Source organism: Noviherbaspirillum denitrificans (assembly GCF_002211445.1).
GTDB classification, from domain to species: domain Bacteria; phylum Pseudomonadota; class Gammaproteobacteria; order Burkholderiales; family Burkholderiaceae_D; genus Noviherbaspirillum; species Noviherbaspirillum denitrificans.
On sequence record NZ_LSTO01000001.1, the window covers coordinates 3,022,431 to 3,078,722 of the forward strand.

Genomic DNA, 56,292 nt, shown 5'->3' on the forward strand with positions numbered 1-56,292 from the left:
TCTCCACCGTCACCGCGCGGCCGTTCACCTCCACCAGGCGACCGCGGATCATCGGATAGAGCATCGCGCGTCCCTTGCTGCTTGCGGCAATGCGCTTTTCGATATCCGCCTTTTGTTCCCTCTGGATATTGATGATGAAGCGGTTCGGGGCATCGGGCGGTGTCGATTCGCGCCATGCGGTCACGAGGTCGCCGCGAATCACCGTCAGCAGCAGCAAGGCCATCAGGCCCAGCGAGAGCGACACCGCTTGCACCACCGTCGCGCCGGTGCGGCGCTGAAGGGCCGTGACCGCAAAGCGCCAGCTCGGATGGTTGATCGCAGGCCGCAGGAAACGCAGCGACTTCAGGCCGAGGAAGGCAACGAGCGCGAATGCGGCAAATCCGCCGAAGAAACCGGCTGCCGTCAGCAGCCCGAGCTTGGGATCGCCCGACTGCCACAGCAGCAAGCCGGTGAAGGCGGACAGTCCGAGCGCGTAGGTTGCCAGCGTCATGGGTTGCGGTGCATCCTGCTCGCGCCGGATGACGCGGTTGTGTGGCACGTTGCGCAATTGCAGGATGGGCGGAATCGCGAATCCGACCAGCAGCACCAGGCCAGTCGCCACGCCTTGCACCGCGGGAATGAAACTCGCGGGCGGCAGCGTGTGCGTCACCAGTCGGGCGAGCCATTCCAGCAGCACGAAATGCGCGGCAAAGCCGACCGCTGCGCCGAGCAGGCTGCCGACGAGACCGACTGCCAGGAATTCGACCAGGTACATCGCGGTAACCTGGTTCTGCGTGAGACCGAGGCAGCGCAGCATCGCGCAGGCGTCTAGATGGCGCAGCATGAAGCGCCGTGCCGCCATCGCGACCGCGACAGCCGCGAGCATGGCGGACAGCAGTCCGACCAAGGACAGGAACTGTTCCGCGCGATCCAGCGTCGCGCGCATTTCCGGCCGTCCGGATTCCAGCGATTCGACGCGCACGCCTTTCACGTAGTCGCTCTCGATCCGGTCCTGCACCCAGCGCCGGAATGCGGACACGCGCTCGGGATCGCCGGCGACCTGCAGCCGGTAACTGACGCGCGAGCCGAACTGGATCAGGTTGGTGGCGGCTAGGTCTTCGAGCGGCAGCATCACGCGCGGCGCGAAATTGATGAAGCCGGCGCCACGATCGGGTTCGATCGCAATCACCTTGGCGATGCGGAAAGTCTTGTCGCCAAGACGGATCGGATCGCCCATGCCGACATCAAGCGCCTGTAACACCCCTGCATCCACCCATACGGTATCGGGCGCGGGGATGTCGCGTGTCTCTGCATCGGGCGCCTCAGGCTCGTTCGCAATGCGGAGCGCACCGCGCAGCGGGTAGCCTGGCGAGACCGCCTTCACCGAAGCAAGCTGCGAACGCGTGCCGTCCCCCTCCCCGGCCAGCGCCATGCTTGGGAAGGTCACGGTATCGGCCAGCATCAGTCCGCGTTTCTGCGCCTCCTCGCGCCAGGCGTGATGGACCGGCTGGTCGGCATTGATGACGAGGTCGGCGCCGAGCAGGCGATGCGCGTCGCGCGTCAGTCCGGCACGCATGCGGTCGACGAAGAATCCGACCGACGACAGCGATGCCACCGCAACGATCATCGCAACCAGCAGGAAACGAAGTTCGCCCGCACGCCAGTCGCGGCGGGTCATCCGCAATGCCTGTTTCAGCATCAGGTACTCAACTTTCGGAAAATCCATCGCAGGCCGCGCCAGAGTTTCGGCATCAGCCACAGTGCGACGAGGAAAAATGCGATCAGGAAGGCAAACAGCACCAGCGGGTGGAAGAAGGCCATCCACAGTCCGCCGAGCACGCCGACGTCTTCAGTGAAAGAAGCCGCCCAGTTGCTGAACGGCTCGGGCGAGGTATTGATCAGCGCGCGGCTGCCCGCCTTGGTCACATGGGCGCCGGCGGCAACGGTGCCGCCAAGCAGCGCGGCAATGGCGGTCCACTCCGAACCCATCTCGCCCAGCGCCGCCGCACCGAGCACGGCCCCGGCAGGCACACGGATGAAGGTCTGGACCGCATCCCAGGCGGAATCGACGCCGGGCACCTTGTCGGCAAGGAATTCGACCAGCAGCAAGGCGCCGGTGACCGCCATGACCCAGGGCGACTGCAGCACTTCCAGCGCCGGAGGCAGGTCGATCCAGCCGGCGCGACCGAACCAGCCGGCGACAAACAGCGTCATGTACAGCCGTATGCCGCTGGCCCAGGACAGGCCGCCGGCCAGTGCGGCGGCGGAGAGAGTTTCAGCCATCGCCCCTCCTGAGGTCAGGATGGATTACTGCTCGAAGAACGCGTCCACTTCATCCAGGAATTTCTGCTTTGCCTGCGCATCGAGGAAAGACGCCGCGAAGCTGTTGCGCGCCAGCCGGTACGCATGGTTCTTGTCCAGCGGCAGCGCATCGAACATCTGCACAAAGTTCTCGTTCACGTAACCGCCGAAATAGGCCGGGTCATCGGAATTGACCGTCACCGTGAGGCCGGCGTCCAGCAGTTTCACCAGGTTATGGTCGCCCACCTTGTCGAACACGCGCAGCTTGATGTTGGACAGCGGGCAGACCGTCAGCGGCACCTTGTCGCGCGCCAGACGCTGCGTCAGCGCCGGGTCTTCGAGGCAGCGCACGCCGTGGTCGATGCGCTCGACCTTCAGCAGGTCGAGTGCGGTGCGGATGTATTCCGGCGGTCCCTCCTCGCCCGCATGCGCGACGAGGCGCAGGCCCAGTTCCTTGCAGCGTGCAAACACGCGTGCGAATTTTTCCGGCGGATGGCCGCGCTCGGACGAATCGAGCCCGACGCCGATGATTTTGTCCCTGTAAGGCATGGATTGTTCCAGCGTTTCCAATGCCGCCTCTTCGGACAGGTGCCGCAGGAAGCACATGATGATCGCCGAACTCATGCCCCACTCTGCCCGCGCATCCTTGAGCGCGCGATGGATGCCGTTGATCGCGGTGCCGAACGGTACACCGCGGTCGGTGTGCGTCTGCGGGTCGAAGAAGATTTCCGCATGCTTTACATTGTCTTCCCGCGCGTGCTGCAGGTAGGCCCAGGTCATGTCGTAGAAATCCTGCTCCTTGAGCAGCACGCTCGCGCCTGCATAGTAGATGTCGAGGAAGGATTGCAGGTCGGTGAATGCATAGGCGCGGCGCAGTTCTTCGACCGAGGCATAGTTCAGCTTGACCTGGTTGCGCTCCGCCAGCGCGAAAATCAGTTCCGGCTCGAGCGAGCCTTCGATGTGCATGTGCAGTTCCGCCTTGGGCATCTGCTTCAGTGTCTCACGTAGTGCCGCATCCATCCCATCCTCCTTTTACCGTGAAATATGTGGCGATTGTACGGTAACAAGGGCCGGGTGCGGCAAGTGCCAGCGACATCTCGCGATGCCGCCGGGACACTGGACTTACATGGTCGCGCCGCGTGCCCCGTCCGCGTGCGTTTTCTCCCATGCCTGCTGGCATGGAGCACAGCGCTCGGCAGTCGGCTGCACCTTGAGGCGCTCAAAGGGAATCTCGGTTTCGCAGCTGACACAGATGCCGTACGTCCCGTTTTCCATGCGGATGCGCGCCGCCTCGATGGCCCGCAGTTCGACAACGTCACGCGTGATCGCGGCATTGCCCAGGTCGACCGACAGGTTGGCGAACGAGGAATCGCCGGGGTCCGGCGCTTCGGAAGCAACATCAGAGTAGTCATCCTGGTCGCTCACTTCGCGGTCCAGCTCCGCGCTGAGATCCTTGAAGCGCGCCGCAAGCACGTGTTTAAGGTCGGCAAGTTGCCCATTACTCAGGTTTGGCATGGCGTTTCTCCCAATATGACAAATTGATCAATTCCGCTGTGCATGGCAATCAGCCCGGCGCCTGCTGCGGGCGGCCACGCCACCAGGCTGCAAGGACGAGGCCGACGCCGAACATCACCGCAGTCACAATGCGCGGGTGGATGGCGGCGCTGGTGTACAGGCTCGACTCGAATATCGGGCCGGGCAGCCCCTGCCGCTCAAGCAGATCCGGGCCTGGCTGATGCAGGCTGTTCTGGTTGCGGTCGCGCGCCGGCACGCGGGTCTTTTGCTGCCGGAAAAGGAAGCGCTTCATGTAGCTGTCCATTGTGCGCGGCACGTAATACGCGGTGGACGACGCGAGCCGCGCAGCCCCGCCGACGAAGATGTCGCGCTTGAAATTTTCCGCGGCGTACAGGATGGCATCGGCGGCGATGCCGGGCGCATAGACCGGCGGCGGCAGGCGCGGCTCGACCTCCATGTAGTTCTTCGCATGCTCGACGAACATGGTGTCCAGCGCGGCCGGCTTGATGAGCGTCACCGCAACCGGCGCCTTTTCCGCCTCCAGCTCCAGTCGCAGCGAATCCGTGAAGCCCTTCACCGCATGCTTCGAGGCGCTGTACATGCCCTGAAGCGGCAGCGCATGGTCCGACACTTCGCTGCCGATGTTGATGATCGCGCCTCCGCGCTGCTTGAGATGCCTTGCGGCCACCAGCGAGCCATGCACCACGCCCCAGAAATTGGTCTGGAACAGGCGCCGCTGATCCTCCATGGCAATATCCTCGGTCCTGCCAAAGATCGACACACCTGCATTGTTGACCCAGGTATCGAAGCCGCCGAAGCGGTCGATCGCCGCTTGCGCCACCTTGCGCACGTCTTCCTCGATGCCGACGTCGGCGACGACATGAATGGCCTCGTTGCCCCGTTTCGCGAGTTCGAACGTCAGCTGCCTCAAGGCATCCTCGTTGCGGGCGACCAGCACGAGCTTTGCGCCGCGCTGCGCCGCCTTGCGCGCCGTCGTCAATCCGATGCCGCTGGTGGCACCTGTAATGACGATGACCTGTTCGGGGATTTTCTTGAGCTGAAATTTCATGTCGACGCTCCTTTCCGCTATCGCCGCAGCGAAAAACATGCCTGCGTCCGGCACTGCGCAAGGGGACTTGATTGGCTCTCCGGCTGAAATTTTTACCGCGTGCATGCGCGAATTTTCATCGCCACCGCCTTGCGCGATTCGGTCTACAATCAGTCAGTGCCAACGGCAAGCGCAATGCAAATAAGAAGCCCGTTCCGGCCTCTCGGCCGCCCAGGGCAGGAGAATCGCAATGACCTTTCCGAGAAACCATTTTGGCGTACCGCAATATCCCGGCCACGATGCGCGCCGCCTTTTCGTCCTCTTGTCTGCCATAGACCTGCTGGAACGCCCCACTGTTTCAGCCATCGCCGACCTGACCGGCCATGACCGCGAGACCATCGATGCCGAGGTGCAACGATTGCGCGAGGAATTCGGCGTCGTCCTGCACAAGGTCGGCGAGATCTATCACATCGAATCCTGGGGCGAAGTGCTCAAGAAAAACGGCGTGAAACGCTACCTCAAGGCTTGATCGCAGTCATGTTACTTCGCACCAAAAAGGTGCGTTTCGTGTAGACTCAACTCCTTTGACCGCCTTCAAAGGCCGGTTGTTGTGTCCGGAGTTTCGATTGACCAGGTTTTTCCAGTTTTTCCGCGACTGCCTCCCCCGCCCCATGGCGGTCAGCCGCACCGAGCGCCTGCGCGCCTGCTGCGGCACGCTGATCGGCATTTTCCTGACCGCGCTGGCAAGCCGCCTCGCGCTGGGCCCAGATGCCAGCCTGCCGATGCTGATCGCGCCGCTGGGCGCATCGGCCGTCCTCCTCTTCGCCCTGCCTTCCAGCCCGCTGGCCCAGCCGTGGAGCGTCCTCGGCGGCAATGTCCTGTCGGCGCTGATTGGTGTTGTCTGCTTCCGCGTTGCCGGCGACTCGGCACTGGCCGCAGCCCTCGCCGGCTCCTGTGCGATTGCCGCGATGTTCGCGCTGCGCTGCCTGCATCCGCCTGGCGGCGCCATCGCGGTAACCGCCGTCCTCGGCGGCCCGGCAATCCACGCCGCCGGATTCGGCTTCGCGCTGGCGCCGGTTGCCGTCAACTCGGTACTGATGCTTATCGTGGCGCTCGTGTTCAACAATGCGACGCGCCACCGCTATCCGCACCGGCACCAGACAGAGGCGAGCAAGCACAACACCGGCGACGCGCCGCCCAGCAACCGCCTCGGCTTCACCCAGGGCGATCTCGATGCGGTGCTCGACAAGTACAACGAAGTGCTGGACGTGAACCGAGACGACCTCGGCACGCTGTTCATGCAGGCGGAAATGCAGGCCTACCGCCGGCGCTACGAGGAAATCACCTGTGCCGACATCATGTCGCGCGACATCGTGACGGTCGAATTCGGCACCGAGCTGGAAGAAGCCTGGATGCTGCTGCGCAAGCACAAGGTAAAAGCGCTGCCGGTGGTGGACCGCGCGCGGCGCGTGATCGGCATCGTCACCTTTGTCGATTTCATGAAAAACGCCAACCTCGACGTGTACGACGGCTTTGACACCAAGCTGCGCCATTTCATCCGGCGCACGCCGGGGCTGCACGCAGAGAAGGCAGAAGTGGTCGGCCAAATCATGACGCGTCAGGTGCGCACCGTGCGCGACGACATGCATATCGTCGAACTGGTGCCCCTACTGTCCGACATTGGTCTGCACCATGTGCCGGTCCTCGACAGCGAGCGGCGGCTGGCCGGCATGATCACGCAATCCGACCTGATCGCCGCGCTCTACCGCGGACGCCTGGTGGATACGGCAGTGGCTGCGTAGCGCCCTGCGCTCTCGCCAATACTGTCTATACTGGTCTTACAGCAACCTGGGGAGCGGCACTGCAGCCCCGCTTTCGGTCCCTCCCCGTACAGGCAAGGAACCAGTCATGAAACACCACCTCTCCCGCAAGTCCGACGCCAGGAAGGCCGCCCGCCAGAACATCCCCGCAAGCCCGTTTGCCGGCAAGCCGATGGACGGCAGCCAGTACATCGACGTGATCGAGGAACAGGAATACGCCGACCGCCGGCCGTCCGAGGACGAAAACCGGCCGCGCTATTCGTACATGCACCAGGACAAGGACACCAAGAACTGAGCAGGCGTATCACTGAGGCCGGTGCGATGCGCCGGTCTCGCCCGCATTACGTACGCGAAACATCTCCAGCTCCGCCCCGCTCTCGGGCGGATGCGCTTCATCGTACTCGGGGCTGTGCTCCACCTGGTCCCGCGTGGCATTCACGAGCACAGTCCGGTCTTCCCAGCTCACCCTGCTGATCTCGCGCGGCGGGATCAGCACATGCTTGCCGACCAGCCATTTGCGCGTGTCCACGACCATCAGGTGGATAGACCAGTCAACCTGGTCGAACAGGAAGTCCTCGACATGACCGATCTGCCGGTCAATGGCATGGATGTGGTAGCCGACCACTTCGTGGCAGCTGCGCAGGTGCGGATCGGCGTGCGCGCGCTCCTCGGCCATCCGCTTCCGGATCGCCAGTTCGTCGGCCGTATCGAGCGGCCTTTTCTCCACCACGCCAGGATAAACCGCGGATCCCCGATGCGGCCCCGCCCAGTAGTAGGGATAGCCGTAATAGGTGTTAAATTCTTCTTCATGCTGACGCTCGACCGGCTTGGCGGTATCGATGCTGGGGCTGTTCCGGATCTGCTGCATCGTGAGCCCGACGCGCAGCGCACGATGGCCCCACTCCTCCGCCAGCACCGACATCGGCGACAGCAGGACATCGAAGCCGTTGGGCCAGCCGCCGGTGTTCACGACGAGGTAGCGGATTGTCCATGCGGCATCGTCGAAGTACACGTCCTTGACGCTGCCCAGTTCGCCGTCGGTGGCGGCGATGGCGAATCCCCGAAGCGCATTGGCACTGTGAAGCATGGCGACCTCCTGCAATGTCCACAAAATTAGGTCTTGCGGAAACTGAAAGGTTCCGGCGCGCATGCCGCAAATGGAAAGGCCCTCCGCTTGGGGAGGGCCTGGAATTGGTGCCGGTACGTTTCCATACCGCCGGCTCCGGTACTTACATCTTGTTCTTCTCAGAAAAGCATGTATGCAGTGATGTTAGCGGGATGGCACTGCCGGGCTTTGAGTTTCCTCAACTCAAATGATTGGCCGGTGGAAAGAACAGAAAAACAAAAAGGGCTTCCCCGCGAGGAAGCCCTTTTCCGCCATTGCACGGGAAGAACCGTGCGGAAAAGCGATTACAGCTGGACCGTGTCCGCCACTTCGCGGAATTCCGCGATCTGGTCGAAGTTCATGTAGCGGTAGATGTCGGACGCGTTCTTGTCGATCACGCCGATATTCGCCATGTACTCTTCCTTGGTCGGGATCTTGCCGAGCATCGCGCAGACAGCCGCGAGTTCAGCGGAGCCGAGGTAGACGCGCGTATCCAGTCCCAGACGGTTCGGGAAGTTGCGCGTCGAAGTCGACATTGCCGTGGAACCCTTGCGGACCTGTGCCTGGTTACCCATGCACAGCGAGCAGCCCGGCATTTCCATGCGGGCGCCGGTACGGCCGAGGTTGCCGTAGTGGCCTTCGGCGGTCAGCACCTGCTGGTCCATCTTGGTCGGCGGAGCAATCCACAGGCGGACCGGAATGTCGGTCTTGCCTTCCAGCAGCTTGGACGCCGCGCGGAAGTGGCCGATGTTGGTCATGCAGGAACCAACGAACACTTCGTCGATCTTGTCGCCGGCGACTTCGGCCAGGGTCTTCACATCGTCCGGATCGTTCGGGCAGGCGACGATCGGTTCCTTGATGTCGGCCAGGTCGATGTCGATGACGGCTGCGTACTCGGCATCGGCGTCGCCCTTCAGCAGTTCCGGCTTGGCCAGCCATGCTTCCATCGCCTTGATGCGGCGCTCGAGCGTGCGCTTGTCCTGGTAACCGTTGGCGATCATCCACTTCATCAGGGTGATGTTCGAGGTCATGTACTCGGCGATCGGTTCCTTGTCGAGGTGGACCGTGCAACCTGCGGCGGAACGCTCTGCGGACGCGTCGGACAGTTCGAATGCCTGTTCAACCTTCAGCTTCGGCAGGCCTTCGATTTCGAGGATGCGGCCGGAGAAGATGTTCTTCTTGCCCTTCTTCTCGACGGTCAGCAGGCCCTGGCGGATTGCGTACAGCGGGATCGCGTTGACGAGGTCACGCAGCGTGACGCCCGGCTGCAGCTCGCCCTTGAAGCGGACCAGTACCGATTCCGGCATGTCGAGCGGCATGACGCCGGTTGCGGCAGCGAATGCCACCAGGCCGGAACCTGCCGGGAAGGAGATACCGATCGGGAAGCGGGTGTGCGAGTCGCCGCCGGTGCCGACGGTGTCGGGCAGCAGGAGACGGTTCAGCCAGGAGTGAATCACGCCGTCGCCCGGACGCAGCGATACGCCGCCACGGGTCGAAATGAAGCTCGGCAGCGACTGGTGCATCTTGACGTCGACGATCTTCGGATAGGCAGCGGTGTGGCAGAAGGACTGCATCACCATGTCGGCGGAGAAGCCGAGGCAAGCCAGGTCCTTCAGCTCGTCACGGGTCATCGGGCCGGTGGTGTCCTGGGAGCCGACGGTGGTCATCTTCGGTTCGCAGTAGGTGCCCGGACGAACGCCCTGGCCTTCCGGCAGGCCGCATGCGCGGCCGACCATCTTCTGTGCGAGCGAGAAGCCCTTGCCGGAATCGGCCGGGTTCTGCGGCAGGCGGAACAGCGTGGACGGTGCCAGGCCGAGTGCCTCACGTGCCTTGGCGGTCAGGCCGCGGCCGATGATCAGGGGGATACGGCCACCTGCGCGGACTTCGTCGAAGATCACGTCGGACTTGACCTTGAATTCGGCGATGACTTCACCGTTCTTCAGGGCCTTGCCTTCGTACGGACGCAGTTCGATGACGTCGCCCATTTCCATCTTGTTGACGTCGAGTTCGATCGGCAGCGCGCCGGCATCTTCCATCGTGTTGTAGAAGATCGGAGCGATCTTGCTGCCGAGGCAGACACCGCCGAAACGCTTGTTCGGGATGAAGGGGATGTCTTCGCCGGTGAACCACAGGACCGAGTTGGTCGCGGACTTGCGGGAAGATCCGGTGCCGACCACGTCGCCGACGTAGGCGACCAGGTTGCCCTTGGCCTTCAGTGCTTCGAGTTGCTTGATCGGGCCGACCTTGCCCGGTTCGTCCGGGTTGATGCCGGGGCGTGCATTCTTCAGCATTGCCAGCGCGTGCATCGGGATGTCGGGACGGGTCGTCGCATCCGGAGCGGGCGACAGGTCGTCGGTATTGGTTTCGCCGGAGACCTTGAACACGGTCAGGGTCATGCTCTGCGGGACTTCCGGACGGGAGGTGAACCACTCGGCGTCGGCCCAGGACTGGATCACGGCCTTGGCGTTGGCATTGCCCTTGTCGGCCAGTTCCTTGACGTCGTGGAAGTAGTCGAACATCAGCAGCGTCTTCTTCAGGCCTTCAGCGGCCACGGTACCAACAGCGGCATCGCCCAGCAGGTCGATCAGCGGCTTGATGTTGAAACCGCCGAGCATCGTGCCCAGCAGCTTGGTGGCCAGCTCGCGCGAAACCAGGGGGCTCTTCTCGGTGCCCTTGGCAACGGCTTCCAGGAACGCGGCCTTGACCTTGGCGGCGTCATCCACGCCAGCGGGAACGCGGTTGGTCAACAGGTCGACCAGGACCTGCTCCTCACCTGCCGGCGGGTTCTTCAGGAGTTCAACCAGTTCCTTGGTCTGCGCCGCGGATAGCGGGAGCGGAGGAATGCCGAGGGCCGCCCGTTCGGCGACATGGTTACGGTACGCTGCTAGCATGAGTGTGCTCTTCCAGAGTTGGGGTTATAGAAAAGACAAGGAACAATCCTGACCTGCCTGTACTGGCGATATTGTACCTGAACAAGTCTTCTATAAGACATAAGACCTAACAATAAAGTCGGAAATTTTTCAAAAGCACGAAAAAGATTGCCTCCGGCGCAATCTTTTGGCAAGCGAAAAGACGCCTTCTGCCTTGCTCAGGCAATGCAAAACAGGAATATGCCCCCACACCGGGAAGCATTCAGGAGAATACGCGGAACGTCAGGTATCCGAGCCGCGCGAAATAATGCGCCGCAGGGTTTCCGCATGGCGGGCCACATTCTCGGCCGTCGCCAGATGTTCGTCGAAGACCGCCGTCTGGTTTGCGGCTTCCGCCGAGGCGGCGAGCCGGTGCAGCAGCATCTGTTTCTCGTGCAGCGCCCTGACAGCCGCCCAGATCGCCTCCTCCACCACGGCGTCCTGTGCGGTGTTCAAGCCTTGAGCCGTGTATACATGCCCGGTGTGGCAGCGAAAATTGGGCGGATTGCTGCCCTTGATTTCCCACAGCGAGCCATGGCATTCCGGACAGGTCAGCCCGGAGGCAACGGCGATTTCGCTCAACGCATTCATCTCCGTTTTCTGCCGCAGGTCGAATCGCCCCTGGACCTCGATGGGATGCATATACGCGGCAATGGGAACCTGTTCCGAAGCCGATCCGGCCAGTTGAACGAGGCAGTCGGCGAGCTCCTCGACCGGCAGGCAGGCGTCGACCTGGACATGGTTGATCGCACTGCGCGGCATGGCTGGCTCATCCGCATCGAGCGGGTCCTGCACCAGGGCTAGCCCGCCATAGGCCTTGATGGCCTGCAGGCCGATCGTTCCATCGTCGAGAAGCCCGGTCAGAATCACGCCGATCGCATTCTCCCGGTAGTACAAGGCCGCGGAGCGAAACAGGGGATCGATTGCCGGGCGGGAGAAATTCTCTTTCGGGCCCCGGGTCACGCGGACAATGCCGTCTTCCACCAGCAAATGCCGGTCGGGCGGCGCCATGAGGACCACGCCGGGCTTGATCGGTTCGGCGTCGACCGCATGCCGGACGGGAAGATTCGCATCCCTTTCAAGAATACGGGGCATGATGCTGTAGCGGCTGCCCACGTGCATGACCACCAGGACAGGCGCGGGAAAATCCGCCGGCAACCGTTTGAGCAGGCGCCGAAGCGCATCCGGACCGCCGGCCGAGGTCCCGATCACGACTATTCTGGAGTTCGCAGGCATCGAGTCTTTCCTATCGTTGAAAGGCGGACGCCGCAAGGCATCCGCCGAAGCAGGAAAAAATTCGACCCCGGAATCCTGGATTAATTGCAGTTCTGTCTCGACTGCATCAGGTGCGCCACGGTCTCGCGCAATCGTTCGATCGTCACCGGCTTGGTCAGGTGCGCCGAAAATCCTGCACTCATCGCTCGCTCGGCGTCTTGCGGGCGCCCCAGCCCGCTGAGCGCAATCGCCGCCACCGCACTGTCCGGATGCCGCTTCTTCACTTCGGTCATGAAAGAGAATCCGTCGATATGCGGCATGGCCAGGTCAGAAATGATCAGGTCCAGCTGCTTACCGGCGAGCATCTCCAGCGCCTCCTCCGCACTGTGCGCCACGCTCACTTCCGCCCCCTCTAATTCCAGCAGGTAGCGGAAGCTTTCGACCGCAGCCGCGTTGTCGTCGACGAGCAGGAGGCGCAGGTTTTCCAGCGCTTTGCGATGGTGATCAGGCCGCACTGCGCCATCGTCCTGCGGCTGCCCGCGAAGAGGCAGGCTGACACGGAAAAGACAGCCGCGATCCGGCCCCCCGGAAGAGGCTTCAATTGTCCCGTTGTGCAATTCCACGATGTGGCGTGCCAGCGCGAGCCCGATGCCAAGCCCGCCATTGCTCCGGCTCGCACCGCCTTCGCCCTGGCGGAACATGTCGAAGACATGCGGCAGAAAATCCGGTGAAATGCCTTTGCCGTCGTCGATGACCTCCAGCACGGCACTGCGCCCGGACTTGCCGAGCCGGATCGAAATGCGGCCGCCCGGACGGGTGAATTTGACTGCATTGTTCAACAGGTTGAGAACGACCTGGTCGAGCCGGACGCGATCCGCATGGACCAGCAACTGGGCATCAGCAATAGTGACGTCAATGTTCCGGTCGTGCGCTGCCGGATCGTCCTTGCATGCGCCACCCAAATCCTGCACCAGTGCGGAGAAATCGACCGTCGACAACGACAACGCGAGTTTGCCGGTCTGGATCCGCGACAGGTCGAGCACATCCTCGATCACTTTCGACTGGTTCGCTACCGCTGCGCGGATATTGTTGAGTGCCTTGATGCCCATGGGCGACTGTTGCACGTCCGCCAGGCGCGCCAGGAGCTCCACGTTCATATGGATCAGGTTGAGCGGGTTGCGCAATTCATGCGACATGATGGCGAGGAACTCGTCCTTCATCGCGCTCGCGTTTTCCGCGCTGGTGCGTCCCGAATGCTCGCTGGACAGGGCCGCCTCGCGCCGGCTTTCCATCTCGACGCGGTCGGTTTCGTCGCGCATGATCTTTGCAAACCCTTCGCGGCTGCCTTCCTTGAGCGGCACCATCACGCCACTGGCAAACAGGCGGCCGCCGTCCTTGCGTGCCACCCATCGCTGATCCTCGACGCGGCCCTCGTCCCGTGCGCGGCGCATCTCGCTTTCGAAGATGCCGCTGGCCCGGTCTTCCGGCAGCAGCATGATGTCCCCGCGCAGGCCTGTCACTTCGCTTTCGGTATAGCCGAAGATCAGCTCGGCTCCCCTGCTCCAGCTGGTGATGTGGCCGTCCGCGTCAAGCGTGACGATGCCGTAATCCTTCATGCTCTCGGCCACCAGGCGCATGCGCTCCTCGCCGGCGCGGAACTGCTCTTCCGCCTCGCGGCGGCTGGTGATATCGAAGAAGGTCATCACCGCGCCTTCGATATGGTCTTCCGTCGTACGGTAGGGCAGCAGGCGTGCGATGTAGTAACGTCCGTCGAGGCTGCGCACCTCGCGCTCGACCGGACGCAGGGTATCGAAGGTATCCGACGCATCCTGCGCCAGTTCCGGATAATTCAGGCGGTGCGTGATATCCAGCAGCGAGCGGCCGATATCCGTCGGAATGATGTTGAAAATATCGGATGCGCGCGGCGTATAACGCTTGATCCGCATCCCGCGGTCGACGAAGATCGTCGCGATGTCCGCCGAGGCGATCAGGTTGTTGAGGTCGTCGTTGACCTTGCCGGTTTCCTCGACCTTCGACTTGAGCTCGTAGTTGACGGTGCTCAGTTCCTCGTTGACCGACTGCAGCTCTTCCTTGCTGGTTTCCAGCTCCTCGGTCGCCGAACGCAATTCCTCGTTGATGGCCTGCAGTTCTTCGTTCGATGCCCGGAGTTCTTCGTTGGATACCTCGGACTGCTCGATGGTCTCCTGCAGCTGCTCCTTGGTGCGCTGCAGCTCTTCCTCGAGCTGCGTCAGCACCGCATCCTTCTTTTCCCCTTCGGACTGCGCCTCGTCGCTCATGGTCTGCTCGACCTCGTCGAACAGCACGAGCACAAGGTCAGCCCCCGCATCGTCGTCGCGGAAAGGACGCACCGTCATGTTGACGAAGTACAGGCGGCCGTCCCGGTTCAGGCGGACTCGGCGCGCCTCGACGCTCTTGCCGCTGCGCACCGCCTGGAAGAGCGCGGTGCGCAGTTCGACCCGCAGCTCGGGATGCACCAGCGACACGAGGTTGCGCGACGGTTCGCCGCCCACATGCCGCAGGAAGCGCCCTACCCGGTCCGACATGTAGACGATATCGGACTCGTGGTTGACGATGGCGCTCGGCGGAGCGTACTGCGCCAGGACGCGCTGGTGCACCTCGGCAAAGGAGAACTGGCGCTTGGCCGGGACGGGCGACACATCGAGGTGTTGGTGCCGCGTCGTCGCATAACCGGGCAGCGACGGCGCGAAGCGTCCGCGCGAAAGCGACTTTGCCTGGTAGATGCGGTTTTTCTTGTCGACCGGCGTGAAGATGTTCGACGTCAGGTCGGCAGACTCGGAACTGCCCAGGAAGAGATAGCCGCCCGGATTGAGCGAGAAATGGAACATCTCGAGGATGTGCGTCTGCATTTCCCGGTTCAGGTAGATGAGCAGATTGCGGCAGGAAATCAGGTCGAGCTTGGAGAAAGGCGGATCGCGCAGCACATTGTGCGGTGCGAACAGGACCAGGTCGCGGATCGACTTGCGGATCCGGTAACGGTCCTCTTCCTTGGAAAAATACTGCTGCAGGCGTTCCGGCGACACATCGGCGATGATCGATCCCGGATAGAGCGCGCTGCGCGCCGTACTGATCGCACGCTCGTCGATATCGGAAGCGAACACCTGGATTTTCGGCGGCTTGTTGACCAGCGCCGCCTGGTCGGCGAGTGCCATGGCGATGGAATACGCTTCCTCGCCGGTCGAGCAGGCCGGCACCCAGGCCCGGATCGGTTCGCCCGGATGCTTGGCGCGGACCAGCTCGCTCAGGACGGTGTTCTCGAGCGCCTCGAAGGATTCGCGGTCACGGAAGAAATTCGTGACGCCAATGAGCATGTCGCGCAGCAAGGCGCCGTGTTCGCTGGCATCGGATTCGAGGATCGAAAGATAGGCCGGCAGCGTCGACGCACCGCGCACCTGCAGCCGGCGCTCGATGCGGCGCAAGACCGTCGGGCGCTTGTAGTGGCGGAAATCGTGGCCGGTATGCAGGCGCAGGAGGCTGATGATCTTCTGCAATGATGCCTCGGCATCATCGCCGGATTCGGCCGGGTCCCCATGCAGGACGTCTTCCCTGTCCTCGATCGAAGGCAGCGCAATTGCCTGCGCATTGGCCCAGAGATCGGCCAGCTTCTGCGGCATCTCTTTCACGGGCAGGATGAAATCCACGGTGCCGGTCGTGATGGCGGCAAGCGGCATGCTGTCGTGCGCCGCTTCGCCCGGATATTGCACGAGCGTGACGCCGCCCTGCTCCTTGATCCGTGTAATCCCGACGGCGCCGTCCGACCCGGCGCCCGACAGCACGATGGCAAAGGCCTTGTCGCCATGGGTATCGGCCAGGGTGCGGAAGAAGATGTCGATCGCCGCACGCGCGCCCACGGGCCGGTCGAATTCCGTCAGCTTCAGGTATCCATCATTCATGGACAGCTGCCTGTTCGGCGGAATCACATAGACATGATTCATTTCGATCGGCGTGGCTTTCGTCACCATGACGACCGGCATCGACGTGGCGTGCTGGAGCAACTCGGCAGCCGAACTCCGCTGGTCTGGCGACAGGTGCAGCACGACCACGAACGCCATTCCAGGCATGGCCTGCGTTGCCTTCAGCAATCCCGTCGTCGCTTCCAGCCCGCCGGCGGAAGCGCCAATGCCGACGACAGGAAAATCCAGGGAACTGCGGACAACCGACGCGGCGTTGCCGGCGGAAGAATGCGACATCTTGCTCATTGGCTCGGTTTCATGACGAAAAGTGCATGAAGTTTAGACCATTTCGAGTCAATTCCCCTATGAACCGCACGGAATTGTTTTGCAATATGGCGATCAATTGCAGTTGAAGCGACACTACTCTTCAATTCATACGGAACAGAGACGGCAGGCCGCGGCGAGGCAAATGAAGACGGAGCAAACATTGATCGGAAACGGATTCCGCGAGGCACAGGCCACCGGGCCGCTTGAACGCCACCCCATCGTTGAAAGCCTTCGGGACGCCGTGATGGCAATCGATACGGATGGACACATCGTGTATTGGAATGCCGGCGCATGCCGCATGTTCCTCTATGACGCATCCGAAGCAATCGGCTGTGCGTTCACGCAGCTCCTCTCGGGCGAGTTCGCGGGTCAATTCCATGCGGCGTGCAAGCATGCGTCGGATTCCGGCCACTGGGAGGGCGAGCTGGTGGGATACAGGAAGGACGGCGTTCGCATCACCATGCTGAGCCGCTGGCACACTGACCGGGACGTCGATGGAAAGGCGGCCCGCTTTGTCCTGTCGAACACGGACATCCGCCTCTGGAACCGCTTCCTGGCTGATGCCGTGCGGAACTGGCAGCACAACTTCGACGTCTTGTTCGCCCATCATCCGGATGGCGTGGCCGCGTTTGACCGGCGCGGCGTCATTGCCTCCGCAAACAGCGCGCTTGCAGAGCTCACCGGACATCGTCGCGAAGACCTGGCCGGCCTTGCATTCGACGCACTGGTCGGCGATGTCGATGCGGAAATCGTCCTGGATGCCTTCCGCAAATCGCTGAACGGCGCACCGCAGACCTTCGAGTTTTGCTGCCGCCGCAAGGATGGCAGTACCTTGGACGCAAGCGTCGCCTTGGTTCCCAACATGCTTGCCCACCTCGTTGTCGGCGTCAACGGATTCATCAAGGACGTCAGCGAGCGAAAACGCAACGAAAGCCGCATCCTTTACCTGGCCAACCATGACGCGCTGACCGGCCTGCCCAACCGAAACCTCCTGCATGACCGCCTGCAACACGCGATCGAGCAGGCGCGCCGGCTCGGTAACGGGATGGCCGTGCTGTTCATGGACCTGAACCGCTTCAAGGTCATCAACGACAGCCTTGGTCATGACAAGGGCGACCTGCTGCTGTGCGCGGTGGCAAAACGCCTGCGGTCCGCCGTGCGGGACGTGGATACGGTCGCCAGGCTGGGAGGCGACGAGTTTGTGGTCGTGCTTGAGAACATCCAGGGCACCGCGCACGTGCAGCATGTCGCGACGGTATTGCTGGGCATCGTTTCCGAACCCCTCAACCTCGACGGGCACAATCTCAGCGTGACAACCAGCATCGGCGCGAGCCTGTACCCGGACGATGGCAGCGATCCTTTCGCCCTGCTCAAGCATGCCGACCTGGCGATGTACGCAGCCAAGGATGCCGGCCAGGGGATGTTCCGCTTCTACGAGCCCGGCATGAATGAACACGCACTGGCGCGACTGAACCAGGAAAACAGCCTGCGCCTCGCGATCGAGCGCGATGAACTGGTATTGCATTACCAGCCCCGGCTTGACCTGTGGCGGCAGACGATCGTCGGTGTCGAAGCGCTAGTCCGCTGGGACCATCCGCACAAGGGCATGGTCTATCCCGGCAATTTCATCGAACTGGCCGAGGAGACAGGCATGATCGAGGCGCTGGGGGAATGGGTGCTCCATGCCGCATGCAAGCAGATGCAGTCCTGGCAGGAACACGGACTGGCGCCAATCAAGGTGTCCGTCAACATTTCGCCGCTGCAGCTTCAGTCGGGCCGCATCACGCACATCGTTTCGCAGGCGCTGGAGAAAACCGGCATCGCGCCGGAATGCCTCGAACTGGAAATCACCGAAAGCAGCCTGATGCAGAACCTGGAGGCGTCAATGCGGACGCTGATGGAATTCCAGGAAATGGGCATTTCACTTTCGATCGACGATTTCGGCACCGGCTATTCCTCGCTCAGCCAGCTCAAGCGGCTGCCGATCGACACCCTCAAGATCGATAAATCGTTTGTGCGGGACCTGACGGAGGATGCGGACGACGCGACGATCGTCAGCGCCACCATTGCGATGGCGCACCAGTTGCACCTGCGCGTGGTGGCGGAAGGCGTCGTATCCTTCGAACAGATACGCTTCCTCCAGCGCTGCCAGTGCGACGAAATCCAGGGCTTCTTGCTTTGCCAGCCGTTGACCGCGCAGGAGGTCGAGTCCTTCCTCCGGACATCGCGGCTGCGCGGTATCGAATGCCGCTGGATGCAGTGAATCAGCTACCCTTGCGTGCAAGCAGGCCTTTGTCGCGGGCGGCCGCGCTGCCAAGCACGAGGCGTACGTCGTAGTCGTCCGCGCTACCGCCCGGATGCGTATTGGCGACCAGCGCGGGCGGCTGTGCGAAGACGCGGCTCAGGCGGCGCGCTTCCTCCTCGAAGCCATCACGGTAGAAGATGACGGTGCGGCGCTGCGAGCCCGCGGACAGGCTGGCCGTTTTTGCCACGGCCATGCCCGCCTGCTCCATGGCGACGGCAATATCCTTGGCGAGGCCGTCGACGCCGGTTCCGTCGGCGATCGCGATGCGCGCCGAAGAAGCGACTTGTTGTGCGGGAGCAGCAGGAACTGCGGGCGCAGGCTGCGCAACGGCTGCAACCTGCGGCACGGCCTCTGCAACTGGGGACGTTGCTGCGACCGGCGGGGTGGCGACAGCAGGCTCGGCTGCCTGTGCGGCAGCAGGAGGTTCTACCCCTTCAATCATGACGCGGGCGACAGGGGCAATACGTTGTTCCAGCGTCGACTGCGCCCCTACAACAAATACGGGCGCGTCCGGGTCGAGCGTGGTGGCCGGTGCTGCGGGCGCCTCGGCAACCGGAGCGGCCGTCGACGGTTCCGTGTGCAGGACGAGCGGCTGTGTGGCCACATACCAGACCAAGGCGCCGAGCGGCGCAAGCATGAGCAATTCGAAAGGCGTCCAGCTTTGCTTGGCCGGGGTTGACGTGATGTGCGCGGTCGTCGATGTCATGGTTCCACCTGTGCTTGAAAGCGAAAGTACGGGCGCTTTGCCCAGCATGCCCCGGACGCGCCGCCGAAGCAGGATTCGCCCCGTCGCCGGCGTATAGCCGACGCGCTGGCGTGCCGCGGTCATTTTTGCGTAGGACATGCTTTCCTGTCCGCCCTGACGGAAGGCGCCGGGCCGGAGTGTCAATATCGGGGGCCGAACGCCGCGGAAATGCCGACGGCGTGCGACACGGGATTCGCCTCCAGCCGCCCGTATGATTACATAACCGGGGAGCAAGGAAACGTCTTGCGACGGGGATTATGAATGTTGCACAGCAACACTGCCATAACCGTAGTCAAGGAATTCGCGAACTGACACATGAAGCGCCGAAAACGCCTTTGCGGTCGACTTTCCCACAATTCCTGTGGTCAATTCTGTGGACAAGTTGCAGGTGAGCAACCCATCTTATTGATTTTCAAGGAAAATTTTGCGTTGACTAAAATCAATGCAAAGCACAGCCGAAATTTTTCGTACCGCCGAAGTGACCCAATCGTTCTTATCCAACCTATGCGAGCAGCGCGGCGATCAGGTCTTTCCTTGCATCCTTGGCGCCGGTATCAAACTGCAACGCAGCTTCCACATGGTCGAGGTGGGAAAGCATGCAGCTGACCGCCTTGTCCACCTTCCCGGCCTTTGCCGCCGCCAGGAAGTCCGCATGCTCGTCGGATGAACAGACCGCATCGCGGTCAGACTGGTACAGCATCGTGATCAGCGAACTGCGCCCGACCAGTTCGGCCAGGATTTCGGCCAGCACCTGGTTTCCGGCGATTTGCGCGAGCAGGACGTGGAAATCGCCAAGCAATTGCGACCTCATCTTCGAATCCTGCACTGACAGTGCGGCGCGCTCGCTTTTCAGGTGGTTTTCCAGTGCCTTGTAATCCTTGGCCTGTGCCTTGGCGACGAATTCCTTCACCACTGCCGCTTCGATGATGCGCCGCGCGGCAAAAATCTCGCGTGCGTCCTTTTCGGTGGGCTGGCTGACGAAGGCGCCCTTGTCCGGGACGATGTCGATCAGCTTGTCCTTCGACAGCAGCAGCAGCGCCGCCCGAATCTTGGTCCGGCTGACAGAATAGACCCGCGCCAGCGCTTCTTCGCGCAGCTTGGTCCCCGGCGGCAGCTTGCGGCCAGCGATGGCGGCGGCGATGTCGTTCGCGATCTCGTTCGCGCTTTGCGCCGCACTGTCTTTTTCTTCGTTGGCTTTTGGCATCCGGGTCATCCGCAACAGTTATTTCCACACCATACCGGACGCTCGGGCGGGGACAGGCGCCCAGCCGGTATAGCTGCTATGAATTTGCAACAATAAAAGTATACATTTAATGCACGCTTATTCTTGTATCCAATGATTGGATACGAGCTTTACCGATACGGGAAGATGCCGGTGCAAAGCGCATTGCAATGACGAGCTGGGCATTGTCCATGCCGGTTGCCATTTGGATCGTGTCGAGCAGCGGACCGATCGCCGCGAGCGCCGACCGCAAGTTCATGCCCGGCAGTGCGAAGGCGACGAGCACCAGTCCGGATGTGCCTCGCCGTTCATTTGCTCCCGTTCCCGGCTGCTTCCCAGGGATGGGTCTCGATCCAGTGGTTCGCGATGTCGATGCGGCGGCAGACCCAGGCATGCTCATGCGACTGCACATGATCCAGGAAGCGCTGCAGCGCGCGAAAACGCCCCGGCCTGCCGAGCAGCCGGCAATGCATGCCGATGGACAACATCTTCGGACGGTCCTCCTGTTGCGGGTCGCCCTCGGCGTACAGCACGTCGAAACTGTCCTTCAGGTACTGGAAGAACTGTTCGCCAGTGTTGAAGCCCTGCGGTGTTGCAAAGCGCATGTCATTGGCGTCGAGCGTATAGGGAACGACAAGATGGGGCTTGCTCGTACCGTCGGAGAGTTCCACCTCCGTCCAGAAAGGCAAGTCGTCGCCGTAGTAATCAGAGTCATACGTGAATCCGCCCTGCTCCACCACCAGCCGCCGGGTCTGCGGAGAATCGCGCCCGGTGTACCAGCCGAGCGGCGCGTGCCCGGTCAGTTGGCGCTGGATGTCGATCGCGATGCGCATGTGCTCGCGCTCGGTGGCTTCATCCATGTGCTGGTAATGAATCCAGCGCCAGCCGTGGCATGCGATTTCATGGCCGAGTTCAACGAATGCTTGCGTGAGGTCGGGATGGCGCTGCAAGGCCATGCCGACACCGAATACGGTCAACGGCAGCTTGCGCCGCTCGAATTCGCGCAGGATGCGCCATACCCCGGCACGCGATCCATACTCGTAGATGGACTCCATCGACATATGCCGTGCCTCGTAAGCCGCGGCGCCGACGATCTCCGAGAGGAACTGCTCGGAGGCCTTGTCGCCGTGCAGCACGCAGTTCTCGCCGCCTTCCTCGTAGTTCAGCACGAACTGCACGGCAATGCGTGCGCCGCCGGGCCAGCGCGCGTGCGGGATGTTGCGGCCGTAGCCGATGAGGTCGCGCGGGTAGGTGTTTGAATTCTGCATGTCAGGCTTCCGCAATCTGGTGGTTGGACAAGATCTCGATCGCACGGCACAGCGCCGAATGGTCGAGACCGCTCATGCCGTTGGCGGCGCAGGCGTTCATCAATTCCTGCGCGGTGGCGGTATTGGGCAGCGACACGCCGAGCGCCTTCGCGCCCTGCAGCGCGAGGTTCAGGTCCTTCTGGTGCAGCTCGATGCGGAAGCCCGGATTGAAGGTGCGCTTGACCATGCGCTCGCCATGCACTTCGAGGATGCGCGACGAAGCAAAGCCGCCCATCAATGCCTGCCGCACGCGTGCCGGATCGGCGCCCGCCTTCGATGCGAATAGCAGTGCTTCGGCCACTGCCTGGATGTTGAGCGCGACGATGATCTGGTTCGCGACCTTGGTCGTCTGTCCGTCGCCGTTGCCGCCGACCAGCGTGATGTTCTTGCCCATCAGCTCGAACAGCGGCTTGACCGTGTTGAAAGCACTTTCCGGTCCGCCGACCATGATGGTCAGCGATGCCGCCTTGGCGCCAACTTCACCGCCGGACACCGGCGCGTCGAGGTATTCGCAGCCGAGCGCATTGATGCGCTTGGCGAAATCCTTGGTGGCAATCGGAGAAATGGAGCTCATGTCGACCACGATCTTCCCCGCCGTCAGTCCCTCTGCCACGCCATGCTCGCCGAACAGCACCGACTCCACGTGCGGCGTGTCGGGCACCATGAGGAAAACGATATCGGCGTTCTGCGCGACTTCCGCACCTGACGCGCAGAGGGTCGCTCCGCCGTCGATCAGCGCTGCCGGCGCCTTGCTCCTTACATGCACGAAAAGCGAATGTCCGCCCTTCTGCAGATGCCCCGCCATGGGCGCCCCCATGATGCCCAATCCTATGAATCCCAGTTTTGCCATTGTTTTCTCCATTCATCATTAAGAGCCTGCCGAGGAACACTGCCCTCCCCGCCATGATGATGCTATAGGCAAGCAATTTGCCTGATAAGACGAATAACCATCCGCTTATTCGATATTCCCGGTACGGAACGCGTTCATCCACCCCGCGGAAGATGTGAAATCCCTTATGCGAACTATAACAGCCACGATCGATAATATACAACATACGCACACTATTTTTGTATACAATCATTGCATTCGAAAACCAGCTTCGCACAGAATACGAAGGAGACTCAATGATTCAGGCGACAGACAAAGGGGCACGCATCATGCGCTGGGCCGACGAGCTCGCCCGGCATACGGAAGCGCCCGGAATGCTGACGCGCACCTACCTCACCCCGGCACATGGTGGCGCGGCAAACCAGCTCGCGCAGTGGATGCGGGAAGCCGGCATGACCGTGCGGCGCGACAATGCGGGCAATGTGATCGGCCGCTATGAAGGACAGTCGCCGGACGCGCCGTCGCTGCTCACGGGATCCCATTTCGACACCGTCCGCGACGCGGGCAAGTACGACGGCAACCTCGGCATCATCCTGCCGATCGCCTGTATCGCGGAATGGAACCGCCAGGAACGCCGCTTCCCGTTTGCGCTCGAAGTCATCGGTTTTGCCGAAGAGGAAGGCGTCCGTTTCAAGGCCACGCTTCTGGGCAGCCGCGCCATTGCCGGCAGCTTCGACAAGACAGTGCTCGACAAGCGCGACAATGAAGGCCGGACGATGCGCGAAGTCATGACTGCCGCCGGGCTCTCGGCAGACGCGATCGACGGCTGTGCGTTTGATCCCGCCAAGGCGCTGGCCTTCATGGAAGTGCATATCGAACAAGGACCTGTCCTGCTCGACGAAAACCTGCCCGTCGGCGTGGTGACCGCCATTTCAGGCGCCTCACGCTTCATGGTGACCGCGGTCGGCCTCGCCGGCCATGCGGGCACCGTGCCGATGACACTGCGCCGAGACGCGGCGATGACGGCGGCGGAAATCGGCCTGACCATCGAAAAGCGCTGCTCCGGCATTCCCGGCCTCGTCGGTACTGTCGGACAACTCGAAGTGCCGAACGGCGCCGCCAACGTCGTGCCGGGCAAAGCCGTGTTCACGATTGATATCCGCGCCGAAAGCGACGATGTCCGCCTTGCAGCGGTGAACGACGTCATGGCGGCGATGCGCGACATCGCCGCACGCCGCAATGTCAGCCTCGACATTCACCAGACGCATGAAGCGAAAAGCGTCCCCTGCGCCGGCTGGCTGCAGGAACAGCTCGCCAGCGCGATTGCCGGCTTCGACCTGCCGCTGCGCCGCCTCCCTTCCGGCGCGGGGCACGACGCGATGGCGCTGGCCGGGCTGACTGATGTGGCCATGCTGTTCGTCCGCTGCGGCAATGGCGGCATCAGCCATCACCCGGACGAAACGATGACCGCCGAAGACGCGGACATCGCCGCCAGCATCTTCATGCGATTCGTCGAACACTTCAAGGCGCAATCCTGACCGCCGACAGTACGAAATATCCTTTCAACAGACACACTTAACGGAACAGATATGACCACCATCCACATCGACGGCTTCACCCTCACCGCAGAACAAGTCATCGCGATCGCCCGCGACCCGCAAGTCAAGGTCGGCCTCGCCCAATCGTCGCGCGACGCGCTCAAGCAAAGCCGCGACTACATCGAATCCACCTGGATGCACGATGATGCGCCGATGATGTACAGCTTCAACACCGGTGTCGGCCTGTTGAAAGACACCCGCATCAAGGTTGAGCACATCGAACTGTTCCAGACCCAGATGATCCGCGCGCACGCCGCCGGCATGGGCGAGCCGTTCTCCGAAGAAGTCAGCCGCGCCACCATGCTGTTGCGCGCCAATGCCTTCGCCAGCAACTATTCCGCCCCGCGTGTCGAAGTGGTCGACCGCCTGCTGGCCTTCATCAATGCCGGTATCCATCCAGTGATGCCGCAAAAGGGATCGGTCGGCGCTTCCGGCGACCTCGCGCCGCTGTCCTACCTGGCAGCCGCCATCGCCGGTTTCAATGAAGCGGAAGTGATGTACCAGGGCAAGCGCATGAGTGCGCCGGAAGCGATCCTGAAATCCGGCGTCGGCCCGGTGCAATTCGACCTCAAGGCCAAGGACGCGTCAGCGCTGATCAACGGCTGCACCGTGTCGCTCGCGGCGGCGGTGCTGGCCGCGCACGATGCGCGCAACCTGCTGTCCGATGCCTGCCTGTCGCTCGGCCTGACGCTGGAAGCGATGCGTGCCGAAATGGCCGGTTTCGACGAGCGTATCCACCTCGCCCGTCCGCACGCCGGCCAGGTCAAGACCGCCGCCATCATCCGCAACCTGCTCAAGGGCTCGACCCGCACCACGCACGAGGCGCGCGCCGTGCAATTCCCCGATGAACTGCGCCGCAGCGACATCCCCTACACGCCGCGCATCCAGGATGTGTATTCGCTGCGCTGTGCGCCGCAAGTGTACGGACCGGTCTTCGATGCGCTCGATTACATCGACACCATCGTCGCCAAGGAAATCAATTCCGCCACCGACAACCCGCTGATCTTTGGCAAGGATGGCGGCGGTTTCGAGATCATTTCCGGCGGCAACTTCCACGGCCAGTACCTCGCGCAGGCGATGGACTTGCTCGCGATGGCGATCACCGACCTCGGCAGCATCTGCGAACGCCGTATCGCGCGCCTGATCGACCCCACGCTGTCGTGGGGCTTGCCGCGCAACCTGATGACCGGCATCCGCGGCGTCAATACCGGTTATCCGGTGGTGCAGTGCTCGATGAGTTCGCTGGTGATGGAAAACCGCACGCTGTGCATGCCGGGCAGCGTCGACAGCATCCCATCCAAGGGCAACAGCGAAGACCACATCTCGAATTCAACCTGGTGCGCACGCAAGGCGGCCACGGTGGTTGCCAATACGCAGTACATCATCGGCGTGGAAATGCTGCTCGCCGCGCAGGCGCTGACGATGACCGAATCGCTGCTGCCGGGCTTCGTTCTGGGACAGGGTACGCAAGCCGCGTACGAAGAAGTGCGGCGCCAGATTCCGGCGTGCCTGGAAGGCGACCGCTGGTTCCACAACGATATCCAGGTGGCGCAATCCTTCGTGACCAGCGGATCGGTACGTGCGGCGGTGGAGAAGAAGATCGGCCGCTTCGTCTGAAAAATAGTTCGTCCAGAGAAAAAAGTAGGGTGCGCCCCGTGCACCGGTGCCCTTGCTACTGCAATGGTGCGCATGGCGCGCCCTGCCAAATCATCCGGACGCTCACTCAACCTCTATGGGCAAGCATGAAGTCCTGACCTGGGCCGCACTCTGGCTGGCACTGAGTGCCGCATCCACCACATGGCTGTCGCGCAGCGAACTGGACGTGCTTCAGCACCAGTTCGAAGCCGACAGCCGGATCGCGCACCGCCTGCTTACCCAGCGCGCGGTTCAGCACGACGCCATCCTCGCCACCCTGGCCGCTGGCGCCCCGGGCTGTGCGGAGTCTGTACGGCAGCACATCATGCAGACCTTCCCGCACATCACGGCCATCGAGTGCGAAAAGCAGGAACACATACGCTCGCCGGAAACATCGATCGGCCATGGACGCTACTGGCTGACGCTGGACAACGGCGGCACTCGCTGGGCCTTGCAAGCCGATATCCAGAAAATGATCCCGCAAGGCGAATGGCCGTCGACGCCGATCCAGGCTGAACTGCACCAGGGACGCGACCGCGTGGTCCTCCAGGAAGACGCGCCGGCCGCCGGCCCCTGGACGTTCCACTTCTCCAAGCAACTCTCGTCGGACAGCCAGCCATTCACGCTGACAACCAGCCGGCATGCGGGCTGGAGCGACTTGCCGTGGACATCGATCTCTGCCTGCGTCCTCGCCATCACGGCGGCCCTCGGCGCCGGCATCGCATGGCGGCTTCAGGCGATCGGCCGACGGCGCGCGGAACACTTGCTTCGCCTGCGCAAGGTGGAACGCCTGAACACCCTGGGCGAACTCGCCGCCGGCATGGCCCATGAACTGAACCAGCCGCTGACGGCAATCCTGGCCAACGCCCAGGCAGCCAACCGCCTGCTCAAGACCGAACCACCCGATCTCGCGAGGACCCGCGACGCCATCGCGCACACCGTGGTTCAGTCCAAGCGCGCAGCCGAGGTCATCTCCCGCTTGCGCGGTGCCATCGGCCATACCCCTGGACGGATCCGGCCGGTGTCGCTTAATGAAGCGGTCGCAAATGCCCTGCACCTTCTCGCACCGGAAATCCGTTCTCGCCACGTCGCGCTGACACAGGAAGCATCAATGGCGGCCAGTGTCCATGCCGATCCGGTGGAGCTCGACCAGATCCTCCACAACCTGCTGTGGAATGCGTTGCAGGCCCTCGAACAGGTTGACGCCGACGAACGCCGCCTGCACATCCGGATCGCATTCGATGCGCGTCATGTCACTGTGCGTATCGCCGACAGCGGCCCCGGTATTGCCCCGTCAGCATTTCCGCAATTGTTCATCCCCTTCTTCACCACCCGCGAGAACGGACTCGGGCTCGGCCTGAGCCTGTGCGAAACGCTGGCCGGCGGCATGGGCGGCACCATCAGTGCCGCCAACCGCACGCCCCGTGGCGCCGAATTCCTCCTGTCCTTGCCCCATCCATAAGCAATGAACGGACACCCACTTTCGCCCGTGATCTACCTGCTCGACGATGATGCCGCCGTCAGGCAAAGCCTTTCGCTGCTGCTGTCGACGGTCGGCATGCAAGTCAAGGCCTACGCGGATCCCGAAACCTTCCTGCGTGAATTCAACCCGGATTGGCCCGGCGCGATCCTGCTCGATGTGCGCATGCCCGGCATTGGTGGCATGACGGTGCTGGACCGCCTGGCGGCGATGTACGTGACGCAGCCCATCATCATCCTCACCGGCCATGGCACGATCGACCTGTGCCGTCGCGCCTTCAAGGCGGGCGCCGCCGAATTCCTCGAAAAGCCGGTCGACGACGAACTGCTGATCGACACGCTGCAGGATTGCCTGAAAACCTACCTGCTCCACAGCGGCCGCATGCTCGCCGAACGGCAGGCGCGGGAGCGCTTTGAGCGGCTTTCCGAACGCGAGCGCGAAGTCCTTGGCATGATCGTCGCTGGCATGACCAACCGCGAAATCGCCCGCGCGCTCGGACTATCTCCGCGAACAGTGGAATTCCATCGCGCACGGGTTGCCGAGAAGCTGGAGACCACGACGCTGGCGGAAATGATCCGCCACTACGCGCTGCTGGTCGAGACCGAACCGGTATAAATACGAGGCCGCCCGCGTACCCGCCCGATTTGCCAGCGCGCTCGAAATGTCTATGCTTTCAATACGGCTCGCATGGGCCGCTTATCCAAGGAGAATGTCATGAACACCATCGAGAAGAGCGTCGCGATTGCCGTCCTGTCCGCAGCAGCCGCCCACGCCGGCGCGCAAGTCCGTACCGAGCGCAATATCAGCCTGGAGCTGGCCAACCAGATCGCCGGCGCCGCCGTCACCGCCTGCACCGAGAAAGGCTATGCAGTGGCCGCCACTGTCGTCGACCGCGCCGGCGTCGTGAAGGCCGTGCAGCGCGCCGACAACGCCGGCCCGCATACGCTTGCATCGAGCCAGCAGAAGGCCTACACCTCCGCGTCCGCGAAGAACTCGACCCTGGCCATGATGGAAGCGGCGCAAAAGAACCCGGGCGCGGCCAACCTGGTCTACCTGCCGGGATTCCTGCTGCTGGGCGGCGGCCTGCCGATCAAGGCGGGGAACGATGTGATCGGCGGTATCGGCATCGGCGGCGCGCCCGCCGGAAACCTTGACGACCAGTGCGCACAGGCGGCGCTGGAGAAGATGAAGGATCAGCTGAAGTAAACGAAAACGGACGGCGCCAACCACGAGCCGTCCGCACACACTGCTATTTTCTTACTGCGGCGTCTGGCACTTCTGCCACGCTTCATACAGGTCTTCACCCTCGGCGCGCACCGGCACGCCGGACAGCTTCATGTCACGCTGCCCGACCGGCTTGGCGAGTTCGATGTAGCCCCGCTCCGCCGACAAGTCGTACGGCGCACCATCCTCGTTCGAGTACGCGTAATACACCTCCTTGACGCCGGACAGGTACATTGCGGTCAGGCACATCGGGCAAGGATAGCCGCTGGCATACACCGTGGATCCGCGCAGGTCGGTATGACCCTGCACCTTGGCTGCCTCGCGCACTGCCTGCATCTCCGCGTGCGCGGTCGGGTCGCAGGTCGCATCGACCTGGTTCACCGACCTGGCGAGCACCTTGCCGTCCCGTACCAGAACGGCGCCGAAAGGCCAGGTCTTCCGTTCGCGAACGTTTTCCATCGCGAGCTGGATCGACTCGAGTAGGTATTTCTCTGTGTGTGACATTGCATTTCCTGTTGAAGTTGCGCTCAGCTGCCGCGGTAGGTCGAAAAACACCACGGCGAACAGAGCAAGGGGACGTGGTAGTGCTGCTTGGCGTCGAAGACGGTGAAACGGACCGGGATCTCTTCCGAGAACACGTTCTCGTTCTTGAAATGGGCGCCGACATAAAAGCGCAGTTCAAAATCGCCGACGCGGGTCTGCTCCGGTGTCAGCATCGGACCATCGGTGCGGCCGTCCGGATTGCTGCGCACGCTCTTGAGCAGCGTCGGCGGCGTGGTTTTCAGGTCATACAAATCGATCTGCATGCCGGCGATCGGGCGGCCGGTCGATATGTTCAATACGTGTGTCGTGATTCCTGCCATGTCATCTCTCCTCGAATGGGAACAAGTTGTCTCAGCTGCCGCGGTAGTAGGTGTAGTTCCACGGGCTGAACTGGATGGGCAGGTGGATGCGCTCGGCGGTATTGCGGACCTGGAAGCGGACCGGCACCTTGGACAGGAAGCCCGGCTGCGGCAGCCTGGCCTGCTTCATCGCGAAGTAGTCGTCGACATGCAGCAACACCTCGTAGTTGCCTTCACGGTAGGTATCGCCGATCAGCAGCGGCTCGTCGGAACGGCCGTTGGGATTGATCGTGACGCTGCGGATCGGCACAGGGCGGCCGTTTTCGATCGAAGAAAAATCGACGCGCAATCCGACCGCAGCCTGGCCGTGGAAGGTGTCGAGGATATGGATCGTCAGGCGCGGGCTCACCCCGTGCAGGACGATCGGGCCGGACGATTGTGCGGCGGACGGCGCCGCCGGGGTGGTCGATGCCAGCGCACTACGCGAAACCAGCGCAGCGCCTCCCAGTGCCAGGCCGGCGACGGCAAAACGCCGGCGGTCGGGGTTCTTGATGCTGTTGTCGTTCATATCACTCCTCCTTTTTTAATTTGCGTGCAATACAGCTCAACACGAGTATTGCCGCGATTGCTTCTACTACGGCTACAACATAGAGTCCCGGTGAAACCCTTCCGGTCGCGTTCTTGATCAGCCCCATCAGGTAGGGCGCGCCGAAGCCGGCCAGGTTGGATACGGAATTGATCAGGGCCACGCCGATGGCGGCGGCGCCGCCGGCAAGGTAACGGTTGGGCAGCTGCCAGAACACCGGGATCGCGCTCATCGTTCCCACCAGCGCCAGCCCCATCGCCAGCAGCGGCAGGAGTGCGCCCCTCCCCGGCGTGTCCAGCAGGACCGCAAGCGTGCCCATCGCGAGTGCCCCGACCAGTGCGGCACCGCTGAAATGCCACCGGACTTCGCCGTGCCTGTCCGAATGCGCGCCGTTCAGGATCATTCCCGCGGCGCCGCACAGATACACTGCGGCGGCGATCCAGCCGACCGCCATCGGCGAGGCATAGCCCGTTTCCTTGACGATGGTCGGGATCCAGAAAGTCAGTGTCGAATTGGCGCAGAGCAGGCAAAAGAAGATGGCGATCAGCAGCCACACGACGGGATTGCGGAACAGACTGCGCCAGTCGCTGCCGCGCTCGCCCATTTCCCGGTTGTCGCGATCCAGCGCGTCCCGGATCAACCGCTTCTCGTGCTGTGCCAGCCAGCCGGCGTGCTCGGGCTTGTCGGTCATGTAGAAGTACGCGGCGACGCCGGCGAGGACGGACGGGATCCCTTCCAGGATGAACAGCCATTGCCAGCCATGCATGCCGTGGACGCTGCCCATCGATGTCATGATCCAGCCCGCGATCGGGCCGCCCAGCACGCCGGCGAGTGCCGACGCGGACATGAAGGTGCCGAATGCTTTTGCGCGCCGCTGGCTCGGATACCAGTAAGTCAGGTACAGGATCATGCCCGGGTAGAATCCCGCTTCGAACGCGCCGAGCAGGAAGCGAAGGATGTAGAACTGCATCGGCGTGGACACGAAGGCTTGCACCATGCAGATCAGCCCCCAGCCGATGGTGATGCGCATCACCGTTTTCCTGGCGCCGATCTTTTGCAGCAAGGCATTGGAAGGCACTTCAAACAGGAAATAGCCGAGGAAGAAGATGCCCGCGCCAAGGCCGTACACCGCTTCGCTGAACTTGAGGTCGTCGAGCATCTGCAGCTTGGCGAAGCCGATATTGACGCGGTCGATCCAGGCCAGGATCCATAGCGCCCCGAGGAAGGGCAGCAAGCGCCAGGACACCTTGCGGTAGACGGCATCCTCTTCGGTCTGCTCCACGCCGGCGTAGACGGGAAGCTCCTGTTCTCTGGTCGTCATCTTGTCTCCTTTGCATGGCTGCTTCATCCATGGCAGCCTGTATTGAAGGCAAGTATAGGAAGCCGTACCCCGAAAGGAAACGCGAGGGCTGTTATAGACCGAATAGCAGAACCGATATTGGAAAACCTGTTGCCGGACGCGAAAATCAGCCCACCTTCCCTTGAGGCGAATTGCCATGATCCGGGCCGACGACCCTTTCGATACCTATCTGCTGCGCGTCCTGTGCACCGTGATCGCCGAGCAAAGCGTGTCGCGCGCCGCCATCCGGCTGAACCAGTCGCAACCGGCCATCAGCGCCGCCCTCAAGCGCCTGCGCGCCATCTTCAACGATCCGCTGCTGACGCGGGACAGGAACCTGATGGTGCCCACGGAACGGGCAATGCAGATCGCGGCGCAGGCGCGCACGGCCTTGAACCTGCTGGATGGCTTGCTGGTCTCGGACAGCAGCTTCGACCCGGCGTCGACGGAACAGACCTTCACCATCGCGATGCCGGACTACCTGGCGCCTGCCTTCTTTGCCCATGTCGCGCGGACCTTCCGCGTTAGTGCTCCAGGCGCCCGGCTGATTGCACAGCCGTTAGTAGCACAATACGACTACGAACAGGCGCTTGCGGACGGCACGGTCGATATCGTCATCGGCAACTGGCCGAATCCGCCGGAACACCTGCACCTGTCGGTCCTGCTTGAGGATGAGGTCGTCTGTGTGCTTGCGCAGGACAACCCCTTGAGCCAGCCCGGCAAGCTGACCGCAGAAAGCTATCTGCGTGCATCGCACATTGTCCCGGTGCCGTATTCGCGCGGACAGCGCGGCGTGGTCGAGAGCGGACTGGGCACGATGCGCGTCAGCCGCGACCGCCGTATTCAGTGCCCGTACCTGAGCGTGGCGCCCAGCCTGCTTCCCGGCACCGACCTCATCCTGACCACGGCCCGGCACTTCGCGCACTACCATGCGCAGCGGATTCCGCTGGCCGTCGTGGCGTCGCCGATTCCGTTTCCATTCATGCGTTTTTACCAGCTGTGGCATCCGGCGCGGCATCGTTCTCCGGCGCATGTGTGGCTGCGCGGCGTACTTACCGCGGCCGCGCGCGAGCTGAAGGTGCTTCTGGATTAAGGAAGCGGCCGGCGTTGGCGTAGCTGCCGGCCGCTAATTGCTTTAAAAGGTATGGCGAACGCCGATGTTGACGGACCGGTCGCCGCTTCCGGCATCAGTGGCGTTGCCGGCAGTGTAGAAGCCAGGGGCGTTGTTGGCGGCGGTGTTGTCGATGTGCGCGACCGAGGTGTACAGGTTGGTGCGCTTCGACAACGCATAGGTATAACCCAGCGCCACCTGGCTGGCATCGTTGCCGGCCGCGGTCCGGTCGGACTTGCGGATGTACGATGCGAGGAAGGTACCCGCGCCCACCGGCGCACTCAGGCCAATCATCAGGTCGCGCGTATCGGCCTGCGCCACGTTCGTATTTCCGGCGACGGCGTTCTTGTTGAGCGCATAGGCGCCGTGCACGGCAGCAATGCCGAAGTCATACTTGACGCCGAGCGTGGTCACTTTCGAACTCGACGTTGCGCCGGCATTGTTGACGTTGTTATGCGCCAGCCGTACCGCCAGCGGCCCGGCGGTATAGCCGACCTGCCCAGCCAGGGTGCGCAGCGACGAAGTGTCTCCCGCGGTCTCGCCAAAGCCGTAGGTCATCTCGGCCATCATTCCGGACGTCAGCGGCGCCGCGTACTTGATTGCATTGTTGGTGCGCGGACCGCCGCCGGTAGCCGCGGTTCCCCCTTGCGACATAAGGTTGCCCGCATTGCCGGCGAGGCCACATGCAAACGGGTCGATCACGCCGCACAGGGACGTAAAGATTGGCGTGTATTGCCGCCCGAGCGTGACAGTCCCGAATGCGCCCTTGAGGCCGACAAACGCCTGGCGTCCGAACAGCGCCCCGCCCTGCAATGCCGCTCCGGTATCGAGCGCAAAGCCGTTCTCCAGTGTGAACAGCGCGGACATGCCGCCGCCCAGGTCTTCCGCTCCCCTGAAACCGATGCGCGAGGCATTCTGCATGCCGCTCGTCACCTTGGTGACGGAACCGGCAGCACCTCCGCGCTGATACTCGACGCCACCGTCGATCAGGCCATATACCGTGACGTTCGATTGCGCGGCGGCCGTGGCGGACACCATACCGAGCGCGATCAGGCAGCCAGTCATTTTTCTCATTCAAGTTCTCCCTTATTGTTTATTTGAGGTTTGCTATCTGTTCCGTCAGACGAACACGGGGCTGCCTTCCTTCTTCCAGGCATGTGTATCGTCAGACGGGGAACATGGAACCGGGTGGAGCGCAGTCCACCCGGTGTAGGTCTGCTTACTGCGCAGTCTTGAGTTGCGAGCCGAGTGGCTTTTGCGGACGGATGAGAAGCAATACCAGCAGCGCGCCGAAAGCCTCGATCATGGCCACCGCCAGCAGGCCGGACGACAGCCCGCCGCCGGCATCCTTGAGCACACCCATCGCATACGGCGCGCCGAATCCGGCCAGGTTCGCGAACGAGTTGATCATCGCGACACCTGCCGCGGCGGCCGCACCGGACACGTACAAGTTCGGCAATTGCCAGAAGACCGGGATCGCGCTCATCGTGCCCATCACCGCAAGCGTCAGCGCAATGAATGCCAGCACGGGCTGATGGGCCAGCATCGCAGTGGCAGCCATGGCACTCGCACCAAGCAGTGCCGCGCCGGCCACGTGCAGCGTGTTCTTGCCGGTCTTGTCCGCGAAGTAGCCGTTGCTGACCATGCCGCAAGCGCCGAAGATGTACGCCACGCCGATGAGCAGGCCGACGTGCAGCGAATCGGACACGCCCATGTCGCGGACGATGCTCGGTGCCCAGAAGGTCAGTGTCGAGTTGGCCGCAATAATGCAGAAGAAGATCGCCACCAGCGCCCACAGCTTAGGCTTGCGCAGGCTGGCCAGGAAGCTGTGCTCGCGTGGACCGCATGCGGCGGCATCGCGCTGCAGTTCACGCTGCACGAAGGCGCGCTCGTCCTCGCTCAGCCACTTGGCCTGCGACGGCTTGTCGGTCAGGTACGCCAGGGTCACGAGTCCGGCAAGCACGGACGGGATGCCTTCGATCAGGAACAGCCATTGCCAGCCACGCATGCCGTGGAAGTCGTTCAGCGAGGTCATGATGATGCCGGCGAGCGGGCCGCCGATGATGCCTGCAATCGCCGACGCCGACATGAACAGGCCGAACGCACGCGAACGGCGCTCGCTCGGATACCAGTAGGTCAGGTAAAGGATGATGCCGGGATAGAAACCTGCCTCGAACACGCCCAGCAGGAAGCGCAGCACATAGAACTGCGTCGGGGTGGTCGTGAACAGCATCAGGATGCTGACGATGCCCCAGCCGATTGTGATGCGGGCGATAGTCTTGCGCGCACCGATGCGGTCCAGCAGGATGTTGCTCGGCACTTCGAACAGGAAATAGCCGAGAAAGAAAATCCCCGCGCCGAGGCCGTATACTGCCTCGGAAAAGTGCAGGTCATTCAGCATTTGCAGCTTCGCGAAGCCGATGTTGACCCGGTCAAGCCAGGCCAGGACCCAGAGTACGCACAGGAAAGGAATCAGGCGCCAGCTGATCTTCGAGTAAATGCGGTCGGCTTCGGTCTTGGGCGGAACAGCCCGCGCGCCGCGTGTGTTGAGGGTGGTCATCACTAGTCTCCTAAGTGTGCAGTCATGCTGCACTATCGTCCTTGAATCGGTTGCAGTACCTTAGCTTCCGCGGTATGTCGTGCAGCTCCACGGCGTCGCCAGCATCGGCACGTGGTAATGCTGCTGGGTGTCGAACACCGCGAACCGGACTGGCACCGTGTCGATGAATGCCAGTTCCGGCATCGGCGTCCCAATCTTCGAAAAATACTCCCTTACGTGAAACACCAGCTCGTACTTGCCGACCTTGGTGTCTTCCGGCTTCAGGATCATCTGGTCGGTGCGGCCGTCCTTGTTCGTGACGACCGTCTTCACCAGGCGGTAACGGTTGTCTTCCCAGACCGAAAAATCAATGCGCATGCCGGCGCCCGGCAAGCCGGTGGCGGTGTTCAGTACATGTGTGGTTATGCCAGCCAAAGCAGTCTCCGTTATATGGGGTAATCAGGCGTTCAACTGCCGCGGTAGTACGAATAGCTCCAGGGCGTGAGCAGGATCGCAATGTGGTAGAGCTGGCGCGGATCATCGATCGAGAAGCGGATCGGCACCTCGGTCAGGAAGGCCGGGCGCGGCATCGTGGCGCCGAGCCTTGCGTAATGTTGCTCGACGTGCAAGACCAGTTCATAGCTGCCGCGTTTGAAGTTTTCTCCCTCGAACAGCGGCTGGTCGGTCCGCCCACCCTTGTTGGTGTCGAAGCTGCGCAGCAAGCGGTACGACTGCCCGTCCAGCACGGACAGGTCGACACGCATGCCGGCCCCCGGCAGCCCGGTCCAGGTATCGATTGCATGGATGGTGAGGCGTCCGGGGCCGCTTGCGGCTGCCTGCTGAGCCGGCGCATTGCCGAGTGCGCTGCAACCAGCCAGCGCAGAGGATCCTGCCGCCAGTCCTGCCGCAAGGAAGCGCCTGCGGGAAAGCTCGTTGCCGCTCATGCCGCATCCTTTTGCAGCGGCGTCGTCTCTTCCGCGAAAATTCGGTCCAGGCGCATCCGCACGATATTGAAGACCTGCGCAATGTTATTGTCGAACTCCGTCGCGGTATCGTTCTGCAGCCGACGTTCGAACTCGCTGAAGATTTCCGCCTTGGAATAATTGCGCACCGCAATAATGAACGGGAACTGGTGCTTGGCGCGGTAAGCCGCATTCAGTTGCCGCATCTTTTGCAGTTCGCCCGAGGTCAGGGAATTCAGTCCCGCGGTCGACTGTTCGATGACCGAGTTCACGGTCATGTTGCCGTCCTGCGCCTCCTTGCCGGCCAGGTCAGGGTGCAGGCACAGTAGCGCCTCGATCTGTGTCCGCGGCGCCCGGCGTACCGCACCGAACATCGCCTGGTAAAACTCCTCGATCGTCGCAAACGGCCGATCCTGCCAGGCTTGCTCTGCTACCCAGGGCGAATACTCGAACACACCGCCGAATGCGTTGGTGAAAGAGTCGCGGCTCATTTGATTTACTGCTGTCAGGTCCATCTGCCATTCCTTTGTTTTCATCGTTGGTGATGCGCCGCTCGCATGTAAAAAACGGCTGCGTCATGCGAATGAAATATAGAGGACGGGGCAAACCGTGCACAATCGGCAATCTGCTATATTCCACATAACAAAAGCACTGGCCCACACCGATGTCACGCGCCACCGACCCGCTGGATACCTTCCTGTTACGCGTCCTGGAAACCCTGATCGCCGAGCGCAGCGTCTCCAAGGCAGCGGCCCGGCTCAACCAGTCGCAACCCGCTATCAGCGCCGTCCTCAAGCGCCTGCGCGAGACCTTCAACGATCCCCTGCTGGTGCGAGAAAAGGGACAGATGATCCCGACAGCGCGCGCACTCGAGCTGGTGGTATCGGCGCGCGTGATCCTCGAAGAAGCGGCACGTATGATGGCGGAGCCGACCACCTACGTCGCCGCGACGTCACAGCGCGAATTCCGCGTCGGCGCGGCCGACTTTCTCACGGCAACCTTCCTTGGCGAGGTCGTGGAACTGATGCGGCAGGACGCCCCGATGACGCGGCTGTCGGTTATTCCGCTGCGCGGCGACCTCGACTACGAAACCGCACTGGCCAACGGCGAACTCGACCTCGTGATCGGCAACTGGCCCAACCCGCCGCCGCAACTGCACCTGTCGATCCTGCTGGAAGACGACATCGTCTGCCTGATGGGAAAACACAATCCGCTCGGCGAGGACATGACGCAGGCCGACTATCTCGCCGCGGCCCACATCGTGCCGCTGCCCTATTCGAACATGCACCGCGGTGTGGTGGAAACGCACCTGTCGAGTATGCGACTCGCACGCAACGCGGTGATCAGCCTGCCCTTCTTCAGCATCGCGCCTTATCTGCTGGTGCGCTCGGACCTGGTGTTCACGACCAGCCGGCATTTTGCGAACTACTATGCGAACTTCCTGCCGCTAAAGATCGTTACGCCGCCAATGGCGTTTCCGGAGATGCGGTTTTACCAGCTATGGCATGAGCGGACCCATCGGTCGAGCGCGCACGAGTGGCTACGGAGTGTTTTTACGAAAGCGAGCAGGAAGACGCGCGAGGCGAACAGGAAGGGACCGAGACAGTCGAAGGTTTAGGGGATGTGATGCAGGGACTTGGCGGAGGCGGTGAGATTCGAACTCACGGACGGGTTCCCCCGTCGCTGGTTTTCAAGACCAGTGCCTTAAACCACTCGGCCACACCTCCGGTCATGGATTGCGTCAGTCTGTAGTGCGGCAGGCGATTCCGCCGCGACTAGCGCAGACGCGATTATACCCGACTCGTTCGCGCCTGCCCTGCCCGCCTGGAAATTTAGTTGAGGAACATCTGCTGCAGGTCGTTGAGGAAGCGCTGCCCGAGTTCCGTCGGGCGGATCAGCTTGTAATCGCGGTAGAGCAGGCCTTTCGTCTCTGCTTCATTGAGCGGTTTCTCGATTGCATTGAGCGTGAGGCCGGTACGTTCCGCGAACAGGTTGGGATCGAAACCACCTGTCAGGCGCAAGGCGTTCAGCATGAATTCGAAGCCGAGGTCTCCGCGCGCGATCTCGAATTCTTCCTGGATCTGGCTGCCGAGTTTCAACTGTTCCATGTAGGTCTTCGGCTGCTTGTAACGCATCTGGCGTACAACGCGATGCGGGAAGGAAAGCTTCGAATGCGCGCCCGCACCGATGCCGATGTAGTCGCCGAATTCCCAATAGTTCAGGTTGTGCCGCGCCTGGCGGTGCGGCTTGGCATAGGCCGATACTTCGTAATGCCGGTAGCCGGCCTCTGATGTGATTTGTTGGATCAGGTCCTGCATCTCGGCGCTGGTGTCGTCGTCGGGGACGACCGGCGGGTACTTCGCGAAATAGGTGTTCGGCTCCAGCGTCAGGTGGTAGAGCGAGAGGTGCGGCGGTGCGAATCCGATGGCGGTCGAGACATCTTCGCGTGCTTCAGCGAGCGTCTGCGACGGCAGCGCGTACATGAGGTCGAGGTTGAAATTGTCGAAGTTCGCTTGCGCGATCTCGACGGCCCGCCTCGCTTCGCGTTCATCGTGGATCCGCCCCAGCGCCTGCAGGTGATGCGCATTGAAGCTCTGTATGCCGATCGACAGCCGGTTGATGCCGCTCGCGCGGTACGATTTGAACTTCTCCGCCTCGAAGGTGCCCGGGTTCGCTTCCATCGTGATCTCGGCCGCACCGTCGAGCGGAAGCAGCGTGCGGATGTCCGACATCATGCGGTCGAGGCCCGCCGCCGACATGAGGCTGGGCGTGCCGCCGCCGATGAAGATGGTGTATACCTTGCGTCCCCAGATCAGCGGCAACGCGCTTTCGAGGTCGCTGCGCAATGCAGCGAGGTATTCCTCTTCCGGAAAGCCGTTCTTGACCTCGTGCGAGTTGAAATCGCAGTACGGGCACTTCCTCACGCACCACGGGAAGTGGACGTAGAGGGAAAGCGGCGGCAATGCGGTCAGGTGCAAGGCGCCCGGCTTGAGGAAGGCACTTGCCGCTTCCACAGGCGTTGCGGGACTCTTGCCGGATGTGACGGGCTTGATCGGAATCATTTCAGCTTTTCAACGAGCGCGCGCAAGGCCTTGCCCCGGTGCGACAGGCCGTTCTTTTCCTCTGCGGACAGTTCCGCCACGGTCTTGCCCAGCGCGGGAATCCAGAAATACGGGTCATAGCCGAAGCCGCCCTGCCCGCGCGCCTCGGCGATGATCTCGCCATCCCAGCGGCCTTCGGCAATCACCGGTTGCGGGTCGTCAGCGTGGCGCACGAAAACGAGCGCGCAGTAATAGTAGGCCGATTTGTCCGCGTGCGGTTCCAGGTCGGCGATGAGTTTTTCATTGTTGCGCGCGTCGGACTTCGGTTCGCCCGCATAGCGCGCCGAATAGACGCCGGGTGCGCCGCCGAGCGCCGTGGCGCAGACGCCGGAGTCGTCGGCGAGCGCCGGCAGGCCGGTGATGCGGGAGGCATGGCGGGCCTTGGCGAGCGCATTTTCGACGAAGGTGACGTGCGGTTCTTCCGCCTCGGGCACGTTGAATTCGCCCTGGGCGTGGACGTCGAAGCCGACGGTGGCCAGCAGCTCGCGGAATTCCTTCAGCTTGCCGGCGTTGTTGGAGGCGAGTACGAGTTTGCGTGTCATGGGGTTCTCAAATGACAAGCGGCGCCAGCACTGCTGCTCGCGCCGCGTATGTTGCGAAAGCAGCTACCTATACGATGCCGAGCTCGTCCTTCTGGAGGCGGATGAGGTCGGCGATACCCTTGTCGGCAAGGTCGAGCAGGCGGTTCATCGTTGCGCGGTCGAAGGCTTCGCCTTCCGCCGTGCCCTGCACCTCCACGAAATGGCCGGCATCGGTCATCACGACGTTCATGTCTGTGTCGCAGTCGGAGTCCTCGACGTAATCGAGGTCGAGCACCGGCATACCCTGGAACACACCGACCGAGATCGCGGCGACGAAATGCTTGACCGGGATGGCCGGGACCACTTTCGCCTCCACGAGTTTCGAGAAGGCATCGTAGGCGGCGACCATTGCGCCGGTAATCGACGCAGTGCGCGTGCCGCCGTCGGCCTGGATGACGTCGCAGTCGAGGTGCAGCGTACGCTCGCCGAAAGCGTTGAGGTCGAACGCGGCGCGCAGCGAGCGGCCGATCAGGCGCTGGATTTCCTGCGTGCGACCGGACTGCTTGCCCTTGGCGGCTTCGCGGTCCATGCGGCTGTGCGTCGAGCGCGGCAGCATGCCGTATTCGGCGGTCATCCAGCCTTGGCCCTTGCCTTTCAGGAAGCCGGGAACTTTCTCTTCGATGCTGGCGGTGCAGATGACCTTGGTGTCGCCGAATTCGACGAGGACGGAACCCTCGGCGTGCTTGGTGTAATGACGGGTCAGTCGGACGTTGCGCAATGCGTCGGCGGCACGTCCGCTGGGGCGTTGTTGAAACTGCATGGATTGGGCTTTCAGTTTTTTGAGGTGACGCGGGCGGTCTTTTCGATCGCCTCGCGGATTTCTTCGATCGCTTTTTCGATATCGCTTTCATCGAACGCATCGGCCGGCTCGAGGTCGGCACGCGGCGCCTGGATGGTCGTCGTCACGCTGCCAACCGGCAAGGTGTGCGTGGTGATGGTGGAAGGCGAATCCTGCAGCACGCTGGTGCCTTCCCACATCATCGCGAGCGCGGTGACATTATCGCTCGTCTTGCCGGCGATGCCGGTGGCGGTCGCAAGCAGTTCAGGCACGGCGCGCACGACAGTGTTCATGTGCAGGCTTTGCGCGAGGACGTGGTCCGGCAGTACCGACCACAAACCGTCCGAACACAGCAGCATCACATCGCCGGGTTGGAGGCTGGCGCGACGCGAGAGTTCGACAATCGGCATGTTGGGCGCGCCGAGGCAGTTGAACAGCTTGTTGCGGTCCGGGTGTGTATCGCGCTCGGAGGGCGCGACCTTGCCCTGCGCAATCAGCGTCTCGATGCGCGAATGATCACGGGTGCGCGCCAGGATCTGGCCCTGGCGCATCCAGTACAACCGCGAATCGCCGCAGTGTGCCCAGTAGGCGCTATTGTGCTGCACGATGCAGGCGACGATGGTGGTACGCGGCGTTTCCGGCAGGTTGTTGACAGCACGGTAGCGATGGATCTCACGGTGCGCTGCAAAGAAGCTGTCCTCGAGGAATTTCTCGGGCTTCTTGATATACGGGTTGGCATTCTGCTGGAACAGCGAGCCAATGGTCTGCAGCGCAATCGTCGCCGCCATTTCACCCTGGATATGCCCGCCCATGCCGTCGGCTAGAAGCAGGAGCAGCGCATCCCGGGTGAAGCTATAGCCCATGCGGTCCTGGTTGTTCTTGCGGCCGCCGATATGGCTTTCCTGGTAGACGGAAAATCGCATGTGCTTTCGCCTAGCGCGTGTTGTTCTGGATGGTGGTATTGCCGACTTGCGAGCCCTTGCCGATGCCGCCAAAGAGGTTGCGCAGCTTCGACGTGACCTTCTCGATCAGGGCCGGTTCCTTCTGTTCGACCACCGGTTCGCGCAATGCCTTCTGCAGTGCGAACACGCTCTGCGGCCGCTCGAGCGATTCGAGGCGAAGCGACCAGCGGATGACCTGGATCAGTTCGCGCGAATACATGCTTTCCAGCTTGCGGAAATGCTCTTCCATCTTGTCGTTGGCCTTGCGCTGGTCCGCCGGCTGCGGCGGCGCACCCACCATGCAGGCGAACATCGACGCGCCGATGCTGTAAATGTCCGTCCACGGCCCGAGGTTGCCATTCTTGACATACAGTTCGGGCGGCGCGAATCCGGGGGTGTACATCGGATACAGCTTGGGCTGGTCGGCCCGCAGCGTCTGGCGCGCGGCGCCGAAGTCTAGCAGGATCGGCGTGCCGTCCATGCGCAGGTAGATGTTGGCCGGCTTGAGGTCGAGGTGCAGCAGCTTGTTGGCGTGCACTTCGCGCAAACCGTTCATCACCTGGTTGAACATCTTGCGGATGAAGCGCTCCGACACGAGCGGCCGTTCGCCCTTGTCGCGGCGGCGGATGATGTGGTCCTGCAGCGAACGGCCGGATTCATAGGCCATCACCATGTACACCGTATCGTTGGCGCGGAAGAAATTCACGACGCTCACGACATTGGGATGCGATATGCGGGCAAGCGCGCGGCCCTCCTCGAAGAAGCACTTGAGGCCGATGCGGAACACGGGAAGGTTTTCGGCAGAAATCGCCGGTACCAGTTCGCCGGGCTGGCGCAGCGCGAGCGAGCTGGGCAGGTACTCCTTGATGGCGACGGCGTTGCCATCTTCATCATAGGCCAGGTAGACAATACTGAACCCGCCGGACGCAATCTTCTTTACAATGCGGTATCCGGCAATTTCCAGTCCATCCGGCAACGGAGCGTTGTTTTGCGATGCCATAATTTCCTTGGCAATTTCCCTCGATAGTTGCTCGGGATTGTGTGGGATAAATCACTGATTTGTAAAGCAAGGAAACATTTTGACGATCTCTAGCATGACCGGCTATGCGGTCACCACCCGCGAGACCGATGCGGGCACCCTGACCGTCGAACTGAAAAGCGTGAATTCACGCTTCCTCGACCTCCAGTTCCGTATCAACGACGAGTTCCGCAGCTTCGAGCCGGTGTTGCGCGAAGCCATCATGGCGCGCCTCAGCCGCGGCAAGGTGGAGTGCCGCCTCAGCTTCGGACGCAAGGCAGCAACAGGCGGCGTGCAGAACCTGAACGGCGAGCTGCTCGACGCCTTGTCGAGGATGCAACAGGAAGTGCGCCAGCGCTTCCCCGACGCGCAGCTGCTCACCGTCAACGAACTGCTGCGCTGGCCCGGCGTGATCGCCGATGCCGAAGCCGGACAGGAAGCATTGCAGACTGAAGTGCAAGCGCTGATCGGCGATGCACTCAATGCATTCATCGAGACCCGTGCCCGCGAAGGCGCCGCTCTGCAGACGATGCTGCTGTCGCGCGTCGACGAGATGGAAGCCATCGTCCAGCGCATTACCCCCCTTATTCCTCAGGCTATCGCACAATTCCAGCAGAAGGCGACCGAGCGGATGAAGGAAGCCCTCGGCGTTGCCGCGCCCAATGGCGCCACCACCGTGTCGCGCGAGGAAGCGCTGGAGCGCATCCGCCAGGAAGTCACGCTGTACGGCATCCGCATTGACGTTGCGGAAGAACTGTCCCGCCTGTCCGCCCACCTTACCGAGACCCGGCACATCCTGAAAAAGGGCGGACAAGTCGGTAAGCGCCTCGATTTCATGATGCAGGAACTGAACCGCGAGGCGAACACGGTCGGCTCCAAGGCCGCACTGAAGGAACTGTCCGACGCCTCGATGGCCATGAAACTGCTCATTGAGCAGATGCGGGAACAGGTTCAGAATCTCGAATGAACCCGGCATTGCCTTTTTTACATCACAACAAGCCCAGTTTATGACCGAATCACTCAACCCGTCCGGCAGCCTGTTCATGGTGGTTGCCCCCTCCGGCGCCGGCAAGTCGACCCTGGTCAATGCCCTGCTGGCGCAGGAACCGACCATCAAGCTGTCGATCTCCTACACCACCCGCCAGCCGCGGCCGGGCGAAGAGCATGGTCGCCAGTACTACTTCACAACCGTCGAGGATTTCCTCAAGCGGCGCGAAGCCGGGGAATTTTTGGAGTCAGCCGAAGTCCACGGTAATTACTATGGAACTTCGCGCCTGATTATCGAAAAGGAGATGAAAGCCGGCCGGGATGTCCTGCTCGAAATCGACTGGCAAGGCGCGCAGCAGGTCAAGAAGCAGTTTCCGTCCGCCGTCCAGGTTTTCATCCTGCCGCCATCGATCGACGCGCTGGAAGAACGGTTGAAGAAGCGCGGCCAGGACGAGGCACATGTGATTACACGCCGGCTGCTGGCCGCCGGCGGCGAAATCGCACACGCCCCGGAGTCTGAATATGTTATTATTAATCAAGAGTTTGCGACTGCTTTGTCGGAATTGACTGCAATCGTCAAAGCATCCCGTTGCCGCTTCGCGCAACAGGCCGCGCGCAACGCTTCCCTATTTGCCCAGCTGGGCATTCACGCCAATCCGAGCTGACACAGATTTTTTCAGGAGCATTTATGGCCCGTATTACCATCGAAGATTGCCTCAAACAGATTCCGAACCGCTTCCAGCTGACCCTGTCCGCGACCTACCGCGCCCGCCAGCTCCTGCAAGGCCATACCCCGAAAGTCGAAGCCAAGGACAAACCGACGGTTGTCGCGCTGCGCGAAATCGCTGCCGGCAAGGTCGGCATCGAAATGCTGAAAAAAGTCCCGAGCTAAGTAGCGCCACCGGCCATGCGGCTGATAAGCTTACTGTATGGACCTGACCCAACCAGATTCTGCACTATCAGTCGCCCCGAATAACCGGGCATCGTCCGATCGCCCGGCCTCCAAGAATCATCCCGACACTCCCCTGAAGTCCGACCACAACGCCGCCCAGACCGCGGGCGTGGCTTCCGTTACCCTGCTGATGAACAAGCTGGGCGATTACCTCACGTCTTCCGAAATGAAGAAGGTGAAGGAGGCCTATCGCTTTTCGGATGAAATGCACCTCGGCCAGATTCGCAAATCCGGCGAGCCCTACATCTCGCATCCGATTGCCGTTGCGGAAATCTGTGCCGACTGGAAGCTCGACGCGCAAGCCATCATGGCCGCCCTGCTCCACGACGTCATGGAAGACCAGGACGTCAAGAAGGAAGAACTGATCGAGCGCTTCGGCGCTCCCGTCGCCACGCTGGTCGACGGTTTGTCCAAGCTGGACAAGATCGAATTCCAGAGCCAGATCGAAGCGCAGGCAGAAAACTTCCGCAAGATGCTGCTGGCCATGGCGCGCGACGTGCGCGTCATCCTCGTCAAGCTGGCCGACCGCCTGCACAACATGCGCACGCTGGGCTTCATGAGCCCGGAGAAGAAGCGCCGCATCGCGCGCGAGACGATGGAAGTCTATGTGCCGATCGCGCACCGCCTCGGCCTGAACAACATTTACCGCGAGCTGCAGGACCTGGCGTTCTCGCATCTCTATCCGGTGCGTTACCGCACACTGTCCAAGGCCGTGAAAGCCGCGCGCGGCAACCGGCGCGAAGTGGTCAGCAAGATCCTCGAATCGGTGAACAACACGCTGGCGGCCACCGGCATCAAGGCGCAGGTTTACGGACGCGAAAAGACGCTGTACGGCATCTACCGCAAGATGCGCAACAAGCACCTCTCCTTTTCGCAGGTGCTCGACGTCTACGGATTTCGCATCGTCGTCGACAGCTTCGCCAACTGTTATGTCGCCCTCGGCACCCTGCACGCGCTGTACAAGCCGATGCCGGGCAAGTTCAAGGATTACATCGCCATCCCGAAGCTGAACGGCTACCAGTCGCTCCACACCACCCTGATCGGCCCTTACGGCACGCCGGTCGAGTTCCAGATCCGTACCCAGGACATGCACCACGTCGCCGAAGCCGGCGTGGCGGCGCACTGGCTGTACAAGGATTCCGACGCCAGCCTGACCGACCTGCAGCAGCGCACGCACGCCTGGCTGCAGTCGCTGCTCGACATCCAGAAGCAGACCGGCGATTCCGCTGAGTTCCTCGAACATGTCAAGGTCGACCTGTTCCCGGATTCGGTCTATGTCTTCACGCCGAAGTCGAAGATCATCGCCCTGCCCCGCGGCGCGACAGTGCTCGATTTCGCCTACACCATCCACACTGACATCGGCGACCAGGCAATCGGCGCGCGCGTCAACCATGAGCATGCCGCGCTGCGTACCGAGCTGCGCAATGGAGACATCGTGGAAATCGTGACCGCGCCTACGTCGCGTCCGAGCCCGAACTGGCTGACCTTCGTCCGCACCGGCAAGGCGCGCTCGGCAATCCGGCATCACCTGCGCACCATCAACCTGGCGGAATCGACCGAACTGGGCAAGCGCCTGCTGGCGCAATCGCTGGTGGCGATGCACATCGATCCGCAACTGCCGGCTGAACTGGTGGAGAAACTGCTGAATGAATCCAGCGCGAAATCGCTGGACGAACTCTATGCCGACATCGGCGTGGGCAAGCGCATGGCGACCCTCGTCGCGCGCCATATCCGCACGCTGATGGAAAGCGACCCGGACAACGAGCTTCCGCCGCTCGACAACGAGAAAAAGAGCCAGAAGCTCGACCCGGTTGTCATCAACGGCAATGAAGGCGTGTCGGTGCAGCTTGCGCAATGCTGCCAGCCGATTCCGGGAGACAGCATCACCGGTCAGCTCAAGCGTGACCAAGGCATCGTGGTACATACCACTGACTGCGATGTCGCCAAGCGCCAGCATGCAAAGGAACCGGACCGCTGGATCGAGCTGGTATGGGATACAGAACTGACGCGTCGCTTCGACTGCCGCATCAGGGTACTCGTAGACAATGAGAAAGGCGTGCTCGCGCGCGTGGCTGCGGAGATCGGCGAGTCCGACGCCAATATCACCTATGTCGGCATGGATGATGACCGCGACCACCTAATGAAGCAGCTGCACTTCACTGTGCAGGTCGAGGACCGCATCCACCTTGCACGCCTGATCCGCAATGTGCGGAAGATTCCTGGCGTCGCACGCATACTCCGCGAGAGAGGCTGATCCATCAAGAACCGTAGGGTGGGTAGAGCGAAGCGAAACCCACCGTGCGCCCTAAATGCGTTTGATGGTGGGTTTCGCTGCGCTCTACCTCGGCGGCCCCACCCACCCTACAATCCTTTACGCTTTCAGCTGTGGATGCTCTTGTGCATCCTGCGCAATCCCAGCCACACACCCAGCGCAACCACAGGCAGCAGCAAGCCGCTTGCAATATCCGGATTCACAGGCCAGCCGGCTGCCTTGGCGGCCTTCCCCACATAGCTGAGCAAGCCCACCGAGTAATACGAAATCGCCACCACGGACAAGCCCTCGACCGCCTGCTGCAGACGAAGCTGCTGCGCGGCCCGGGTGTTCATGGAATGCAGGATCTGCCGGTTCTGCCGTTCCTGCACGATACCAACGCGAGTCCGCAGCAGGTCGTTGGAATGGGCGATACGCTCGGCCAGTGCCTCCTGCCGACGCGCGATCGCCTGGCAGGTATTCATCGCTGGCGTCAACCGGCGGTCCATGAATTCGCCGACAGTCGGGAAACCCTCGATGCGCGTTTCGCGCAACTCTTCGATGCGCGCATGCACCAGGCTGAAGTACGCCTGTGACGCGGAGAACCGGTAGCTGTTGGCCAGTGAAAGCTTTTCGATGCGCGCCGCCAGTCCGGTGATGGTGCCGAGCAGGACCTGCTCATCGTCGGTGTCGGGCAGCTGGTTACCGTTGGAGGTGTCGGTATTCACCATCGCCGCGGTTAGTGTCACCAGCTCACCTTCGATCGCATTCAGCACGGGTGTCGCCTGCTGTGCGTGGGGCAGGCCGAGCAAGGCCATCATCCGGTATGTTTCAATTTCGAGCACACGCTGTACCAACCGTCCAGCCTGCTGTTCATGCAGGCCGACATCGCGCACCACGAAACGGCTGAAGCCGTCGGACTGGATGAGGAAGTCCGTCCAGACCTCCCCGCCCTGCAGCACGTGACTGCCGACCAGCATGTTGCCTTCGAAGACGTCCCGCAAGCCGTCAGCAAACTTTTCTGCGCTCGCGTTCGACTTGTCGAGGACCACGTGCGCCGCGACCATCATCTTGCCCTTGAGGCTGACCAGCCACTCCTGCGGCAGCTGGAACAAGGGAACGCGTTCAAAGGATTCCGCCACGGAGCCTGCCTCGTGCCGCCCGGCGAAGGTAAAGGTAGCAAACTCCGTGTGGCACTCCCACTTCAGGCGGAATCGGCCGAAGTCATGGAAGAAGTACTTGGCTTCCTGCAGCGGCGGCGTGACGCCGAAATGCGTGCACAGCGCGGCGAGGAAGCCGTGCTGTACGGCGGCGTTCGACGTCGTCGGATCACCCTCTTGCCGTGCGTAGACGGCAATGTGCGTCAGGCTCTCCGGCGCCTCAAGGCGGAGAAAGGGCCGCGAATGCACTTCAGCGGCAAGGGGAACGCGCAACGCATGGTTGAGGCTGGAATAGATAATCGTCATTGGCAGGTGCTGGTTTTTTTATAGGATATTTTTCTTCTTGCAAATTTTGTACCGGAAATGTGACGGTACTTTGACGACTTGCGACAGCACCGGCGGATAGCCAGCCCGGACGCATGCGGCGCGGGGATTATTTCGCCGGGTAGCTGACTTCGAGGATGGTGAGTTCATCCAGACCCGCCGGCGTCTTGAGGACGACGGAATCGCCTTCGCGCGCCTTGGTCAGCGCGCGTGCGACAGGGGAAATCCAGCTGATCTTGCCGTTCAGGGGATCGAGTTCGTCGATGCCGACGATGGTCACGGTATGTTCCTCGCCGGCCTGGTTTTCATAGGTGACGGTTGCACCAAAAAAAACCTGGTCGCCGCCGTGGTGCACGCTCGGGTCCACCACTTCAGCAAGGTCCAGGCGCTTGGTAAGGAAGCGGATGCGCCGGTCGATCTCGCGCAGGCGTCGCTTGCCGTAGATGTAATCGCCGTTCTCCGAGCGGTCGCCGTTGGAGGCCGCCCACGATACGATCTTGACGACTTCCGGCCGGTCGACGTCGATCAGGCGCAGCAGTTCATCCTTCATGCGCTGGTGGCCCTGCGGCGTCATGTAATTCTTCGATCCGGCCGGGATGGCGGGCAACGCACCTTCGAGGTCGTCGTCGTCACCGTCGGATTCTTTAACAAAAGCCTTGTTCATGCGGCATATTGTAGCGGCCTCGCCCGCCGGGGGTATAGCGCAAAGGCGACTTCCGGTATTTAGGGCGAGCTGGCGACCGCATCGCTCCATTCAAAGGCGGCAACTTGCAAGGCAGTGAGTTGCTCAACAGAAAGCCCTAGCCTGTCGAGCAAGGGTGTCAAATGCGGGCAGGAGGTATCGATATTTTCGATGCATTCGGCCAGCCACAGCATGTCGCCATAAATACCGCGCCGCTCCAGCAAGGCGTCCCGCACCTCGGTAGCAACCGCAAGATGGCGCAGGATTTCCTCCATCGGCAAGCCGAACAGCGCATCCATCAGCGAAAGGATACCGACAGTGAAGGCAATACCGGCAATCCGGCGATCCCCTGGGCGGATGGCATCGGCGATCAGTTCGAGCAACCGTCCGCGCGTGGTGGACAGCGCCAGCAGAGGCGACGCTGCGGTCTTTTCCTTTTCCGATTCGGCGTAGAGCAGGATCTGCAGCCATCTCTGGATCTGCTGCCGGCCGAGCACCTTCATGGCCTGTCCGAGGGAATGGATTTGCTCAGGTACACCGGCGCCCGGTGCATTCACCAGGCGTAGCAGGCTCATCCCCAGCGAAGCATCGTGCTTGATGCTGCTTTCGATGGCCGTGAGTTCGGCATCCGATGCGAGCTGGGTTATCAGCCGCATGATGGCGATCTGGGACGGCTTCAGTTTCCTGCCGGCCAGAATCGTGGGCCTGGCGAAGTAATAGCCCTGGAAGTAATCGAAATCCTGCTCGAGGCAATGGCGGAACTGCGCATGCGTCTCGACCTTCTCCGCCAGCAGCCGCTTGCCCGCCCGCTTGAACTTGCGCGCAAGCGAAGCGATGCGCTCCTCACCGATCAGGCTGATGTCGACCTTGATGATGTCCGCCAGCCCCAACAGCTTGCGGACATTGGACGACTCCGCCACCACGTCGTCGAGTGCAATCGCATACCCCTCCGCTGCAAGCTCCTCGACGCGCGCGACGATGCGCCCGTCGACTTCCACCGTCTCGAGAATTTCCAGGACAACCTTGTCCCTGGGGAGGAAATAAATGAAGTCGCTCAGCAGCACGGCTGCATCGACATTGATGAATCCGAGCGAGCTGCCGATCACGTTGCCCATGCCGAGTTCGGCGGCATGGGCAATCACCGAGGCGGTAGCCGACAGGTCGTCGGTGACGTTCGCCGCGTCGGCACCTGCCTCGCGGAACAGGAGCTCGTAGGCAAACAGCTGCTGCTTCCGGTCGAGGATAGGCTGGCGTGCGAGGAAGAAGTCCCTTGCACGATGCGCGTGCACAGGATTTTCGAATATGAAATCGCGGGCAAGGTTATCCATGACGATGTACCGGTCGGCAAGCAATGTGATCGAAAACGCTGCTGCATCAACCATTGTACGGACCGCGTACCGTTACGGATTCAGCGATTTCAAACTGATACATTTAGGCAGACAGCCGACCCGCCGTGGAATTCCCGCTCGCTTCAAACCTTTCGTGGAGCTCGCATACCGGTCACCGGCGCGCCGCTTTCGAGGGTAAATTTCGCCTGTCCGTCGCGTCCCAGTGCGCTGACCAGGAAAGGCATCATGTCACGCAGCATGGGTTCCAGCGTCCACGGCGGATTGACGACGAACATGCCGCTGCTGTGCAGGCCGAAGCCATCCGGCGAAGGCGCGCCGATCGACAGTGTAACGTTCAGCCAGTCCTTGCCCTGCAAACGCTTTAGCTTGTCGGGCAGCTCGCGCGATTCCATGCGCTGCAGGACTGGATACCAGACGGCATAGGTACCCGTTGGGAAACGAGTAAGCGCATCGGCCAGCGTATCCTTGACACGGCGGTAATCGTCCTTCACCTCGTAAGGCGGATCGATCAGCACCAGTCCGCGGCGCGACGGCGGCGGCAACAGCGACTTCAGGCCGACGAAGCCGTCATCCTTGGTGATCATCACGCGCTTGCCGCGTCCGCTGCGCTGCCCTTGTGCTGCAGCGTGCTCTTCCAGCTTGCGGAAATTGTCTTCAAGCAGCTTGCCATCGCTCGGATGCAGTTCAAACAGACGGATGCGATCCTGCTCGCGCGCCACCTGGTCGGCGCAGTACGGCGAGCCGGGGTAATAGCGCATTTTGCCGGCCGGATTCATGTCCTTGATGAGCTGCATATATTCGGCCACCGGCTCCGGCAGGTCCTTGCGGTCCCAGAGTTTCGCGATACCGGTTTCATATTCGCGGCTCTTGTTGGCGAAGCCCGTATCGAGTGCATACACGCCCGCCCCCGAGTGGGTGTCGATGTACATGTACGGCGTCTCTTTCTGGCCGAGGTAACGCAGCAACTGGATGAGCACGACGTGTTTCAGAACGTCGGCGTGGTTGCCCGCGTGGAAGGCGTGGCGGTAACTCAGCATGGGGAAATCCGGTATCGAGTGGTCGAAAGGGTGCCCATTCTACCAAGCATCAGTGGGGTTCATGCCCGGAATGGCAAACGCATTCGCTGCTGCTGGCGGCGCTCTGGAGGTTTTGCAGGATGCCGCAGTGCCCGGCATCGAGCTGCGTACGGCAGGTATTGCGCAAGGTCTGCAACTGGTTCTGCAGGCGCGACAACGCCGCGATCTGCTGCTCGGTCTGCGCCAAGTGCCGGTCGAGCATCGCATTGATTTCATCGCATGCGAGTTCCGGCTGGTCCTGGAAATGCTGCAGGGTGCGGATATCGTCCAGCGACATGCCGAGCGACCGACAGTGACGGATGAACATCAGGCGCTCCGCATGCTGCGCGCTGTAACTCCGGTAGTTTCCTTCCGTACGCGGCGGCACGGGAATCAGTCCTTCCCGCTCATAGTAGCGAATTGTCTCGACTTCACAACCTGACATTTTGGCAAGTTCACCAATTTTCATCCTCATCCTTTCGGGCAATGCTTGACCCTATAGTAGGTACAGGGTCTGTAATAGGCAAATATTGCTGAAGGAGAGTTCCATGTCTGCCCATTGCTGCGCCCATTCCCACCCGCCGAAGGCTTCGCAGGATCCGCGCTACCGGCGCGCGCTCTGGATCGCGCTTGTTGTCAATGCTGCCATGTTCGGCATCGAACTTGCCGGCGGCGTCGAATCTTCTTCTACGTCGCTGCTGGCCGATGCAGTCGACTTCTTCGGCGACGCCGCCAACTACGGCGTGGCGCTGCTGGTACTGTCGATGGCCGCGGTTTGGCGCAGCCGCGCTGCCTTGTTCAAGGGGCTGTGCATGGGAGCGTTCGGCATCTTCGTACTGGCGAAGACTGCCTGGAGCATCGCTTCCGGCGTCGTGCCGGAGCCAATGACGATGGGCGCGATCGGCTTGCTCGCACTATGCGCGAACCTTGGCGTCGCCGGTCTCCTGTATGCGTATCGCAGCGGCGACGCCAACATGCGTTCCGTCTGGCTGTGCACGCGTAATGACGCAATCGGGAATGTCGCGGTAATGCTGGCCGCGGCGGGCGTATTCGGCTCCGGACGCGGCTGGCCGGACTGGCTGGTTGCCGCCTTCATGGGCGTGCTTGCGCTGAAGGCGTCATTCAGCGTGGTGCGCCAGGCGCGGGAAGAATTGCACGGGCACGAAAACACCGGCATGGCGCACGGTCATACTCACCATTGAGCCATTCCGCTGAAGGCATAAAAAAACCGCACCCGAAGGTGCGGTTTTTCATTTCAAGCCCGGAGATCCGGAAGATCAGTGGAACTGCTCTTCTTCGGTGGAACCGGTCAGTGCCTTGACGGAGGAAGAACCGCCCTGGATCACGGTGGTCACGTCGTCGAAGTAGCCTGCGCCGACTTCCTGCTGGTGCGACACGAAGGTGTAGCCGCGCTCGCGTGCTGCGAATTCCGGCTCCTGAACCATGTTCACATAGTGCTTCATGCCTTCGCCGCGAGCATATGCGTGCGCGAACTGGAAGGTGTTGAACCAGTTGATGTGGATACCGGCCAGGGTGATGAACTGATACTTGTAGCCCAGTTCGGACAGCTTTTCCTGGAATTCGGCGATGGTCTTGTCGTCGAGGTTCTTCTTCCAGTTGAACGACGGCGAGCAGTTGTAGGACAGCAGCTTGCCCGGGCATGCAGCGTGAACTGCTTGTGCGAATTCGCGTGCAAAGCCGAGGTCCGGCGTGCCGGTTTCGCACCAGACGAGGTCAGCGTACGGAGCGTAGGCGACACCGCGGCTGATTGCCTGCTCGAGGCCGTTCTTGACGCGGTAGAAGCCTTCCTGGGTACGCTCGCCGGTCAGGAACGGCTTGTCGTTGGCGTCGTGGTCGGAGGTGATCAGGTTCGCTGCTTCAGCGTCGGTACGTGCCAGGACGATGGTCGGAACGCCCATGACGTCGGCTGCGAAACGTGCGGAAACCAGCTTCTCGATCGCTTCTTGCGTCGGAACCAGCACCTTGCCGCCCATGTGGCCGCACTTCTTCACTGCAGCCAGCTGGTCTTCGAAGTGCACGCCTGCTGCGCCGGCAGCAATCATGTTCTTCATCAGTTCGAAGGCGTTCAGCACGCCGCCGAAACCGGCTTCTGCGTCAGCAACGATCGGCAGGAAGTAGTCGATGAAACCTTCGTCGCCCGGGTTGATGCCACGCGACCACTGGATCTCGTCAGCACGCTTGAAGGTGTTGTTGATGCGGCGAACCATGGTCGGGACGGAGTCGTAGGCGTACAGCGACTGGTCGGGGTACATGGTTTCGGAGGTGTTGCCGTCGGCAGCGACTTGCCAGCCGGAGAGGTAGACGGCTTCCAGGCCAGCCTTGGCCTGCTGCATTGCCTGGCCTGCGGTGATGGCGCCGAAGGCGTTCACATAGCCCTTCTTTGCACCGCCGTTGACCTTCTTCCACAGCTTTTCCGCGCCTTCCTTGGCCAGGGTGTATTCGATCTGCTTGGAACCGCGCAGGCGAACGACGTCGGCTGCGGAGTAGTTGCGCTTGATACCCTTCCAGCGGGGATTTTCAGCCCAGTCTTTTTCCAGATCTTTGATTTGCTGTTCGCGAGTTGCCATGGTCATTCTCCTATGTAAAGCAATGAAGAAAAAAGAAAACTTGATGGCTGAATCATATGCTGAATTTTGCGGGGCAACAAGGTCTTATATAAGACATATAAGTAAATATTTATCCTTTATTTTCAAATACTTGACATTTTCATTTCGCGATACGGAATGTTTTTTCTTAAAATGAAATAAGTTTACACCGCTCTGCACACACCGTTTTTCACATTGCGAAATAGAAATTTCGAGATGTGGAATTTTGACGAAAAAGACAAGTATCCGGACTGGGCTTTACGACCGCCTTCTCCGACAATCGTTCGCCCGAATGGCGCAAGGAACGGACAAACGGTTTCCGTGGTCTTTCCGTTAATAATTCTCATGTCGTGAGAAGATGGCAGTTCCTTCAACGAGTCAATTATTCATGCGCATCGGAATTGCACATGCGCTGCTGGCGGCAATCCTGTTCGGCGCCAGCACGCCGTTTGCCAAATTGCTCGTCGGCGACGTCGCGCCGGTCCTGCTCGCCGGCCTGCTCTATGCAGGGAGCGGGCTCGGCCTCGCAGCATGGCTTGGTGCCAGGCGGGCAATGCGCGCTGACACGGCGAATGAGGCGCCTCTTTCCGCCGCTGATGTTCCATGGCTAGCCGGCGCAGTACTGAGCGGAGGAATCATCGGACCGGTCCTGCTAATGACAGGCCTGAGCCTGACAGCGGCGTCCACGGCCTCGCTGCTGCTCAACCTGGAAGGCGTCCTGACGGCGCTGCTGGCGTGGTTCGTATTCCGCGAACAATTCGACCGGCGCATCTTTACAGGCATGCTGCTCATCATTGCAGGCGGTGTCCTGCTATCGGCCGGTACTGGCAGCGCGGCGGGCGGCGACTTCTGGGGCGCGCTCTGCATTATCGGCGCCTGCCTGAGCTGGGCCATCGACAACAACCTCACGCGCAAGGTAGCTGCCAGCGATGCCGTGCAGATCGCGGCGATCAAGGGGCTGGTGGCGGGCATGGTCAATCTCGCGTTTGCACTGGCCTGGCTCGAACTTCCCTTGCCCGGTGCGAGCCAGGCGGCAGTTGCGGGGTTGGTCGGTTTCGCCGGCTACGGATTGAGCCTGGTCCTGTTTGTGCTGGCGCTACGCCATCTGGGAACGGCGCGTACAGGCGCGTACTTCTCGGCCGCGCCCTTCGTTGGCGCCGTCATTTCGCTCGTCCTGTTGGGCGACCAGCCGGGAGCGGCGTTCTGGATTGCAGCGGCGCTGATGGCGGCCGGCATCTGGCTGCACCTGACCGAGTCGCATGACCATGAACACACGCATGAGAAGATGATGCACGCCCATCCGCATTACCACGACGCCCATCACCAGCACACGCACGATTTCCCTTGGGACGGCAAGGAGCCGCATGTGCATCCGCACGAGCATGCAGCACTAACGCACGCGCATCCGCATTTTCCGGACATCCACCACCGTCACCGCCATTAACGGCTGCAGGTATTGATACCGAACAGCGTGTACAAGGGGCACCAGCTCACCAGTCCGGTAAGCAAGGGAATGAATCCCGCGAGGCCGAACCACTTCTGCTCGCCGGGCAGGATGAAATAAAGGCTGAACAAGGCCAGCGCAAGAACCAGACGGATGATCTTGTCGACGGTACCGACGTTTGCTTTCATGACACGCTCCATGGGTTGAATGAACAAGGCCAGAATAGCGGCGCTGCTGTCCCATGTATGTAACTCCGGTTACATAACTAGCGCATCTCGGCCAGTTTCCTGAGTTTGCCGGCATCGCGGATACTTATTCGTCCCCTCCCGAGTTCGACCATGCCCTGCCCTTCGAGGTCATCTAGCAAGCGGCTGACCATTTCACGCACCGTTCCCAACTCGTCGGCCAGCTCCTGGTGAGTGACGGCAACCTGCACACGTCCGTCAACCGCAACGGGCGCCGCGTTCGCATGCGCCAGCAAGGCGGAAGCCAGTCGAACGTCCAGGCGCAACGTCGCCACTTCTTCAACCAATTCCATGGTATTCACCAGGCGATCGCCGAGTGTACGGAAAATAGCGGTGCGGAAGCGTTCGTCGGATGCAAGGCATTCGTTGAACAGCGCCGGCGGCATCACGATCACGCGGGTCGTCCCGGACGTGACACCCGTGGCGGGATACCGGCCGTCGCCCAGGAGGCATCCCATCGACAGGATGCATGCCTCGTCGGGCGTCACACGATACAGCTCGATGCGACGCCCGTTGGCGAGATGCTTGAACACACGCACAGTGCCGGAGAGGATGATCGGGAAGCCGCTGCACCGCGCCTGTGTTTCGAACACTTGCGTACCGCCCGGCAGTTCCAGCACCGGCAGCGATGCCAGTTGCTTCGATACCGCCGCCGGCAGCGACTGCAGGATGGGCTGGGTCGCAAATGCGGGATCATTGCCCGCGGTCGTCATTCCTGGACCCCGCTCAGTCCAGCTTCTGCGCGGCGACGAGGACGCCGTCTGCGTCGGCATAGATCCAGTCGCCCGGATTGATTGCGACGCCCGCGATGGACACGCGCAGGTCCTTGTCGCCAACACCTTTGCGGATGCTGCGCTGGGGATGAGTCGCCAGCGCACGCACGCCGATGTCGCAGCCGTTGATCTCTTCCGAATCGCGGATGCAGCCGTTGACCAGGATGCCG

53 protein-coding genes, 1 tRNA gene and 1 pseudogene (1 of these 55 cut by a window edge) are annotated in these 56,292 nt (G+C 61.8%); 17 read left to right on the plus strand and 38 right to left on the minus strand.

Translation table 11 applies throughout. The annotated features are described in order from the left end of the window. The 5 genes from AYR66_RS14645 to AYR66_RS14665 form a co-directional block, all read right to left on the minus strand. A partial coding sequence (locus AYR66_RS14645; protein WP_088709828.1) for an ABC transporter permease occupies window positions 1-1,678 on the minus strand: 1,678 nt, incomplete at its 3' end. After that, the gene (locus tag AYR66_RS14650) at window positions 1,678-2,262 is read right to left on the minus strand and encodes a DUF4126 domain-containing protein (RefSeq protein ID WP_088708094.1); all 585 of its coding nucleotides are present in this window, start codon (window positions 2,260-2,262) and stop codon (window positions 1,678-1,680) included. The genes AYR66_RS14650 and AYR66_RS14645, both read right to left, overlap by 1 nt. 24 nt (window positions 2,263-2,286) lie before the next feature. Next, window positions 2,287-3,300: an adenosine deaminase gene (locus AYR66_RS14655; RefSeq protein WP_088708095.1), complete on the minus strand. Its 1,014-nt coding sequence runs from the start codon at window positions 3,298-3,300 to the stop codon at window positions 2,287-2,289. 102 nt (window positions 3,301-3,402) lie between these two features. Then, the gene (locus AYR66_RS14660) at window positions 3,403-3,795 is read right to left on the minus strand and encodes a TraR/DksA family transcriptional regulator (RefSeq protein ID WP_088708096.1); all 393 of its coding nucleotides are present in this window, start codon (window positions 3,793-3,795) and stop codon (window positions 3,403-3,405) included. 49 nt (window positions 3,796-3,844) lie between these two features. Next, window positions 3,845-4,864: an SDR family oxidoreductase gene (locus AYR66_RS14665; RefSeq protein WP_088709829.1), complete on the minus strand. Its 1,020-nt coding sequence runs from the start codon at window positions 4,862-4,864 to the stop codon at window positions 3,845-3,847. A 229-nt stretch (window positions 4,865-5,093) separates the two neighbouring features. On the opposite strand from AYR66_RS14665, the gene AYR66_RS14670 reads away from it, so the two are divergent. From AYR66_RS14670 to AYR66_RS14680, 3 genes are all read left to right on the plus strand, one after another. After that, window positions 5,094-5,372, plus strand: a complete 279-nt coding sequence (locus AYR66_RS14670; RefSeq protein ID WP_088708097.1) for a hypothetical protein — start codon at window positions 5,094-5,096, stop codon at window positions 5,370-5,372. A gap of 97 nt (window positions 5,373-5,469) precedes the next feature. Next, window positions 5,470-6,645 carry an HPP family protein gene (locus tag AYR66_RS14675; protein WP_337367085.1) on the plus strand — a complete coding sequence of 392 codons (1,176 nt, stop codon included), beginning with the start codon at window positions 5,470-5,472 and terminating at the stop codon, window positions 6,643-6,645. Between the two features lie 106 nt (window positions 6,646-6,751). Further along, window positions 6,752-6,958 (plus strand): hypothetical protein, encoded by a 207-nt coding sequence (locus tag AYR66_RS14680; protein ID WP_088708099.1) that lies wholly within the window; start codon window positions 6,752-6,754, stop codon window positions 6,956-6,958. A 9-nt stretch (window positions 6,959-6,967) separates the two neighbouring features. Here AYR66_RS14680 and AYR66_RS14685 read toward each other — a convergent pair whose 3' ends face one another. From AYR66_RS14685 to AYR66_RS14700, 4 genes are all read right to left on the minus strand, one after another. Continuing rightward, on the minus strand, window positions 6,968-7,750 hold the full coding sequence (locus AYR66_RS14685) for a PRC-barrel domain-containing protein (RefSeq protein ID WP_170942153.1): 783 nt from the start codon (window positions 7,748-7,750) through the stop codon (window positions 6,968-6,970). 323 nt (window positions 7,751-8,073) lie between these two features. After that, window positions 8,074-10,659, minus strand: coding sequence for a bifunctional aconitate hydratase 2/2-methylisocitrate dehydratase (locus AYR66_RS14690; protein WP_088708101.1), 2,586 nt, complete (start codon window positions 10,657-10,659; stop codon window positions 8,074-8,076). A 261-nt stretch (window positions 10,660-10,920) separates the two neighbouring features. Further along, on the minus strand, window positions 10,921-11,949 hold the full coding sequence (locus AYR66_RS14695; protein WP_206047182.1) for a chemotaxis protein CheB: 1,029 nt from the start codon (window positions 11,947-11,949) through the stop codon (window positions 10,921-10,923). A gap of 44 nt (window positions 11,950-11,993) precedes the next feature. Beyond that, window positions 11,994-16,130 (minus strand): CheR family methyltransferase, encoded by a 4,137-nt coding sequence (locus AYR66_RS14700; protein WP_088708103.1) that lies wholly within the window; start codon window positions 16,128-16,130, stop codon window positions 11,994-11,996. 163 nt (window positions 16,131-16,293) lie between these two features. Between AYR66_RS14700 and AYR66_RS14705 the strand changes: the two genes are divergently transcribed. Then, window positions 16,294-18,414, plus strand: a complete 2,121-nt coding sequence (locus tag AYR66_RS14705; RefSeq protein ID WP_088708104.1) for a sensor domain-containing protein — start codon at window positions 16,294-16,296, stop codon at window positions 18,412-18,414. A 1-nt stretch (window position 18,415) separates the two neighbouring features. Here AYR66_RS14705 and AYR66_RS14710 read toward each other — a convergent pair whose 3' ends face one another. From AYR66_RS14710 to glxR, 5 genes and pseudogenes are all read right to left on the minus strand, one after another. Next, the gene (locus tag AYR66_RS14710; RefSeq protein WP_088708105.1) at window positions 18,416-19,300 is read right to left on the minus strand and encodes a LytR C-terminal domain-containing protein; all 885 of its coding nucleotides are present in this window, start codon (window positions 19,298-19,300) and stop codon (window positions 18,416-18,418) included. 403 nt (window positions 19,301-19,703) lie between these two features. Then, window positions 19,704-20,405 carry a GntR family transcriptional regulator gene (locus AYR66_RS14715; RefSeq protein WP_088708106.1) on the minus strand — a complete coding sequence of 234 codons (702 nt, stop codon included), beginning with the start codon at window positions 20,403-20,405 and terminating at the stop codon, window positions 19,704-19,706. A 199-nt stretch (window positions 20,406-20,604) separates the two neighbouring features. Continuing rightward, a pseudogene (locus AYR66_RS30580) lies at window positions 20,605-20,735 on the minus strand (MFS transporter); the annotation flags it as partial. Beyond that, window positions 20,732-21,691 carry an allantoinase PuuE gene (gene puuE, locus AYR66_RS14725; protein ID WP_088708108.1) on the minus strand — a complete coding sequence of 320 codons (960 nt, stop codon included), beginning with the start codon at window positions 21,689-21,691 and terminating at the stop codon, window positions 20,732-20,734. The pseudogene AYR66_RS30580 and the gene puuE, both read right to left, overlap by 4 nt. 1 nt (window position 21,692) lies before the next feature. Beyond that, window positions 21,693-22,580, minus strand: coding sequence for a 2-hydroxy-3-oxopropionate reductase (gene glxR, locus AYR66_RS14730; protein WP_088708109.1), 888 nt, complete (start codon window positions 22,578-22,580; stop codon window positions 21,693-21,695). 275 nt (window positions 22,581-22,855) lie between these two features. On the opposite strand from glxR, the gene AYR66_RS14735 reads away from it, so the two are divergent. The 5 genes from AYR66_RS14735 (at window position 22,856) to AYR66_RS14755 (ending at window position 28,478) form a co-directional block, all read left to right on the plus strand. Further along, window positions 22,856-24,097 carry an allantoate amidohydrolase gene (locus tag AYR66_RS14735; protein ID WP_088708110.1) on the plus strand — a complete coding sequence of 414 codons (1,242 nt, stop codon included), beginning with the start codon at window positions 22,856-22,858 and terminating at the stop codon, window positions 24,095-24,097. A gap of 51 nt (window positions 24,098-24,148) precedes the next feature. Then, window positions 24,149-25,774, plus strand: coding sequence for an HAL/PAL/TAL family ammonia-lyase (locus AYR66_RS14740; protein WP_088708111.1), 1,626 nt, complete (start codon window positions 24,149-24,151; stop codon window positions 25,772-25,774). A 115-nt stretch (window positions 25,775-25,889) separates the two neighbouring features. Beyond that, the gene (locus tag AYR66_RS14745; protein WP_088708112.1) at window positions 25,890-27,254 is read left to right on the plus strand and encodes a sensor histidine kinase; all 1,365 of its coding nucleotides are present in this window, start codon (window positions 25,890-25,892) and stop codon (window positions 27,252-27,254) included. A 3-nt stretch (window positions 27,255-27,257) separates the two neighbouring features. After that, window positions 27,258-27,887 (plus strand): response regulator transcription factor, encoded by a 630-nt coding sequence (locus AYR66_RS14750; RefSeq protein WP_088708113.1) that lies wholly within the window; start codon window positions 27,258-27,260, stop codon window positions 27,885-27,887. Window positions 27,888-27,986: 99 nt separating this feature from the next. Next, the gene (locus AYR66_RS14755; RefSeq protein WP_088708114.1) at window positions 27,987-28,478 is read left to right on the plus strand and encodes a GlcG/HbpS family heme-binding protein; all 492 of its coding nucleotides are present in this window, start codon (window positions 27,987-27,989) and stop codon (window positions 28,476-28,478) included. Between the two features lie 51 nt (window positions 28,479-28,529). Here the strand turns inward: AYR66_RS14755 and AYR66_RS14760 are convergent, their stop codons facing one another. Genes AYR66_RS14760 through AYR66_RS14775 form a run of 4 tightly spaced genes read right to left on the minus strand, consistent with a single transcriptional unit; the run spans window position 28,530 to window position 31,245 of the window. After that, the gene (locus tag AYR66_RS14760; protein WP_088708115.1) at window positions 28,530-29,000 is read right to left on the minus strand and encodes a nucleoside deaminase; all 471 of its coding nucleotides are present in this window, start codon (window positions 28,998-29,000) and stop codon (window positions 28,530-28,532) included. Window positions 29,001-29,023: 23 nt separating this feature from the next. After that, window positions 29,024-29,359 (minus strand): hydroxyisourate hydrolase, encoded by a 336-nt coding sequence (gene uraH, locus AYR66_RS14765; RefSeq protein ID WP_088708116.1) that lies wholly within the window; start codon window positions 29,357-29,359, stop codon window positions 29,024-29,026. Between the two features lie 31 nt (window positions 29,360-29,390). After that, window positions 29,391-29,906: a hydroxyisourate hydrolase gene (locus AYR66_RS14770; RefSeq protein ID WP_088708117.1), complete on the minus strand. Its 516-nt coding sequence runs from the start codon at window positions 29,904-29,906 to the stop codon at window positions 29,391-29,393. Window position 29,907: 1 nt separating this feature from the next. Next, window positions 29,908-31,245: an MFS transporter gene (locus AYR66_RS14775; protein ID WP_088708118.1), complete on the minus strand. Its 1,338-nt coding sequence runs from the start codon at window positions 31,243-31,245 to the stop codon at window positions 29,908-29,910. Between the two features lie 175 nt (window positions 31,246-31,420). On the opposite strand from AYR66_RS14775, the gene AYR66_RS14780 reads away from it, so the two are divergent. Beyond that, complete coding sequence (locus AYR66_RS14780) at window positions 31,421-32,356, plus strand: LysR family transcriptional regulator (RefSeq protein ID WP_088708119.1); 936 nt, start codon at window positions 31,421-31,423, stop codon at window positions 32,354-32,356. A 42-nt stretch (window positions 32,357-32,398) separates the two neighbouring features. Here the strand turns inward: AYR66_RS14780 and AYR66_RS14785 are convergent, their stop codons facing one another. The 5 genes from AYR66_RS14785 to uraD form a co-directional block, all read right to left on the minus strand. Further along, a complete protein-coding gene (locus tag AYR66_RS14785) occupies window positions 32,399-33,448 on the minus strand; it encodes a porin (RefSeq protein ID WP_088708120.1) in 1,050 nt (349 codons plus the stop codon). 145 nt (window positions 33,449-33,593) lie between these two features. Then, window positions 33,594-34,934, minus strand: a complete 1,341-nt coding sequence (locus AYR66_RS14790) for an MFS transporter (protein WP_088708121.1) — start codon at window positions 34,932-34,934, stop codon at window positions 33,594-33,596. A 60-nt stretch (window positions 34,935-34,994) separates the two neighbouring features. Next, on the minus strand, window positions 34,995-35,348 hold the full coding sequence (gene uraH, locus AYR66_RS14795) for a hydroxyisourate hydrolase (RefSeq protein ID WP_088708122.1): 354 nt from the start codon (window positions 35,346-35,348) through the stop codon (window positions 34,995-34,997). Window positions 35,349-35,380: 32 nt separating this feature from the next. Continuing rightward, window positions 35,381-35,857, minus strand: a complete 477-nt coding sequence (gene uraH, locus AYR66_RS14800) for a hydroxyisourate hydrolase (protein WP_088708123.1) — start codon at window positions 35,855-35,857, stop codon at window positions 35,381-35,383. Next, entirely contained in the window at window positions 35,854-36,366 is a 513-nt protein-coding gene (gene uraD, locus AYR66_RS14805; RefSeq protein WP_170942154.1) for a 2-oxo-4-hydroxy-4-carboxy-5-ureidoimidazoline decarboxylase, read from the minus strand. The genes uraH (AYR66_RS14800) and uraD overlap by 4 nt, the downstream gene beginning before the upstream one ends. Window positions 36,367-36,539: 173 nt before the next feature. Between uraD and AYR66_RS14810 the strand changes: the two genes are divergently transcribed. Beyond that, window positions 36,540-37,493 (plus strand): LysR family transcriptional regulator, encoded by a 954-nt coding sequence (locus AYR66_RS14810; protein WP_088708125.1) that lies wholly within the window; start codon window positions 36,540-36,542, stop codon window positions 37,491-37,493. Between the two features lie 19 nt (window positions 37,494-37,512). Here AYR66_RS14810 and AYR66_RS14815 read toward each other — a convergent pair. From AYR66_RS14815 to AYR66_RS14840, 6 genes are all read right to left on the minus strand, one after another. Further along, window positions 37,513-37,602, minus strand: a tRNA-Ser gene (locus tag AYR66_RS14815). A 105-nt stretch (window positions 37,603-37,707) separates the two neighbouring features. Continuing rightward, window positions 37,708-38,937 (minus strand): radical SAM family heme chaperone HemW, encoded by a 1,230-nt coding sequence (gene hemW, locus AYR66_RS14820; RefSeq protein WP_088708126.1) that lies wholly within the window; start codon window positions 38,935-38,937, stop codon window positions 37,708-37,710. Beyond that, window positions 38,934-39,518 carry an RdgB/HAM1 family non-canonical purine NTP pyrophosphatase gene (rdgB, locus tag AYR66_RS14825; RefSeq protein WP_088708127.1) on the minus strand — a complete coding sequence of 195 codons (585 nt, stop codon included), beginning with the start codon at window positions 39,516-39,518 and terminating at the stop codon, window positions 38,934-38,936. The genes hemW and rdgB overlap by 4 nt, the downstream gene beginning before the upstream one ends. A gap of 67 nt (window positions 39,519-39,585) precedes the next feature. Next, complete coding sequence (gene rph, locus AYR66_RS14830) at window positions 39,586-40,317, minus strand: ribonuclease PH (RefSeq protein WP_088708128.1); 732 nt, start codon at window positions 40,315-40,317, stop codon at window positions 39,586-39,588. A gap of 11 nt (window positions 40,318-40,328) precedes the next feature. Beyond that, window positions 40,329-41,258 (minus strand): PP2C family protein-serine/threonine phosphatase, encoded by a 930-nt coding sequence (locus AYR66_RS14835; protein WP_088708129.1) that lies wholly within the window; start codon window positions 41,256-41,258, stop codon window positions 40,329-40,331. A 10-nt stretch (window positions 41,259-41,268) separates the two neighbouring features. Next, window positions 41,269-42,276, minus strand: coding sequence for a serine/threonine protein kinase (locus AYR66_RS14840; RefSeq protein ID WP_088708130.1), 1,008 nt, complete (start codon window positions 42,274-42,276; stop codon window positions 41,269-41,271). Between the two features lie 94 nt (window positions 42,277-42,370). Here AYR66_RS14840 and AYR66_RS14845 point away from each other — a divergent pair, with 94 nt between their 5' ends. From AYR66_RS14845 to AYR66_RS14860, 4 genes are read left to right on the plus strand one after another with little or no spacing between them, the layout of a single operon-like run. After that, complete coding sequence (locus AYR66_RS14845) at window positions 42,371-43,261, plus strand: YicC/YloC family endoribonuclease (protein ID WP_088708131.1); 891 nt, start codon at window positions 42,371-42,373, stop codon at window positions 43,259-43,261. Window positions 43,262-43,301: 40 nt separating this feature from the next. Further along, window positions 43,302-43,946: a guanylate kinase gene (gene gmk, locus AYR66_RS14850; protein WP_088708132.1), complete on the plus strand. Its 645-nt coding sequence runs from the start codon at window positions 43,302-43,304 to the stop codon at window positions 43,944-43,946. Between the two features lie 23 nt (window positions 43,947-43,969). Continuing rightward, complete coding sequence (rpoZ, locus tag AYR66_RS14855) at window positions 43,970-44,173, plus strand: DNA-directed RNA polymerase subunit omega (RefSeq protein ID WP_088708133.1); 204 nt, start codon at window positions 43,970-43,972, stop codon at window positions 44,171-44,173. Window positions 44,174-44,210: 37 nt separating this feature from the next. Next, complete coding sequence (locus tag AYR66_RS14860) at window positions 44,211-46,487, plus strand: RelA/SpoT family protein (RefSeq protein WP_088708134.1); 2,277 nt, start codon at window positions 44,211-44,213, stop codon at window positions 46,485-46,487. A 125-nt stretch (window positions 46,488-46,612) separates the two neighbouring features. Here AYR66_RS14860 and AYR66_RS14865 read toward each other — a convergent pair whose 3' ends face one another. The 5 genes from AYR66_RS14865 to cadR form a co-directional block, all read right to left on the minus strand. Then, window positions 46,613-47,950, minus strand: coding sequence for a DUF3422 family protein (locus AYR66_RS14865; protein ID WP_088708135.1), 1,338 nt, complete (start codon window positions 47,948-47,950; stop codon window positions 46,613-46,615). 127 nt (window positions 47,951-48,077) lie between these two features. Continuing rightward, the gene (gene greB, locus AYR66_RS14870) at window positions 48,078-48,632 is read right to left on the minus strand and encodes a transcription elongation factor GreB (RefSeq protein WP_088708136.1); all 555 of its coding nucleotides are present in this window, start codon (window positions 48,630-48,632) and stop codon (window positions 48,078-48,080) included. A gap of 59 nt (window positions 48,633-48,691) precedes the next feature. Beyond that, complete coding sequence (locus AYR66_RS14875) at window positions 48,692-50,032, minus strand: EAL and HDOD domain-containing protein (protein ID WP_234814911.1); 1,341 nt, start codon at window positions 50,030-50,032, stop codon at window positions 48,692-48,694. Window positions 50,033-50,121: 89 nt separating this feature from the next. Next, window positions 50,122-51,036 (minus strand): 23S rRNA (adenine(2030)-N(6))-methyltransferase RlmJ, encoded by a 915-nt coding sequence (locus AYR66_RS14880; RefSeq protein ID WP_088708137.1) that lies wholly within the window; start codon window positions 51,034-51,036, stop codon window positions 50,122-50,124. Window positions 51,037-51,085: 49 nt separating this feature from the next. After that, window positions 51,086-51,523: a Cd(II)/Pb(II)-responsive transcriptional regulator gene (gene cadR, locus AYR66_RS14885; protein ID WP_088708138.1), complete on the minus strand. Its 438-nt coding sequence runs from the start codon at window positions 51,521-51,523 to the stop codon at window positions 51,086-51,088. A gap of 79 nt (window positions 51,524-51,602) precedes the next feature. On the opposite strand from cadR, the gene AYR66_RS14890 reads away from it, so the two are divergent. Further along, a complete protein-coding gene (locus AYR66_RS14890; RefSeq protein ID WP_088708139.1) occupies window positions 51,603-52,256 on the plus strand; it encodes a cation efflux transmembrane domain-containing protein in 654 nt (217 codons plus the stop codon). Window positions 52,257-52,331: 75 nt separating this feature from the next. Here the strand turns inward: AYR66_RS14890 and aceA are convergent, their stop codons facing one another. After that, window positions 52,332-53,648 (minus strand): isocitrate lyase, encoded by a 1,317-nt coding sequence (gene aceA / locus AYR66_RS14895; RefSeq protein WP_088708140.1) that lies wholly within the window; start codon window positions 53,646-53,648, stop codon window positions 52,332-52,334. A gap of 400 nt (window positions 53,649-54,048) precedes the next feature. Here aceA and AYR66_RS14900 point away from each other — a divergent pair, with 400 nt between their 5' ends. After that, window positions 54,049-55,104, plus strand: coding sequence for a DMT family transporter (locus AYR66_RS14900; protein ID WP_088708141.1), 1,056 nt, complete (start codon window positions 54,049-54,051; stop codon window positions 55,102-55,104). Here the strand turns inward: AYR66_RS14900 and AYR66_RS14905 are convergent. The 3 genes from AYR66_RS14905 to rraA all read right to left on the minus strand — a co-directional run. Continuing rightward, a complete protein-coding gene (locus AYR66_RS14905; protein ID WP_088708142.1) occupies window positions 55,101-55,292 on the minus strand; it encodes a YgaP family membrane protein in 192 nt (63 codons plus the stop codon). The genes AYR66_RS14900 and AYR66_RS14905 overlap by 4 nt on opposite strands. Before the next feature lie 77 nt (window positions 55,293-55,369). Continuing rightward, window positions 55,370-56,062: a Crp/Fnr family transcriptional regulator gene (locus AYR66_RS14910; protein ID WP_170942155.1), complete on the minus strand. Its 693-nt coding sequence runs from the start codon at window positions 56,060-56,062 to the stop codon at window positions 55,370-55,372. A 13-nt stretch (window positions 56,063-56,075) separates the two neighbouring features. Further along, a protein-coding gene (rraA, locus tag AYR66_RS14915) for a ribonuclease E activity regulator RraA (RefSeq protein ID WP_088708144.1) crosses the window boundary here: on the minus strand, window positions 56,076-56,292 show its end. The gene runs 278 nt beyond the window's last position; the window shows 217 of its 495 coding nt (coding positions 279-495); the start codon falls outside the window, past its right edge — the gene reads right to left on this strand; the stop codon is at window positions 56,076-56,078.

What these genes read in the sequence shown, in the direction of transcription:
- AYR66_RS14900 (WP_088708141.1), top strand. Translation starts at nt 54,049, where the DNA reads ATGCGCATCGGAATTGCACATGCGCTGCTGGCGGCAATCCTGTTCGGC.
- AYR66_RS14770 (WP_088708117.1), bottom strand. Translation starts at nt 29,906, where the DNA reads ATGAACGACAACAGCATCAAGAACCCCGACCGCCGGCGTTTTGCCGTC.
- rph (WP_088708128.1), bottom strand. Translation starts at nt 40,317, where the DNA reads ATGCAGTTTCAACAACGCCCCAGCGGACGTGCCGCCGACGCATTGCGC.
- glxR (WP_088708109.1), bottom strand. Translation starts at nt 22,580, where the DNA reads ATGGCAAAACTGGGATTCATAGGATTGGGCATCATGGGGGCGCCCATG.
- AYR66_RS14745 (WP_088708112.1), top strand. Translation starts at nt 25,890, where the DNA reads ATGGGCAAGCATGAAGTCCTGACCTGGGCCGCACTCTGGCTGGCACTG.
- AYR66_RS14790 (WP_088708121.1), bottom strand. Translation starts at nt 34,934, where the DNA reads ATGACCACCCTCAACACACGCGGCGCGCGGGCTGTTCCGCCCAAGACC.
- uraD (WP_170942154.1), bottom strand. Translation starts at nt 36,366, where the DNA reads ATGAGCCGCGACTCTTTCACCAACGCATTCGGCGGTGTGTTCGAGTAT.
- AYR66_RS14705 (WP_088708104.1), top strand. Translation starts at nt 16,294, where the DNA reads ATGAAGACGGAGCAAACATTGATCGGAAACGGATTCCGCGAGGCACAG.
- AYR66_RS14655 (WP_088708095.1), bottom strand. Translation starts at nt 3,300, where the DNA reads ATGGATGCGGCACTACGTGAGACACTGAAGCAGATGCCCAAGGCGGAA.
- AYR66_RS14665 (WP_088709829.1), bottom strand. Translation starts at nt 4,864, where the DNA reads ATGAAATTTCAGCTCAAGAAAATCCCCGAACAGGTCATCGTCATTACA.
- cadR (WP_088708138.1), bottom strand. Translation starts at nt 51,523, where the DNA reads ATGAAAATTGGTGAACTTGCCAAAATGTCAGGTTGTGAAGTCGAGACA.
- AYR66_RS14735 (WP_088708110.1), top strand. Translation starts at nt 22,856, where the DNA reads ATGATTCAGGCGACAGACAAAGGGGCACGCATCATGCGCTGGGCCGAC.
- AYR66_RS14865 (WP_088708135.1), bottom strand. Translation starts at nt 47,950, where the DNA reads ATGACGATTATCTATTCCAGCCTCAACCATGCGTTGCGCGTTCCCCTT.
- AYR66_RS14880 (WP_088708137.1), bottom strand. Translation starts at nt 51,036, where the DNA reads ATGCTGAGTTACCGCCACGCCTTCCACGCGGGCAACCACGCCGACGTT.
- AYR66_RS14910 (WP_170942155.1), bottom strand. Translation starts at nt 56,062, where the DNA reads ATGACGACCGCGGGCAATGATCCCGCATTTGCGACCCAGCCCATCCTG.
- AYR66_RS14835 (WP_088708129.1), bottom strand. Translation starts at nt 41,258, where the DNA reads ATGCGATTTTCCGTCTACCAGGAAAGCCATATCGGCGGCCGCAAGAAC.
- AYR66_RS14840 (WP_088708130.1), bottom strand. Translation starts at nt 42,276, where the DNA reads ATGGCATCGCAAAACAACGCTCCGTTGCCGGATGGACTGGAAATTGCC.
- AYR66_RS14685 (WP_170942153.1), bottom strand. Translation starts at nt 7,750, where the DNA reads ATGCTTCACAGTGCCAATGCGCTTCGGGGATTCGCCATCGCCGCCACC.
- AYR66_RS14755 (WP_088708114.1), top strand. Translation starts at nt 27,987, where the DNA reads ATGAACACCATCGAGAAGAGCGTCGCGATTGCCGTCCTGTCCGCAGCA.
- puuE (WP_088708108.1), bottom strand. Translation starts at nt 21,691, where the DNA reads ATGCAGAATTCAAACACCTACCCGCGCGACCTCATCGGCTACGGCCGC.
- AYR66_RS14710 (WP_088708105.1), bottom strand. Translation starts at nt 19,300, where the DNA reads ATGTCCTACGCAAAAATGACCGCGGCACGCCAGCGCGTCGGCTATACG.
- AYR66_RS14740 (WP_088708111.1), top strand. Translation starts at nt 24,149, where the DNA reads ATGACCACCATCCACATCGACGGCTTCACCCTCACCGCAGAACAAGTC.
- AYR66_RS14780 (WP_088708119.1), top strand. Translation starts at nt 31,421, where the DNA reads ATGATCCGGGCCGACGACCCTTTCGATACCTATCTGCTGCGCGTCCTG.
- AYR66_RS14810 (WP_088708125.1), top strand. Translation starts at nt 36,540, where the DNA reads ATGTCACGCGCCACCGACCCGCTGGATACCTTCCTGTTACGCGTCCTG.
- rdgB (WP_088708127.1), bottom strand. Translation starts at nt 39,518, where the DNA reads ATGACACGCAAACTCGTACTCGCCTCCAACAACGCCGGCAAGCTGAAG.
- AYR66_RS14785 (WP_088708120.1), bottom strand. Translation starts at nt 33,448, where the DNA reads ATGAGAAAAATGACTGGCTGCCTGATCGCGCTCGGTATGGTGTCCGCC.
- rpoZ (WP_088708133.1), top strand. Translation starts at nt 43,970, where the DNA reads ATGGCCCGTATTACCATCGAAGATTGCCTCAAACAGATTCCGAACCGC.
- AYR66_RS14845 (WP_088708131.1), top strand. Translation starts at nt 42,371, where the DNA reads ATGACCGGCTATGCGGTCACCACCCGCGAGACCGATGCGGGCACCCTG.
- AYR66_RS14650 (WP_088708094.1), bottom strand. Translation starts at nt 2,262, where the DNA reads ATGGCTGAAACTCTCTCCGCCGCCGCACTGGCCGGCGGCCTGTCCTGG.
- aceA (WP_088708140.1), bottom strand. Translation starts at nt 53,648, where the DNA reads ATGACCATGGCAACTCGCGAACAGCAAATCAAAGATCTGGAAAAAGAC.
- AYR66_RS14905 (WP_088708142.1), bottom strand. Translation starts at nt 55,292, where the DNA reads ATGAAAGCAAACGTCGGTACCGTCGACAAGATCATCCGTCTGGTTCTT.
- gmk (WP_088708132.1), top strand. Translation starts at nt 43,302, where the DNA reads ATGACCGAATCACTCAACCCGTCCGGCAGCCTGTTCATGGTGGTTGCC.
- AYR66_RS14750 (WP_088708113.1), top strand. Translation starts at nt 27,258, where the DNA reads ATGAACGGACACCCACTTTCGCCCGTGATCTACCTGCTCGACGATGAT.
- AYR66_RS14875 (WP_234814911.1), bottom strand. Translation starts at nt 50,032, where the DNA reads ATGGTTGATGCAGCAGCGTTTTCGATCACATTGCTTGCCGACCGGTAC.
- uraH (WP_088708116.1), bottom strand. Translation starts at nt 29,359, where the DNA reads ATGGCAGGAATCACGACACACGTATTGAACATATCGACCGGCCGCCCG.
- hemW (WP_088708126.1), bottom strand. Translation starts at nt 38,937, where the DNA reads ATGATTCCGATCAAGCCCGTCACATCCGGCAAGAGTCCCGCAACGCCT.
- AYR66_RS14690 (WP_088708101.1), bottom strand. Translation starts at nt 10,659, where the DNA reads ATGCTAGCAGCGTACCGTAACCATGTCGCCGAACGGGCGGCCCTCGGC.
- AYR66_RS14860 (WP_088708134.1), top strand. Translation starts at nt 44,211, where the DNA reads ATGGACCTGACCCAACCAGATTCTGCACTATCAGTCGCCCCGAATAAC.
- AYR66_RS14775 (WP_088708118.1), bottom strand. Translation starts at nt 31,245, where the DNA reads ATGACGACCAGAGAACAGGAGCTTCCCGTCTACGCCGGCGTGGAGCAG.
- AYR66_RS14670 (WP_088708097.1), top strand. Translation starts at nt 5,094, where the DNA reads ATGACCTTTCCGAGAAACCATTTTGGCGTACCGCAATATCCCGGCCAC.
- greB (WP_088708136.1), bottom strand. Translation starts at nt 48,632, where the DNA reads ATGAACAAGGCTTTTGTTAAAGAATCCGACGGTGACGACGACGACCTC.
- AYR66_RS14660 (WP_088708096.1), bottom strand. Translation starts at nt 3,795, where the DNA reads ATGCCAAACCTGAGTAATGGGCAACTTGCCGACCTTAAACACGTGCTT.
- AYR66_RS14715 (WP_088708106.1), bottom strand. Translation starts at nt 20,405, where the DNA reads ATGCCAAAAGCCAACGAAGAAAAAGACAGTGCGGCGCAAAGCGCGAAC.
- AYR66_RS14680 (WP_088708099.1), top strand. Translation starts at nt 6,752, where the DNA reads ATGAAACACCACCTCTCCCGCAAGTCCGACGCCAGGAAGGCCGCCCGC.
- AYR66_RS14760 (WP_088708115.1), bottom strand. Translation starts at nt 29,000, where the DNA reads ATGTCACACACAGAGAAATACCTACTCGAGTCGATCCAGCTCGCGATG.
- AYR66_RS14700 (WP_088708103.1), bottom strand. Translation starts at nt 16,130, where the DNA reads ATGAGCAAGATGTCGCATTCTTCCGCCGGCAACGCCGCGTCGGTTGTC.
- AYR66_RS14890 (WP_088708139.1), top strand. Translation starts at nt 51,603, where the DNA reads ATGTCTGCCCATTGCTGCGCCCATTCCCACCCGCCGAAGGCTTCGCAG.
- uraH (WP_088708123.1), bottom strand. Translation starts at nt 35,857, where the DNA reads ATGAGCGGCAACGAGCTTTCCCGCAGGCGCTTCCTTGCGGCAGGACTG.